Raw genomic sequence first — 51,687 nt, 5'->3', positions numbered from 1 at the left:
GAACCCGGAAGCTAAGCCTGTCTGCGCCGATGGTACTGCACTCGACAGGGTGTGGGAGAGTAGGACGCCGCCGAACACCCGTTTGCGTTTGGGGCTCACACTTTTGTGTGGGCCCCAAACGCGTTTTCTGTGCCTGTAATTGTGGGCAATGAAATGGGGGCGGGGCCGGGAATTATTCCGGCCCCGCCCCCATTTCTTTTTATCGATTCTGTCTACGACCGGGGTGCTTTCGGTCGCGGTGCCGGCTTCGAAACCGGATGGCCTCCGGGCTTCGGAAGTGCACGTGTGAGTCGTGGGGCCCAACCACTCGTCGGCCAGCGCTTGAGTCCCAGACGATCCGGGGTCAGACGCGTATTGACGAAGGCCTTTTCGAGTTCTGGGTCGGCTTCTCCACGGAACCGGTAGAGGATTGTGCCGCCGTTCTCCTCGGTGCGGGCACCTGCTTCCCAGCCTGTGGCGCGATACACGCCGCGCACAATGTTGTCGGCGACCACGATGATCGGCAGTCCGTCGATGCCTCTTGCTGCCGTCCCGGCCGGCCAGGGGCGTGATGCGAGTTCGCGCACAGCCTCTGTCGACGCCTTCTTCGCTTCGTTGATACGCAGAACCACGCACGGTGTGGGCGGTTCCGGGGCGGCCTGCGCTGAGTACTGACGCACGATCTCCGAGATCGGGATTGCGGTGCGGTCGGCCTCCGACTCCTCGTTGGTGCCCGCCAGGTTCGTGAGTACCGGTTCACCGCGATGCGGTTCGAGCAGTCCGAGCGAGCTGATGACTGCCTGCGCGACCTCGCCGGCCGTGTGCTCGGGATCTTTCGCGGGGTGCAGCGCGTCGGCGATGATGAAGTGTTCGACGGAGTAGCCGGAGGCATACACCGCCTTGATGCGACGGATCGCCGCCTCGGTCTCGAGTGTCGCGACGGGCGCCTTCTCCTTCGACTCCTCGAGCTTGTGAGTCTCACCGAGCGCCGTCCAGGTGAGGGTGAAGATGCGATTGGCTCGACCGGTTCCGACGTAGAGGATGCTGCGATCACGGGAGTCCACGATCGCGTAGACATACGCGCCGAGCTGATCGATCACGTTCTTCTGGAGCGGTCCGGGTGTCGGTGTCCGGTCGTCGACATTGGTGACGATGGCGCGCAGAACCGTCAGGCGGAGAGATACGGGGACTGCGCCAGCAGAGCCCCCGAACAGCTCACGATTCGCGGCGTCGACCGAACCGAATGTGCGTCCGCTGTTGCGTGCCAGTGCGCCCAGCGCGAGCGTGAACTCGGAGAGTCTCTGCCGTGGATCGTCCGCGGTGTCCGGCAGCTCATTGCTGGTCAGGAACATCTGGATCTCTGGAGACTCCAGCAATGTCTGGGCGATGTTCAGAGGAACTGTCCACACGGTGCGCATGAAGCGACTCTAGGCCAATATAGGGCCGAGGAACCGATTCCGCGGCGGCTGCGTCGTACAGTTTTCGATCTTCGTTACGCGATGAGCATCCGCACTGACAACGAGGGGGATCGGTGGGTGGGGCGATCGGAAGTGGAGATGCATCGATGCAGGTAGAGGCAGTGCAGCCAGCTCTTCTCACGAGGGTCGGATCGGCGCTGTGAGACATCTCCGCACCGAAGGGTCTTCAATACCGGCACCGATGCTCCTCGTCGGTGACTTGTCGCATACGGTATAGACCGTGAGCAGCCCAGACTCTGATGCCGTTTCCCCTGCGGCAACCCCAGCGTCCAACTGGCCCGCGCTCCTGACCTGGCGGTCGCTGGACGCGCCCCGGATGGAATCGGTACGTGTGCAGTTGAGCGGCCAGCGCATCAAAGCGACCGGTCGTATCGTCGGAGCCGAGTGCTCCGAGCATCCGGCGTTCAGCGCCTCCTACGACCTCGTGACCGACGAAGACGGAGTCACGCGCCGGTTGTCGGTGCGCACCACGATGGCGGCCGGTGAGCGGCACATGTCGATCAGCCGTTCCGGCGAGGGCATCTGGATGGTCGACAGCGGAACCCACCACCAGCGAGCATCCTTCGGTGGGGCGCTCGACGTCGACGTGATCCTCAGCCCGTTCTTCAACGCGCTGCCGATCCGGCGCTACCGCTTGCAGGAGGGCGCAGACGAACTCGAAGTTCCCGTCGTGTACGTCAGTCTGCTGGACCTGACGGTGCAGGAAGCCCTGGTGATCTACAGCAGCGCGGCGGACGGGATCCATGTCCTGTCGCCGGTGTCGTCGTCCTCCGTGACGGTCGACGAAGACGGTTTCGTCGTCACCTACCGTGGGTTGGCCGAACGGATCTAGCTTTCGCCGACACCCTCCACTGCCAGCGCGACCGCGAGCGCCGCGGACTCTGCTGGATGGCTTCCGTGGCCGGCGGTGCCGCCGGTGAGCCCGACGATCTGCAGCCCGATGCCGGCGTCACCGGGCGCGGGCACCGAGATCGCAGGTACGCCGAGCACACTGAATGGAATGCACCGTTGAAGCAGGGGTGCTCTCAGCTCTGCCGGGTCGCTGTTCAGGCTTGCGGATCGGATGCTCGTGGTGGCGGTGAGCAAGGCATCGAGGTTCTCGGTGCGTCGCAACCGCTCGAGGACGTCGTGTCGGAGCTTCTGAGCGGTCCGTAGCGCCCGGAGGTACTCATGGGCGGGTCGATCCCTCTGTGCCTCCAGGAGTGCCGCCGTGGGCGGCTGGTAGAGCCCCGGGTCGGCCTCGAACCTGTCGCGGTGCGTCTCGTACGCCTCGGATCCGGTGATGATCGGATACACGCCGAGCAGATCGTCGGTTTCGGGAAGTACGACATCGACTACCTCGGCACCGAGATCTGTGAGGGTTCGGCACGCGAAGTCTGCTGCAGCCTCGAACGCGGGGTCGGTGAGGTCCCAGATTCCGCCGCGGAGCCTGCCGACCCTCAGACCCGACACAGGGGAACGTAGATGCGCGACACCGGGCATTGCGCCCCAGGCGAGTGCCGCATCGAGGCTGTCGGTGGTGAGCAGGCCGACGTGGTCGAAGGTCGTGGACAGCGGAAAGACGCCGTCGACGGGGAGTGCGCCGCTGCTCGGCTTGAATCCGGCGATGCCGCACAGTGCTGCGGGTGTGCGGACGCTGCAGCCGGTGTCGGTGCCCACCGCGACCGGCACGATGCCCTTCGCGACGAGCACCGCGGAACCGGACGACGAGCCGCCGCTGATGAGAGCGGGATCGTGTGGATGAGCAGCCGGACCCGAGGCGTTGACGAGGCCCGTCGGTCCGTATGCGAACTCGTGCAGGTGCGTCTTCGCGACGATGATCGCACCGGCCTCACGCAGCTTCTCGACGATGCGGGCGTCCCGGTCGGCGGTGGGTGCGTCGCCGAACACGTTGCTTCCGCAGCGGGTCGGGAGGCCCGCGACGTCGATGTTGTCCTTGATCGCGATCGCGACGCCGTGCAGCGGGCCGATCCAGTTGCCCGCGGCGATCTCGGCGTCGGCGCGCGCTGCGCACTCGAGGGCCGCAGCGTCGTCGCGGGCGGCCACGATGTTGGCCCAGGGGGTGCCGTCCAGCGCGTCGAGATCTGCGAGGACCTGGCGGACGTGCTCGGTTGCGGTGAGTTTTCCGGTGGTGAGGGCGGCCGCGGTGTCGCGAAGGTTCGTCACGTCCACACACCTCCGTGTCGTCCGGCATCCCTGAGGAGTTCGATCCAATTGTCGTCGCCGGGGACGATCCCGGTGATCGGATGGCGCTGGCGCTGTTCGTAGCGGGTGCGGGCGTCGTGACCGCTGCGTGTGAGGTCGCCGGTGCTGCCGTCTGCGAGTTGCTCGCGTGCTGCACGCAGGACGTCGAGGGTCTCGTCGAGGGCCTCGAGCAGCGCGGTCGCGTTGCCCTCGCACATCGCGTCGACGAGGCCGGGTGAGGTCGCCGCGACGCGCGTGCCGTCCCGGAACGAGCCGGCTGCGAGCCCGAGCGCCAGGTCGCCGCCGCCGGCCCCGGAGAGCGCGAGGGCTTCGGCGAGGATGTGTGGCAGATGGGAGATCCGCGCGACCGCGGAATCGTGTTCGCGGGACTCGGCGGGGACGACGACCGAACCGCAGTCGAGGGCAAGCTGCGCAACTTGCTGCCACACGTCGGGGTCGCTGCCGTCGTCGACGGTGACGACCCACACGGCATCGCGGAAGAGATCGGCAGATCCGGCTTCCCACCCGGACTCAGCGGTCCCGGCCATCGGATGTCCGCCGACGAAGCGGGCCGACAGGCCATGCGCTGCGACCGCGTCGGCGATCCGGCCCTTCACGCTCACGACATCGGTGAGCGCCACGTTCGGTGCGTGCTCGGCGATCGCCGCCAGAATCGAGTCGACGGCGGGCACCGGCACGGCGAGCACCACCAACGCTCGAGCTTCGTCCGCACGCGCCAGTGTGGCTGCGAGGTCGGTGGATGCGTCGAACCCGTCCGCGACGGCGGCCTCCACCGCGTGTGCCGACCGGTTGTATCCCCAGGCTTGACGGCCCGTCGCCGTCGCGGCCCGGAGGACGGATCCGCCGATCAGACCGAGACCGAGTACACAGATGGGGGGCGCGGCGGCAGGTGTGGACACCGCTTCAGATTGGCATATTCACCGGTGGGCTTCATTCGTGGGACCGGGCAGACTACCGTTGCGCGCATGGCTGCACAGCGTGTCGGGGACAAGAGCCCCGCGGTGAGTTCGACAGAGGACTTCGAAGGTTTTGCCGTTGCAGTGACGCGCGAGGACGGACGCTGGAAGTGCCGTGCACTGTCAGCATCAGCATTGACGAGCCTCGACGCTGCGGTGACGGAATTGCGGGAGCTCCGGAGCTCCGGAGCAGTGTTCGGTCTGCTCAATGTGGACGACGAGTTCTTCGTCATCGTGCGCCCTGCACCGGCGGGCACTCAATTGCTGTTGTCGGATGCGACGATGGCGGTGGACTACGACATCGCAGCCGATGTCCTCGAGGCGCTGAACATCGACATCCCGGATATCGATCCCGACGAGCTCGACGATGTGGAGCCGTGGGAAGAAGGTGATGTCGCGATCCTTGCCGACATGGGTCTGCCGGAGCCGGTGCTGACGGTGATCCTGTCGGAGACGGACCTGTATCCCGACGAGCAGATCGACGAGATCGCGCAGCGACTCGGATTCGATGACGTGTTGAGCTCGACGCTCGACAAGATGAACTAGATGGGTCTGCGCGACGACGAAGAGCTGATCCGGGTCGCGTTGGAAGCAGCGGCCGCCGCGCCCGCCGGAGACGTCCCGGTGGGTGCGGCGGTTTTCGCGTCGGACGGCACGGAGCTGGCTCGTGCTGCCAACTCACGTGAGGCCATCGGCGATCCGACCGCTCACGCCGAGGTACTTGCGCTGCGAGCTGCCGCTCAGGTGTACGGAGACGGCTGGCGACTCGAGGGAACGACGCTCGCGGTGACGCTGGAGCCGTGCACGATGTGTGCGGGGGCGCTCGTGCTCGCCCGGGTCTCGCGGGTGGTGTTCGGTGCGTGGGAGCCCAAGACCGGCGCTGTGGGGTCGCTGTGGGACGTCGTGCGCGACCGCAGGCTCACCCATCGACCCCAGGTTCGAGGGGGTGTGCTCGAGGGCGAGTGCGCGGCGGTGCTCGAAGAGTTCTTCCGCGACCAGCGCATCCCCCCGTCCGCGTTGTGACCAGGCGATTTCGAGACAGCGGCCCGATCCGGTAAAGTCTGCTAGCGGTGGCGTGTCCGAGCGGCCTAAGGAGCACGCCTCGAAAGCGTGTGACGGGTAACCCCCGTCCGTGGGTTCAAATCCCACCGCCACCGCCAAGAGTGACGCCCCCGAACTTCGGTTCGGGGGCGTCACTCGTTTCTGATGCCTACCGCGGATACACGCGAACGAAAATGGCAGCCGCTCGCTGTCGACAACGCGCGGCTGCCCATCCAGTGCGCGTATGTACGCCCGCCAGGTTTGATTGCCTCTCGGTCAGCGGCCTTCGATCAGGCGCCCGACCACGTCGAGCAATTCGTCGACGTCCTCGGGTGGGGTATCGCTCGTCTCGCCGGACATCGCCGCGTTGTAGTAGAGACCGTCGCCCATGAGCATGATCGCGCGGGCGACGGCGGGGTCGCTGATCTCATCGACGAGAACATCCATCCAGCCTCGATGAATTCTCTGGAGTGCGAGACGGGCGCGTGGGATCGCGTTCTGGCTCAGTCGGGTGGTGGCGATGATCGCGCGGTCGAGCGGGGTGCCGGCGTACACGGACGTGCGGATGTAGTACGCGGCCGGCCTCTCGGGGGCGTCCCGCATGAGGTCGGCATCCGCCGCGGCGAGTCCTTCGACGTGGTCGGCAAGGCCCTCGACGAGGGCGTCCTTGGAAGGGAAGTGGTAGAGCAGGCCGCCCTTCGATACGCCCGCCGCTGCGGCGACGGCGTCCAGGGTGGCGGCGCGTTCACCATGCTCGAGCAGGATTGTCACGAAGGCGTCGAGCAGTTTGGCGCGGGCGGCGGGAGGGGGTGGCACGGCCCGATGATACGACGTACGTTACTTTACCGTCCAGCTGGTATAGTAACGCGGGTTCGATCCCAACTCTCCCGAAAGCCCGATAACCGTGTCGATCACGCCTGTCTCGCAACCGGACGCGACCACCACCGTTCCGAAGGCCGGCCCACGTGAGTGGGTGGCCCTCGCGGTCCTCATGCTCCCGGTGCTGCTGGTCTCGATCGACAACACTGTCCTTGCGTTCGCGCTACCCGAGATCTCCGCCGCGCTGCGGCCCAGCGGTGCGCAGCAGCTGTGGATCATCGACATCTACCCGTTGATTCTGGCGGGCCTGCTCGTCTCGATGGGCAGCTTCGGCGACCGCATCGGACGACGGCGCCTGCTGCTGATCGGCGCAACCGGGTTCGCAGCGGTCTCTGTGATTGCGGCCTATGCTCCGTCGGCGGAAGCTCTGATCGCGTCGCGTGCGGCACTGGGCTTCTTCGGGGCCATGCTGATGCCGTCGACACTGTCGTTACTGCGCAATATCTTCCTCGACGCGGCGCAGCGTCGGCTCGCGATTGCGGTGTGGGCATCGTGTTTCGCGGCGGGTGCTGCGCTCGGTCCCATCGTCGGTGGCTTCCTCCTCGAACACGCGTGGTGGGGATCGGTGTTCCTGCTCGCGGTGCCGGTGCTGATCCCGCTACTCATCCTCGGCCCGATCTTCGTGCCGGAATCCAGGGACCCGGCGCCCGGGCGTATCGACGTGGTGAGCATTGCGCTGTCGATGCTCGCGCTTGCACCGCTGGTGTTCGCCATCAAGAATCTCGCCAACGGCAAATCCGTCGTCGCTACGGCTGTGCTCACCGTTGTCGGGATCGTGTCGCTCGTATCGTTCGTGCGCCGCCAGTTACGTCGGCCGGATCCCATGCTCGACGTGCGGCTGTTCCGGGTGCCCACGTTCAGCGGCGCAGTCCTGGTGAACCTGCTCTCGGTGGTCTCCCTCGTCGGGTTCCTGTTCTTCGTTTCGCAGCATCTCCAGCTGGTGATCGGACAGAGCCCCATGCAGGCCGGGATGAGCCTGGTCCCTGGACTGGGTGCGATGGTAGTGGCGGGCCTGGCGGTGGTCTCGCTGGTGCGATGGGTCCGACCGTCGACGATCATCGTGTCGGCGCTGTTGCTGTCGGCGCTCGGATACGCGCTCGTGTTGATGCTCGCGTCGCCGACGGCCGTGACCCCGATCATCGTGGCGTTCGCGGTGCTCGGAGCAGGGATCGGCGCTGCCGAGACGTTGTCGAACGACCTGATCGTCTCGAGCGTGCCGCCGGAGAAGGCCGGTGCGGCGTCGGCGGTGTCCGAGACGGCGTACGAGATGGGCGCTGTGCTGGGAACGGCAGTGCTCGGCTCGATCCTCACCGCCTCCTACGGTGCGAATCTGCGGGTTCCGGCCGGGGTCGGCCCGGAAGCCGCCGCCGCTGCTCGCGAAACCTTGGGTGGCGCCCACGCCGTTGCCGACGCCTTGCCCGCGGAACAGGCGACTGCTCTGCTCGGAGCCGCGGGAGAGGCGTTCGACAGCGGCGTGACCATCACGTCCGGAATCGGAATGGTGCTGATGGTGGTCTCTGCGCTGCTGGCGGCGCGGATGCTCACACCTCGCGTGCCCACCTCACGATGACGATGTTTCCCGAACTCCGACTGCCGAGGTATCGGCTGAGGATGCTGCCCGGGGAACCGTGAAGGTCGCGACGACACACGCGATGGCCACGACGAAGCAGGCCACGACATACCAGAGGCTGCCGAGGGGATCGCCGTTGTCTGTGACGCCGTCGACCGCCGAGAAGTAGTCGGGCAATGCGGATATCCAGAGGACGGCCAACACGCCGAGGTACACCAGCGAGAACCGCTGGACGAACACGTTCGTGTAGGTGGGAGTGTCGGATTCGCCGCGGCGCAAACGCGACCACTGGCGAGCGAGCACCCACGCCGCAACCACACACAGGACGACGAGTTCGAGTGCGTACATGAATCCGCGCACCGTCGTGCTTCCCATCCCGATAATGGTCGCGGGAAGGGGGAGGACGAACGTGCCCACGGAGGCGAGTACACCGATCACGATTGTGCGCCAAACCAATTGGAGCCCGGAGAAACTCTCGCCTCGGTCGATGTGCCGACCGACGAAGAACTGCACACACAGTGCCAGGGACATCGGCCACAGCGCCGCGAACACCACGACGCTCGGCAGCGGGACGGAGTCGAAGAACGGTTGGTTGATCGGATTCTCGAGCGACCACTCCCACCAGCGCAATTGCGGGCCGAGGTGGTCGAAGATCTCGTAGAAGGCGTGATGGACGAATCCCACACACACTGCGCCGAGGAGCACGCCGTACTTGCGGAACACACCGAGCATCCGCACGATCTCGAATGACAGTGTCGCGAGCAGGGGATAGATCGCGACGATGTAGAGCGGCAGTCTGCCCCACATGAATTCGACCGTGAACACGTTGTGCGCGAACATCGTGTCGACGTGCTGTTCGATTCCGAACGCGGCCGGGAAGTACAGGGGCGGTTCGATGATGAACAGATATGCGCACGCGCCGAACCACAGCACCAGATTGGTGGGATCACCGTGCCGACGCAGTCGGAGAACGGCGTACACGAGGGCGAGGACAGCGCCGACGGTGATCGTCAGTTCGAGGACGGGAAGCGTCCAGTTCTCCAACGCCGCCGGATTGCGGAACTCGAGGAGTCCACCGGCCTCGTCGCAGGAGAATCCGAGCCTCGTCGCGAGGTCCTCGAAGGTGGGCGAACACAGATCCGACATCAATTGACCCCCGGTGCAGCGGTTTCCGCGGTGTACCACTTCGTGACGTCGTAGCCGGCGTCGAAGCGCTCGAACCACACGCCGGCCAGTTCGGGGAGGTCCTCGTGTTCGGGGTTGTGCTTCGGCATCTGGCTGCGGATGATGCCCCGCAGTGCGATCAGCTGCTCCTTGAGTCCGAGGTCGTCGAAGGCACGCGGCATCGGCCCGGCATTCGCGGCCTGCAGGCCCGGAATCACCTCGAGCAGTTTCTGCTTACGCCGATACGACGCGAACATCGACAGAGCGTCGATCTTGCGGTCTTCGATGGGGACGTGCTTGTTGAAGCCTGCGCACGCGATCCGGATGACGTCGAGCACGTGCTTGAACACCGAGGCCGCCACACGCATGCGGTAGACGTCGCTGCCGATGACGGAGTCGAAGATGATCAGTGCGGAGCTGCGGTGCTCGACCTCCTCGACGAAATGCCAGATGAACAGGGAAGCGACGCGGTCGTCGCCGGGGCGGAACAGCGACGCGTCGTTGTCGAGCATGAGCTTGAAGACGGGTGTGAAGGTCGCTTCGAGGTCTGCGGTGTAGGCCAGGCGGTACTTCAGCGATGTCTCGGCGGTGAGCTTGTCGTAGGCGCCGATCACGTCGTCGAGGGTCTCCTGCAGGCCCGGGTACCTCTTGATCAGGGCTCGGACGTGCTGGCGATGCGCAGTGGAGTGCTGCCCCTCCTGGCGCATGAACGCGTCGGCTTCTTCGGCGACCGTGTCGTCGGCGAACTGCGGCTTCGCCTCGGTGATCATCTGGACGATCATCTTCTCGAATCCGACGGCGAGGAACGAGACGGCGTTGGCCATGCTCGAGAACGCAGGATTCTCGGGGTTCCACAGGAACGGCACGTCGTAGTCCTCGAATGCGAAACGCATCTTGCGGACGTGCAGGTTTGTCATGTCGCATACCTCGTTCTCGGGGTTGTCCGATGCAGTCAGTGCAGGTAGGACCCGCAATTGGGTTACATCATACGTCTTGGTCTCTGTATGTATGATGACTTTCGTGTAGATGTCCTGGCATACCGACTCCCGGATTGGGCTGCGTGATAATCTCGGCCCCTCATTCCAGGAGGCGGGTGTGGCACGTAGGCGAGGGTGGGGTGGGAGTCCGCCGGGGACCGACGAGGAGGCAACTCGGCGCATCGTCGACACCGCGGTCGATCTCATCGCGCAGACCGGTGCGGCGATCAGCATTGCCGAGGTCGCGGAATCGCTGGGCGTGATCCGGCAGACGGTCTACCGGTATTTCCCCAGCGCGGATGCGCTGATGAAGGCCGCCGCCATCGCCTCGGTCGCCGGATTCCTCGACCGCCTGACCGGCCACGTCGCCGGTATCGTCGATCCCGTCGACGCGACCGTCGAAGCCGTCGTCTTCACCCTCGCGGAAGTGCGCCGCACTCCGCACCTCGGTCTCCTGCTGTCGAGTTCGTACGCGAACGTCCACCCCGAGAACATGACATCCGACGAGGCGCAGGCCTTCGGTATGACGATGATCAGGCGGTTCGATGTCGAGTGGGAGAACTACGGGTACGACGACGCGTCACTCGGTGAACTCGTCGAATATCTCCTGCGCACGATGCAGTCGTTCTTCGTCTCTCCCGGAAATCCACCGCGCAGCGACGACGAGATGCGTGGTTATCTGCGTCGGTGGGTGGGCGCCGCGGTCGCAGCGCAAGTTGTCGCCCGATAACTCGGGTACGCGAATTCTCAGAGAATTCTTCGGAGCGTAGCTCCCACTGAGCTTGAAACGACAACTATCCTCGGTGCATGCGAAAAATCGGGTGGACGATCGTTGCCATCGTCGTTGTCGCGCTCCTGGGCTTCTTCGTCGCGCCATGGGTATACGGCACCTTCATCGCCGAGGACGACGCACCCGCCGCCTCGGTATCGACATCCGGCGCTCAGGCTGCAACCGGTGAGCTCGACGGCGAGTGGGCCGTGACCCCGGGCGCCGACCCCAACCGGACCGCGGCGGGCTACACCGTGCACGAGATCCTGCGCGGCGCCGACGTCACCGTGGTGGGGAGCACCGACCAGGTGTCCGGCACCGCGACCATCGCCGACCAATCGCTGATCGCCGCCGACGTCACCGTCCAGGTCGACGGGATCGCCACCGACAGCTCCCAGCGTGACGGTCAGTTCCGAGGCATGGTCATGGACACCGCGAACCATCCGACCGCGACATTCACGTTGACCGAACCCGTGGATCTGTCGTCGTTGCCCACCGACGGCACGCTCGCGACGGTGCCCGCGACGGGCGTCCTGACGCTGCGCGGCGAAGAACGACCCGCAACAGTCGAGGTCGACGTCCTGCGTAGCGGCGAGAGCATCGTGGCGTCGGGCAGCATCCCCACGACGTGGTCGGACTGGGGGATCCAGCCGCCGAACCTCGGGTTCGTCGCCGTCGACGAGGCCGGGAGCGTGGACTTCTTGATCACCCTCGAGATGGGCTGACCGGTTCCGTCTCGGACTTCACCGGGGCCCAACCGGGCGGGCCGAACGCGTACCCGAGTTTGTCGCGCCAGGACGCCACCGACCGCCAGTCGCGGGCGATCGCCTTGTACTCGTGGGTCTGTAGATCCCAGATGTCGAAGGTGCCGACGGGCGTGGTCAGTCCGTAGACGGGTCGTTGCTCTTCGGCCTTGAACGTGGCTCGCGTGTGCATCGCGCATCTCGTACCCGCCGCGCGGAGGGTGCACGCGGCCGTCGGGCGCCGGCTCGACGCGTTCGAGCATGCGGGCCGCGACCCACTCGAGGATCAGGAACAGTGCAAACGCCGGAATCGCGAGGGCGACGGGATCATGCAACGGTTCGAGCAGTGAACCCCACTGATCGCAGCGTCTCCCACATCGCGGGACCTCCGAACTGGTACGTGAACGATCGTCGAGTGTACGTGCGCCTATGGTGCCCGTCACTATCGGTGATCGACGGTGCCGATTTCTCCCCTGTTTGGTAGGAATTGGTCGGCCGGAAATGTCGGAGGAGGCACCGAAGTGCATATCAGTGCAAGGGTCGATTACGCGGTGCGGACGCTCCTGGAACTCGCTGCATGCGGTGACGGCCCTGCCAAGGCGGAAATGCTGGCGACAGCGCAGTCGATCCCGCACAAATTCCTCGAGGCCGTGCTCGCCGATCTTCGCCGGGGTGGTCTCGTCCGCAGCCGGCGTGGCCCCGACGGTGGCTACTGGCTGGCGCGACCGGCCGACGAGATTTCCATTGCCGACATCATTCGCACGGTGGAAGGGCCACTCGCGTCGGTGCGCGGGGAGCGACCCGAGAGTGTGGAGTACACGGGGGCGGCCGAGCGATTGCGTGACGTGTGGATCGCGGTGCGGGTGAATCTTCGCGCGGTGCTCGAGGATGTGACGCTCGCGGACATCGTTGCGGACGACCTGTCGCAGTTCGTCCGTGACCTGACCGCCGATCCGGGCGCATGGGAGCGCCGCGGCGTGTGAGCTGCGTTACCCGCGCTGATCGGGTGTGGCCTATCCCATAAATATTGCAGAGCTCTGCAAAGTTACACAGCTCTGCAAAATCTGTACCGTTGTCGGAGTGAGCTCTCAACTCGGATTGCGTGACCGCAAGAAGGCCGCCACCCGCGCAGCCCTCGCGGACGCGGCTGCGGAACTCGCGCGCGAGCACGGCCTCCACGAGGTCACTGCCGATGCGATCGCCGCCCGGGCGGGCGTCTCGACCCGCACCTTCCACAATTACTTCGCGAGCAAGGAAGAAGCGGTCCTCGTGCACTTCGAGGGTCTGATCGAAACCTGGATCGACCTTCTGCGGCACCGCCCCGCGGGCGAGCCCATCATGGGTTCGCTCGAAGAATGCGCCGTCGGGCTCGTGACCGACCCGCAGTGGTCGTTCGACGACATCAGCACGTGCGTCGCGTTCGTCGAGGAGGGGTCCGCGAACGAATCCCGGCACATCGAGGTGGCGAAGCGCTCGTCGCAGCTGCTCGTCGACGCCATCGCCGAACGAACGGGCACCGACCCGGCCACGGACATCTACCCCAACCTGGTGCACTACGTCGGTTTGGGAGCGATCAAATCGGCCGTCGAAATGTCCATGACGAATTCCGCATCGTCACCCGAACACCTCATCCGTGAAGCCTTCGCGCTGCTGCGACGGGGATTCGCGTAACCCCCGGCCCCACGACCACGTTCGACCACGATCACGAACACGTTCGACCACAGAAAGGGTGCCTGCCGTGGCGACCTACCTCTACCGGATAGGCAAGTTCGCCTACCGGCGTAAGGGCGCAGTCCTGTCCTTCTGGATCGCATTGCTCGTCCTCTTCGGAGTCGGGGCCGCGACCCTGTCCGGTCCGACGACGGACTCCTTCAGCCTTCCCGGCACCCCCGCGCAGAATGCGCAGGACCTGATGGCCGAACGATTCCCGACGGCCGAAGACCCGATGAACGCGCTCAGCGCACGGTACGTCTTCGCGGCGCCGGACGGGCAGACACTCGACGATCCCGAGAACACGGCCGCTGTCGACGAGGTGCTCGCGGCGATCCGTGGAATCGACACGGTCTCCGCCCCCGCCAAGGTCGATCCGGCAACCGCCTCGCCCGAAGAACAGGCCGGGGCCCTCGTCAACCCTGTCATTGCCGATGCCGGGCTCACCGAACAGATGATCGGGCTCGCCGCGCAGCAGGGCACACCCGAAGAGGCCGCGCTCGCCGATGCGCAGGCTCTGTCGCCGCTCAGCGCCGACCGCACCGTCGGGTTCGTCACCGTGCCCTTCGAGGGCGAGGTGACCGACGTCGATCAGGCCATGCGCGACCAGATTGCCGCTGCCGCAGACATCGGCCGCGACGCCGGTTTGACCGTGCAGGTCAGCGGCACCGCCGCAGCCGATATGGCGATGCCCGGCGGCACCGCCGAACTCATCGGCATCGGTATCGCCGCGATCGTCCTCACTCTCACCTTCGGCTCGCTCGTCGCAGCAGGTCTGCCGCTGATCACCGCCCTCGTCGGTGTCGGTATCGGAAGCATGGGCATCACCATCGCCACCGGCTTCTTCGACCTGAGCTCGATGACACCGACGCTCGCGATCATGATCGGTCTTGCCGTCGCGATCGACTACTCACTGTTCATCGTCTCCCGCTTCCGGCACGAACTGCTCGAGACATCCGACCGTGCCGAGGCCGCAGGTCGCGCCGTGGGCACGGCGGGTTCCGCCGTCGTGTTCGCGGGCCTGACGGTCATCATCGCGCTCATGGCATTGAGCGTCGTCGGCATCCCGTTCCTGTCCGTGATGGGTTACGCGGCCGCCTTCACCGTGCTCATGGCAGTGCTCATCGCGATCTCGCTGTTGCCGGCCGTGCTCGGCCTCTTCGGTGAGAAGGCATTCGCGGGCCGCATTCCCGGACTGAGCTCACGCGACCCCGAAGGTGGTGAGCCCGGCGCTGCAAAGAAGTTCATCGGCGCCATCACGCGTCGCCCGCTGATCCCGCTCATTGCCGGTGTCGTCCTCCTCGGTGTTCTCGCACTTCCGGCGACCGGTCTGCGTCTGGCCCTGCCCACCGAGGCGACGGGCGACCCTGCCACCAGCGCACGCCAGGCCTACGACCTGATCGACGAAGGATTCGGGCCGGGTCGCAACGGCCCGCTGGTGGTCGTCGCAGACGCCCGCGACGCGAATGTTCCGGCCGATGCCGCATTCGCCGCCGTCCTCGGATCGCTGTACGAGCACGAAGAGGTCGTCAACGCTCAGGTGGTCGGTGTGAACGAGGACGGCGACACCGCGCAGATCCTCATCACCCCGCGCAGTGGCCCGACCGATCCCGCGACGATGGATCTCGTCTCGGAGATCCGTGCCGACGAGGCCGCGCTGAACGGCGAGTACGGGCTTTCGTACGGCGTGACGGGCCAGACCGCGCTGGAAGGCGACGTGTCGGAGAGCCTGCAGAGCGCGCTCGTCCCGTATCTCGCGGTGGTCGTGGGTCTCGCGTTCCTCTTGCTCATGCTCGTGTTCCGCTCGATCCTGGTGCCGCTCACCGCGACACTCGGCTTCCTGCTGAGCGTCCTGGCGACCTTCGGTGCGACCGTGGCGGTCTTCCAGGAAGGCTGGGGTGGGCTCATCTCGAACCCGCAGCCCATCGTGAGCTTCATGCCGATCATCCTCATCGGTGTGGTGTTCGGTCTGGCCATGGATTACCAGGTGTTCCTGGTGACCCGCATGCGCGAGGAATACGTGCACGGTGCGTCCGCCACGGACGCGGTGCGCAGTGGCTTCGCGCACGGCGCCCGCGTGGTGAGCGCCGCCGCCGTCATCATGATCTCGGTGTTCGCCGCGTTCATCGCCGAACCGGATTCGCTGATCAAGTCCATCGGCTTTGCGCTCGCCGCCGCAGTCTTCTTCGACGCGTTCATCGTCCGCATGGTGATCATCCCGTCGGTGATGGCGCTGCTCGGCGACAAGGCGTGGTGGCTTCCGAAGTGGCTCGACAAGATCCTGCCCAACGTCGACGTCGAGGGGGAGAAGCTCACTCGTGAGCTGGAAGCGACCGCAGCGACCCCGGAATCCACCCGGGTGTGAGTGTCGCGAGGTTCGTCCGGAGACGCAGGTAGCGTATTGCCCATGTTGGTTCGGCTGTTACGGCGCTTTCTCGTGCGCTACAAGGGTTCGCTCATAGCTGTGGTCGTGCTGCAGCTCGCGGCCACCACGGGCATGCTGCTGTTGCCGAGCCTGAACGCCGACCTGATCGATCAGGGGGTGGCGGTCGGTGACATCGACTACATCCTGCGTACCGGGCTCCTCATGCTGGGGATCAGCGCGGTCGAGGTCGCCTGCTCCATGGGTGCCGTGTACTTCGCTGCGCGAGCCGCCATGTCGTTCGGACGAGACGTCCGGCTGGCGCTCGTGCAACGGGTCGGCGGGTTCTCCGCCCGCGAATTCGGGACCTTCGGGGCACCGTCGCTGATCACCCGCAACACCAACGACGTGCAGCAGGTTCAAATGCTGGTCCTGATGACCTGCACCATCGTGGTGATGTCGCCGATCATGGGTGTCGGCGGCATCATCATGGCGTTACGCGAAGACGTCGGCGCTTCCCTGGTGCTCGCGGTTGCAGTACCGGCACTGATCCTGACGATGGTCGTGCTCATCGCACTGATGTTGCCGGGCTTCCGGGTCATGCAGATACGACTCGACGGGGTCAATCGGGTGCTGCGAGAACAGGTCAGCGGGATCCGTGTCGTGCGGGCCTTCGTCCGCGACGACACCGAGAAGGCCCGCTTCGACCGCGCCAACGACGATCTGACCGCGACGGCGCTGCGCGTCGGCCGCGTCAACTCCGTGCTGTATCCCGCAGTGCTGCTCATCGCGAACGTCAGCACCGTCGCCGTGGTGTGGGTCGGCGGTGCCCGGATCGACTCCGGCGCCATGCAGGTCGGCTCCATCACCGCGATGATCACCTACGTCGCGCAGATCCTCATGGCGGTCCTCATGTCGTCGTTCATCGCGATGATGATGCCGCGCGCAAGCGTGTGCGCCGGGCGCATCCTCGAGGTCCTCGACACCGAACCGACCGTCGCAGCGCCGGCCGAACCGGTGCGCGAACTCGGCACCCACATCGATGTCGAACTGCGGGGTGCCGGATTCTCCTACCCGGGCGCCGACGCGCCCGTGCTGCGCGACATCAGCTTCCGCGCGGAGCCCGGCACCACCACCGCGATCATCGGCGGTACCGGGTCGGGCAAGAGCACATTGATGCGATTGATCCCGCGACTCATCGACGTCACCGACGGGCAGGTGCTGGTGGCAGGTGTCGACGTCAGGCGCCTCGACCCGGAGGTGCTGCGGTCGCGGATCTCCGTCGTCCCGCAGAAGGCATATCTGTTCTCGGGCACGATCGCCGACAATCTTCGCTACGGCCGCGCCGACGCGAGCGACGACGAACTGTGGCACGCACTCGAGGTGTCCCAGGCCGCCGACTTCGTCCATGCCATGCCGGACAGGCTCGAATCGGTGCTGTCGCAGGGCGGCACCACCGTTTCGGGCGGACAGCGACAGCGACTCGCGATCGCCCGCGCGCTGGTCCGTAAGCCGTCCATCTACCTTTTCGACGATGCGTTCTCGGCGCTCGACCCGGCGACCGACGCCCGCCTGCGCGCGGCGCTGGAACCGGAAACGCGCAACGCGTGCGTCTTCATCGTCGCTCAGCGCGTCTCGACCGTGCAGGACGCGGATCGCATCGTCGTCCTCGACGGAGGCGCCATGGTCGCGTCCGGAACCCATCTCGGGCTTCTCGGCCGTTCCCCGACGTACGCCGAGATCGTCGAATCGCAGAGAATGGCCGCTGTATGACGACGCCCGCCGCGGCCGAACAACAGGCCGTCCCGCAGTCGCGGCTGCGCGTGATCATTCGCATTCTCGGTCTGTTGCACCCGCATCGGTACGTCGTGTACTCGGTGATGATCGCGGCGTTGCTCGGTGTCGTGAGCTCGTCGATCGCACCGCTCGTACTCGGCCGGGGCACCGACATCATCTTCAACGGTGTGGTCGGGATGCAGCTCCCGGCCGGGCTGTCGAAGGACGCCGCGATCGCGCAGCTACGCGCGGAGGGCCGCGATCAGTTCGCCGACATGGTCGCCGGAATGAACGTGATCCCCGGAGCGGGCATCGATTTCACGAGCCTGGGGCGGACCCTCGTCATCGTTCTCGCTCTCTATCTGTTGTCGTCCGCGCTGATCTGGGTTGCCGCGTACGGACTCAACGAGATCGTGCAGCGCACCGTGCGGGACATGCGCGCGAGCGTCGAACGGAAGATCCACCGCCTGCCGTTGCGCTATTTCGACACACATTCGCGCGGTGATCTGCTCAGCCGTGTCACCAACGACATCGACAACGTGTCGACGGGTATGCAGGAGTCCATCAGCCAGCTGGTGCTGGCGGTGTTCACGCTGCTCGGGCTCGTGGTGATGATGTTCTGGATCTCCCCGCTGCTCGCCGTGATCGCGCTGCTGCTCGTCCCTGCCGCGGCCGTGGTGACGTTCCTCGTGGCGAGGCGTGCGCGGAAGCATTTCGCGGCGCAATGGGATGCGACGGGCACGCTCAACGGGCAGATCGAGGAGTCGTTCACCGGGCACGAGCTCATCACCGCATACGGCCGGACCGCGGAGATCGAGCGTCGGTTCACCGAGACCAACGATTCGCTGTTCCAGGCCGCGTACCGGGCGCAGTTCGTGTCGGGTCTGGTGATGCCGCTCGTGACGTTCCTCAGCAACATCGGATACGTCGTCGTGGCGGTGATCGGTGGTCTGCGTGTGGCGTCGGGCACCTCGACGCTCGGCGAGATCCAGGCGATGATCCAGTATTCGCGGCAGCTGTCGCAGCCGCTCGCGCAGATCGGCGCGATGATCAATCTGCTGCAGTCGGCCGCGGCATCCGCCACCCGCGTGTTCGCGGTCCTCGACGAAGAGGAGCAGGATCCTGAACCCGCGGCCCCCACGATGCCGTGGAGCAGGCACGGCCTCGTCGAGTTCGAGGATGTGTCGTTCTCGTACACCCCGGAACGTCCGCTCATCGAGAACTTGACGTTGCGCGCCGAACCCGGCCAGATGATCGCGATCGTCGGACCCACCGGGGCCGGCAAGACCACTCTCGTGAATCTGATCCTGCGTTTCTACGAGGTGGATTCGGGCCGGATCCTCGTCGACGGTGTCGATGTCACCGGAATGCTGCGGGAGGAACTGCGATCCCGTATCGGCATCGTGCTGCAGGACACCTGGCTGTTCGGCGGCACGATCCGCGAGAACATCGCATACGGTAACCCCTACGCGACCGAGAACCAGATCATGTCGGCCGCGCGGATGAGCTACGTCGACCGGTTCGTGCGGGCCCTGCCCGACGGTTACGACACCATCGTCGACGAGGAGACCGGAAGCCTCAGCGCCGGTGAGCGGCAGCTCATCACGATCGCCCGCGCATTCGTGTCGAAGCCGTCGATCCTGATCCTCGACGAGGCCACGAGCTCGGTCGACACCCGCACCGAACTCCTCGTGCAGCAGGCCACCGCACGGTTGCGCGACGACCGCACCAGTTTCGTGATCGCGCACCGGTTGTCGACGATCCGTGACGCCGATCGGATCGTGGTGATGGAGGACGGGCGGATCGTCGAGCAGGGGGCCCACGAGGAGCTGCTCCAGAGGGGCGGCGCGTACTCGCGGCTCTACGAGGCGCAGTTCAAGGCACTCGTCGACTGACCATCAGGTGTCGCGGTCGTTGCTCTCGAGCTGCTTGATCCGGTCCGCAGCCTGCTTCAATCGCTTCTTTCGCTCTTCGTTCTCGGATTCCTTCAACTCTTCGTAGAGCTCCTCGTCGGAGTCGCTGTAGTTGAAGATCAATCGCGGCAGACCCAGGGTCACGATCAGGCTGGGCCAGACCAGCCAGGCGTGGTCCCAATCGAACACATTGTTCAGCACGAGGAACGTCACGAGGGTGATGCCGATGATCACCCAGTCGAGGGATTCGACCAGATTTCCTCGCCGGAGCAGTGACGACAGTTCTGTCTCGGCGCTGCGTGACGAAGCGCCGACGGGCGTGGTTTCGGCGATCTCGGTCGATACCTTCCGGATCCGGTTGTCGACCACTTCCAACGGTGCGCCTCCCGGGAGTCCGCGAAATGCATTACGGAGGGGGTCGAGCGCGCGGGCAGCCGCGATCTCGCCGGAACGCTCGTAGAACTCGTCGGTATCCAGCCGCCCTGCCGCGAAGTGCTCACTGATGACGTTCAAGGCGTGCAGCCGTTCGTCGTCGCTCAATCGCAGATCATGTTCGTCGGGCTGGTTCGCCACGTCGTTCGCCTCCCCGGAATCGTGTGTATTCGAATCCTACGGCTGACGTAACACTTCCCGCGCCGTGCGACGGACCGCCGCGGTGAGGGCGTCGAGCACGGGGAGTCCAGTCTCCAGCGCTGCCAGTACAGCGGGACGTCGAGCGGGTGGCAGGGGGCGAGACTCACGAGATCGGTGCTGTCGGTGAGCATCGGATCAGGAAGCATGCCCCAGCCGAGTCCGAGGCGTGCGGCATCGACGAATTCGAGTGCCCCAGGAACGTAGTTGCGGGGTGCCGTGATCCGGCGACGGGTTCGTTGCGCAGGAATCGATCCTGCATATCGTCCTTGCGGTCGAAGGTCAGCATCGGTGCCTTCTGCAGTTCCTCCGCGGACATGCCGTCGGGAAACCATCGCTCGGCGAAGTCGACACTGGCCATCGCGTGATATCGCATCGATCCGAGCTCCTCGGAGGTGCACTGCGCCCGTCGGCGTTGTCCGCGGCGCCCGGCGGCGCCGTCACCATCGGCGCAGCGCTACTGACCTGTCTGGCGTTGACCTGGGTCAATCCGCACACCTATCTCGACACCGTGCTCATGCTCGGATCCGTCGACAACCACTACGGAAATCCGGGTCGCTGGTGGTTCGGTGCGGGTGCCATCGCTGCGAGCGCCGTGTGGTTCGTCGCCCTCGGATACGGCGCGCGTTATCTGCGCAACTGGTTCGCCGAGCCCGGATCCTGGCGGATTCTCGACGGTGGCGTCGCGGTCCTGATGCTCGGCCTCGGCGCCGGACTCGTGGTGTCCTCCTGACGGCCGCGTTACGCGCTCGGTGCAGTGCCGCGCTTCTGGTAGCCGAGGGGCTCGAGGTGGGTGAACACCGTCACCCCTGGCAACGCGTCCCGAAGATCGGCTTCGAGCCGGTCGAGCAGATCGTGTCCCGCGCGCACCGACCAGTCGCCCGGTGCCCGCACCGTCAGATACACGAAACGCTGACGTCCGGACTGACGCGTGCGCGGCGGTAGGAACTCCACCGGCTCCGATGCGCGGTACCGGTCGAGCACCGAGTTCACCACGGCGACATCCTCGGTGGGGAGCACGGCATCGAGCATGCCCACGACGGACTGTTTCACCAGTCCGTACCCGATACGCAGGATGTTCAGCGCCACCACGATCGCCACGATCGGATCGAGCACGTCCCACCCGGATATCGCGACCAGTGCGACACCCGCCAGCACCCCGGCCGACGTCCACACGTCGGTGAGCAGGTGTTTGCCGTCGGCCACCAGGGTGATCGACCGGTGTTTCCTGCCCTCGCGGATCAGCATCATCCCGACCGCGAGGTTGATCATGGACGACCCGGCCGACAGCGCGAGACCGAGACCGGCCTCCTCGACCGGCTGCGGTGACAGCAGTCGGTCGACCGACGTCCACAAGATTGCGGTCGCAGCGGCGAAGATCATCGTGCCCTCGACGGCGGCCGACAGGTATTCGGCCTTGCCGTGGCCGAAATCGTGGTTGAAGTCGGCCGGTTTCGCCGCCAGACGCAACGCGAGCAGACCCACGATCGCCGCCACCAGATTGACGCCGGACTCCAGGGCATCGGAGAGCAGACCGACCGATCCCGTCAACCACGCAGCGAGCGATTTCAGGGCCATCGTCGCCAGCGCCGCCGCGACCGACAACCACATGAACCGCATGAGCAGCCGATGCGACTGCGCCGAGACCACCGTCGTGTCAGTTCTTGACGAGGTTGTACTGCAGTCCGGTGATTTCCGTTGCCCGGATCTCGACGTAGTCGAACTTCGGTGTCGGAACCCACGGGGCCAGGCCCAGCGCGTCGATCTTCGCGGCATCGTCGAAGCTCCGCAGCACATGCGCGGTGCCGTGTACGACGATGCTCCACGCGGTGTCCTCGTGGATGTGATCGACTTGGAACGCGACGTTCGGATGGACGGCCAGTTCGGACAGTTTGCTGCCCTCTCCGGTGCGGAAGTAAACCTTGCCGTCCGTCACCACATAGTTGACGGGATAGATCTCGGGGCGATCACCCACGACGGTGACGAGGCGTCCCACCTTCGCGGACGCGAGCCGCTCCCAGGCCTGTTCCTCGGACAGGCGAACGACGGGCCGATCGGATTTCGGGAACTCGCTCATCGGTGCTCCTCCTCGAACTTCGGTGCTTCCCCTCCAGCACATCACGAACGTACGCCCGGCGCAGGAGTACCACCTGCCGTTACGGTGAGAACGACCCACCCGCGCACGTGGATCGGAGTATCGATGCCAGTCGAGATCCTGCCGGGGTGGCACACCCGCCCCGCAGACGACGTCGCCGACGCCTTCGACGTCGCCCCGGATCGGGGCCTGACCGCAGGTGAGGTGGAGCGCCGCCGCTCGGAGTACGGACCCAACGTCCTCGACGAGGCGAAGAGCATCCCCGCATGGCGGAAGATGCTGTCGTTGCTCGCCGACAAGATGACGCTCGTTCTCGTCGTCGCGGCCGTCGTCAGCGCGACCGTGTCGCGGGAGTGGGAAACCCCCGTCGTCATCTTCGCGGTCATCGTCCTCAACACCGTCCTCAACTACGTGCAGGAAGCCCGAGCCGAGAACAGCCTGCAGGCACTGAAACAGATGTCGGTGTCGACCACGCGGGTCCTGCGCGACGGTCGCGGTGTCGAACTGCCCCGCGCCGATCTCGTCCCCGGCGACGTCGTCCAGCTCGAGGCCGGCGACTCGGTGCCCGCCGACGGCCGCCTCGTCGCCGCCGTGCGACTCCAGGTGGCCGAGGCTGCACTCACCGGCGAATCGCAGCCCGTCGACAAGACCGTCGATCCTGTCGACGATCCGCACGCTCCACTCGGCGACCGCCACGACATGTTGTTCATGAACACCGAGGTGACCCGCGGACGCGCCTCGATGATCGTCACCGACACCGGAATGCGCACCGAGATGGGTGCGATCGCCGCGCTCCTCGGTGCAGCCGGTGTGGAACAGACCCCGCTGCAGCGTCGCATCGGCCAGCTCGCACAGACCCTCACCATCATTGCGATCATCACGGTCGCGCTCGTGTTCGTCCTCGGACTGCTGCGCGGACAGGCGTGGTCCGAACTCCTCGTCACCGCCGTGTCGCTCGCGGTCGCGACCATCCCCGAAGGGCTCACCGCGGTCGTCGCATTCACCCTTGCGATGGGTGCGTCGCGGCTCGCGGCGCGCGGCGCGATCGTCAAACAACTCGCGGCCGTCGAAACTCTCGGAAGCACCACTCACATCGCGACCGACAAGACCGGGACGCTGACCCTCAACGAGATGACGGTGCGGCGGCTGCTGGTGCACGGGCGCAACTTCCGCGTCACCGGCACCGGTTACGGAACCGACGGCAAGATCCTCGTCGGCGACGGCATGCCCGCACCCGATCTCACCGACGCGCTACTGGGCATGGCCATGTGCAACGACGCGACCGTGCGCGATGGCACCCTCGTGGGCGACCCCACCGAGGGCGCGCTCGTGGTGCTGGCAGAGAAGGGCGGCATCGACGTCGAGGGCAGCCGTGCTGCTCTGGCCCGGATCGAGGAGGTGCCGTTCGACTCGGACTACAAGTACATGGCGACGTTCCACGCCCTCCCGGGCGGCGGCTACCGGTGCTTCGCGAAGGGTGCCCCGGGCGTGCTGCTGGACCGTGCGTCGACCACTCTCGGTGAGGACGGCCCGATCCGGATCGACGACGCTGCGCGCACTCGGATCCGCCGGGCCGTCGACGACCTTGCGTCCGAGGGGCTGCGTACCCTCATGATCGCCGGCCGCGCACTCGACGCGGTGCCCCGTGGAGATGCGGATGCACTGCAGGACAAGGTATCCGACCTGATCGTGTACGCGATCGTCGGCATCGTCGACCCTCCACGCCCCGAAGCGAAGGATGCCATCGAGGTGGCGCACGGCGCGGGTATCGCAGTGCACATGATCACGGGGGACCACCTGGTCACTGCGTCGGCGATCGCGGACGAACTGGGCATCCACGGCAAGGCCGCGGCCGGCGCCGACCTCGATTCCCTCGGTGAAGACGAATTTCGGGAGCAAGCAGCACAATTCGGAGTCCTCGCCCGAGTAGCACCCGAACACAAGATACGGTTCGTCAAGGCGCTGCAGTCCGACGGTCAGATCGTCGCGATGACCGGCGACGGTGTCAACGACGCACCCGCACTCGAACAGTCCGACATCGGGGTCGCCATGGGCATCACCGGCACCGACGTCTCCAAGGGCGCTGCGAACATGATCCTCACCGACGACAACTTCGCGACCATCGTCGCGGCGGTGTCGGAGGGCCGCGGGATCTACGACAACATCGTCAAGTTCGTGAAGTTCCAGCTCACCACCGCATGGGGGTTCGTGCTGATCTTCCTCACCGCCGGTGTGCTCGGGCTGGCAGGCGGGGCACCGTTCACCGCCCTGCAGATCCTGTGGGTGAACATCATCATGGACGGACCACCCGCGCTCGCGCTCGGAGTCGACCCCACCGACCCGGATGCCATGAAGCGGCCACCGCGACCGGTGAAGGAGGCGCTGCTAACCCGGGATCGTGTGCAGCGGATCCTCGGGCTCGGTGTGCTGATGACGGTAGGAACGATCGCAGTCCTGTACTACGGTCCGAAGTTGTTCCCCGACAGTGCCTCCGATCCATTGTTCGCGACCACCCTCGCGTTCACGACGTTCGTCTTCTACCAGGTGTTCAATCTTTTCAACGTGCGATCGGACCTCGGTTCGGTGTTCTCGATGAGGACGTTGACCAATCACACGATCTGGATTGCGATCGTCGCGGTCATCGTGCTGCAGGTCTGCGCGGTGCAGATGAGTGTGCTGCAGGGATTCTTCGACACCACCTCACTGACGTCGCAACAATGGGCGCTCGCAGTTGCGGTCGGATCCACGGTGCTGTGGGTCGACGAGATCGGCAAGATCGTGGCCCGGCGAGTCGAGGCTCGGAGGTCGGCGCGAGTGGAGGCGCCCGTCCTGACCTGAACGGTTGACTCGGGACAGTGTTGACTCGAGACAGTGGGGAGGCAACGCTGGACCACATGAAGCGACGACCGCGCGTCGACGTACACCAGCACCTGTGGCCCTCGTCGTTCGTCGACGCTCTCCGCGACCGCAGCAACCCGCCCTGTCTCGACGGCTGGACATTGCATCTGTCCGGCGAGCCTCCGTATCAGGTCGATCCCGCCGACCATTCGGTCCCCGCGAGGGCTGCCCTTGCCGTCCGAGACGGAATCGACCTCGCCTTGGTGTCGATGTCGAGCGCACTCGGAATCGAGACACTGCCTGCGGACGAGTCCGGGCCGCTCCTCGACGCCTACCACGAAGGTGCGCTGGCGCTACCGGCACCGTTCGGGGTGTGGGCCGCCGCGAATATCGACGAGCCCGACCCCCGGATGTTGCGCGACGTGCTCGAGGCCGGGTGCGTCGGCCTGCAGATACCGGCCACCGCGCTGGCCGATCCGGCGGGGCTCGACCGGTGTGCGCCGTTGCTGGAGGAACTCGAACGCGCGGGTGCACCGCTGTTCGTCCACCCGGGTCCGGCTGCGGCGCCCGGTGCGCCGGCGTGGTGGCCGGCGATGGTGTCCTACGTCGGCCAGATGCACACCGCGTGGTTCGGATGGCACGAGTTCGGTGCCCGCCGATTCCCGAGGGTACGGGTGCTTTTCGCCATGCTCGCGGGCCTGGCCCCGCTGCACGCCGATCGGATGGCCGTCCGCGGCGGGCCCGCGGGTGTGCCCGCGCCGGGTGTGTACGTGGAGACATCGTCGTACGGGAGGGAGATCGTCGCAACTGTGATGGCCAGTCTGGGCGAGGACCGGGTGTTGCTCGGGTCTGATCGTCCCTACGCTGTACCTCTCGCGCTCGGTGGTTCTGCCGGCGTGCGATTGCGCACAGGCAACCCGGCACGATTCTTTTCGAATTGCATTGATCCGAACTCTTGACCTGCGGTTCCGGAGCGGGTGACATGGTCGTCGTGAGAATTCCGACCACTGCGCAGCATCGCGGTCTCCGCACGGCCTCGGCCCGTGCCGACGACGCGCGTCTGCACTGTTGTCACTGAAATCGCCCTCTCCTCCCCTCTGCTCCGCCCGGGCACATCTGTGCCCCGATTTCGGGAAGTTCGCAATGCTCACTCAGCCAGACCTGCCCATCCGTGCCGACCTCGATCTCACCTCCCTCGCGCTGCAGATCGCACGCGATCCCGACCGATGGCTACCGGTCGTTCGATTCGACGCGCAGGAGCGCTGGTACACCCGGCTGACCGTCGTCGACAACCTCGAGGTGTGGTTGCTCACATGGCTCCCCGGTCAGTGCACCGAGATCCACGATCATGGCGGCAGCGCGGGTGCCCTCGCGGTGGCGCAGGGCGTACTCACCGAGACCACCGTGCACGCGCCGGTCGACGCGATCCTGCCAGGATCTCAGGTGTCGTTGTCGCGGAACGAAATTCGATCCGGTGAGGTGCGTGGTTTCGGTGCCCACCACATTCACGAGGTGACGAACGAGTCGGACGCCCCCGCCGTCAGCGTCCACGTGTACGCGCCGTCGCTGTCGACGATGAGCCGGTATCGGATCGACGACGGCACGCTCCGGCTGCTCGCTTCGGAGCGAGCCGGCGCGGATTGGTAGTGCCCGGATCGATGGTGCACCGCATGGCGTAACTCACGCCGTCTCGAATCGTCGTCGGGGCGCCGGCGCAGGACAATGGAAGCTTGCCCGATCCGCGGACGGGCCGTTTTCTGTCACTCGCTCAATCGAAGGTTCCACCTGCATGACCACCACGGCTTCCGACCGTCCACTCGATCCTGCGCCCACGACCTCCGTCGAGGCCGACAGCGCGACTACCGCGTACCCGGGGCGGGCGCTGGTGATGTGGGCGCTCGCGCTCGGCGGGTTCGGCATCGGAACGACCGAATTCGTGGCGATGGGTCTGCTGCCCGACATCGCCTCCGGGCTCGGCATCTCCGAACCCACCGCCGGGCACGTGGTGTCGGCGTATGCGGCCGGTGTCGTCGTCGGTGCTCCGCTGATCGCAGTGATCGGCGCGAAGCTGCCGCGCAAAACGTTGCTGATCGCACTCATGGTGGCATTCACCCTCGGCAACGCGGCGACCGTGCTGGCACCGAACTACGAGCTTCTCATCGCGTCCCGGTTCCTCGCCGGGCTGCCACATGGCGCGTACTTCGGTGTCGCGGCGCTCGTGGCTGCGCATCTCGCGGGGCCGGGTCAGCGTGCTCGGGCGGTGTCGCTGGTGATGATGGGGTTGTCGGTGGCCAACGTCGTCGGGGTGCCGGCGGCATCGTGGCTGGGAATGGCGCTGGGCTGGCGTTCTGCATTCGTCCTGGTCGCAGTGATCGGCGTGGTGACGGTCGCCGCGATCGTCGCGTGGGTGCCGTCCCTGTCGATCCCCACCACCAGCGTGCGGATCGAACTCGGAGCTCTGAGGCGCAAGCAGGTGTGGCTGACGCTCGCGGTGGCGGTCATCGGCTTCGGCGGTGTGTTCGCGGTCTACACCTACATCAGCACCACCTTGACCGACGTCGCAGGGCTGTCGAAGTCGCTGGTCCCGGTCGCGCTGATGCTGTTCGGCATCGGCATGGTCGTCGGAAACTTCGTCGGCGGTCGGCTCGCCGACCGCACTCTGGTGCCGGGGATCTTCACGACGGTGACGTCGCTCGCTGTGCTGCTGGCGGTGTTCATCGTCGCGGTGCACAACCCGTATACGGCGCTACTGCTGGTGTTCCTGCTCGGCGCGGGCTGCGCCGCGGTGGGGCCGGGCCTGCAGGTCCGGTTGATGGATGTCGCGGAGGACGCGCAGACACTCGCGGCGTCGCTCCACCACGCGGCGTTCAACCTCGCGAACGCGTTCGGTGCGTGGATCGGCGGTGTCGTCATCGCGGCAGGTTTCGGATACACGGCTCCCGCGGCCGTCGGCGTGGTGTTGGCGCTGGCGGGTGTGGCGATCTTTGCTGTCGCGGTGCGGCTGCCCTGAACCGTGGGCATACGACAGCCGCGGTCCTCCGCCGTCATGATTGGATGACGACGTGACCGACCCCAGCGCTACCGACACCACCGTGCCCACCCCGAACGACCCGTTCTTCACCATCGGGACCCGTCTCGACAACGGGTTGGGGCGCACAGGCACCATCCACACCCCGCACGGCGACATTCGCACGCCGGCGTTCGTGGCGGTCGGCACGAAGGCGACGGTCAAGGCGGTGCTGCCCGAGTCGATGGCCGATCTGGGGGCACAGGCGGTACTCGCGAACGCCTACCACCTGTATCTGCAGCCCGGCTCGGACATCGTCGACGAGGCCGGTGGGCTCGGCAAGTTCATGAACTGGCCCGGTCCGACCTTCACCGACAGCGGCGGATTCCAGGTGATGTCGCTCGGTGTGGGGTTCAAGAAGGTCATCGCCATGGAGTCGGTGGGCGTCCAGAACGACGACGTCATCGCCAAGGGCAAGGAACGGCTCGCGAAGGTCGACGACGACGGCGTGACGTTCAAGTCGCACCTCGACGGGTCGAAGCACCGCTTCACCCCGGAGGTGTCGATGCGAATCCAGCATCAGCTGGGTGCCGACATCATGTTTGCGTTCGACGAGCTGACGACCCTGATGAACACCCGCGGGTATCAGGAGGAGTCGCTGCGGCGCACGCAGGCGTGGGCGGTGCGCTGCATCGCAGAGCACGAGAAGCTCACTGCGCAGCGCACCCACCGCCCGTACCAGGCGTTGTTCGGTGTAGTGCAGGGCGCGCAGTACGAGGACCTGCGCAGGCAGGCGTGTCGTGGTCTCGAATCGATTCACGGTGAGACGGGTCGCGGGTTCGACGGCTACGGCATCGGTGGGGCACTCGAGAAGCAGAACCTGGGCACGATCGTGCGCTGGTGCAGCGAGGAACTTCCGGAACACAAGCCGCGGCACATGCTCGGGATCAGCGAGCCCGACGACATGTTCGTAGCAGTCGAACACGGCGCCGACACGTTCGACTGTGTCAACCCGTCACGGGTCGCGCGCAATGCCGCGATCTACACCCCCGACGGACGTTTCAACATCAACACGAGCCGTTTCCGTCGAGATTTCACGCCGATCGACGAGAACTGTGACTGCTACACGTGCGCGAACTACACACGCGCGTACATCCACCACCTGTTCAAGGCGAAGGAGATGCTCGCGTCCACGCTGTGCACGATCCACAACGAGCGGTACACGGTGCGCCTCGTCGACGACATCCGCCGCAGCATCGACGACGGCCGGTTCGCTGAGCACAAGGCCGAGACACTGGGCCGGTTCTATGCCTCCAAACGGGCACCGTAACTCGGCTCGTGCTTCTTCACGTACGCGATGACGCGGTACGTGAGGGGCAGGACGACGATCTCGACGAGTGTCTTCCACAGGAACCCGACCACCACGTAGTTAGCGAAATCCGACCACGTCGAGATGCCGATCGCGCCGGCCGCGATCGCGCAGAAAATCAGCGTGTCGGCGAACTCACCGACGACCGTCGACCCGATCAGGCGTGCCCACAGGTGCTTCTCCTTCGTGCGCTTCTTGATCCACACGAGCACGTACGAGTTGAGCAACTGGCCGACCACATACCCGGCCAGGCCTGCGAGAAGCATGCGCGGCACCACTCCGAGTACGGCTTCGAACGACTCCTGGTGCTCATAGAACTCGGCCGCGGGCAGTGACCACGTGATCCAGAAACACAGTGCAGAGAGCCCCACTGCGCCGAACCCGAAGAGCACCGCGCGCCGGGTCGCGGCGAAACCGTACACCTCGCTGAGCACGTCGCCGAGGATGTACGCCAGCGGGAACAGGAAGAACCCGCCGTCGGTGATGATCGGCAGGATCTGCAACGGTCCGACCGCGAGTTCGGAGTCGCCGAGGAACGCGACGCCTTTCGTCGCGGTGATGTTGGAGATGATCAGCACCGTGGTGAACAGCACCAGGATCCCGGGGTAGAAGCTGTGCCCCACTCGGGCGAAGGCCACCTGCTCGGATACGGATTTCGTGCGGTCGGCTGCGTTTGTCACCTGGCCATCCAAGCATCCGGGCTGATCGATCGCGAACCCGCCGACAACGACAGCGGGCCCCGCCCTCGATGGACGGAGCCCGCTGCGCTGGCGATGAGTGTCAGGACTTGACGACTCGGGTGCCACCCGCGAACTTGTCGTGGAAGCCCTGCTTGGTGCCATCCTTCTCGATGGTGACGGCAATGCCGATGTATGCGGCCAGCGACGCGAGGCTTGCCAGCCATCCCAGGATCGGGATTCCGGTCAGTACCTGGAGCGCGACGAACGCATTGCGCTTGGCTGCCTCTTCGAGCGTCGGATGTCCGCCGGCCGGGCCGACCACGGACAGTCCGAGCAGCTTCTTGCCGAAGGTGGCGCCCTGCGACGATTCGAGGTAGGTCCAGTACCCGAAGGCGACGAGACCCGTCAGGATCGACATGAGCAGGGACATGAACCCGCTGCCGCTGCCGAAGGTGACGATCGCGGTGAGGATGCCCATCGGAATGCCGACGATCAACCCGTCGATGATGCGGGCGCCGAGGCGCGGGAGTAGCTCACCCGGCTGCGACGGACCGAATCCGGGGGTCGGCGACGGGTAGCCGGGCGCCCCGCCGAACTGCTGGCCGCCGGGGGCCTGTCCGTATTGCGGAGCGCCGTACTGGGGACCGCCCTGCTGCTGTGCACCGAACTGGTTGCCCTGGGGGCTGCCGTACTGACCGCCGCCCTGCTGGGGTGCGCCGTACTGAGGGGCTCCGTACTGAGGGGCTCCGTACTGGCCGCCGCCGTCCGACGGGTAGCCGTCGATCGGTCCGGAGAACTGTTGGGTGTAATCCGCCGGCTGCTGTCCGAAGCCCGGCTGATTGCCGTACTGCGGAGCGCCGCCCGGGTACGAGCCCGGATTCTGCGGGTTGGGCTGCGGGGGTGGGTATCCACCGGATGTCATATAACTCCCTTTTGTGATCAAGATGCAGTTGCGCCACCGTACAACGTTCCGGTGACGGACAGCTATACGGTGGCGCAGCTACTACGGGGCGCAACGATGCGGTGGCTCAGGGAGCGACAGGGCCTCCGGTGGTGATTCGGTAGGCGTAGGTCGAGGCGATGATCGAGACCGGAACACTGACGAGCAAACCCAGGCCGCACAACAGCGCGCCGACGATGTTGATGCCGACGAGCGCCAGCGCGAGCAGGATCAGGGTCCCTGCGTTCGACGTGACCGCCTTGTAGCTCGACTTGATGGCCGTGATCGCGTCCTGGTTGCGGTCGACGACGAACTGCATCGTCCACCAGGTCAGGAACGCGATGACGAGTCCGGGCAGGATGCACAGGACCAGACCGATCGAGGTCGCGATGCCGACGAGCAGGCCGGCAAGGATCACCGCGCCGACCGCGCCCACCTGCAGGAAGGTTCCGAAGGCGGGCTTGCGGCCGTCGACCTCGCTCAGCGCGCCACGCACGAACGCCGCCTGGATGATGTAGCCGACCACGGCGGTCACGATGTTGCCGATGATCGACCAGACGCCGAATGCACTTGCACCGTCGTCGAACGAGTAGGAGAAACTGCCCCCGTTGAAGATCCAGCTGAGCACAGCCTGGATGACGAAGGCCACCAGCATCACGATGATCCACACGCCGGGGTTCTGACTGAACTTGCGCCAGCCGTAGGAGATCGCGTCACCCACACTCAGCTGAGCGGGTCCCGGTCCGAAACCGCCGCCGAAGGCTCCGCCAGGATGGTCACCGGGCGGCGGCGGGGGATAGCTTCCTGGTGGGGGCGGGTAATTTCCGCCCGGAGGTGGCGGGAAACCGCCGCCCTGTGGGGGTGGGGGATATCCGCCGGGAGGAGGGGTGGCACCGCCGGGTGGATTTCCCGGCCATTCCGGATTGGGATCGCCGCCGTGGTTCTGCGGGTCCTTGTTCGGGTCGTAACCGCCGGTCGTCATCGGATCCTCTCGAGGATGGGATGGAGCACGAATTTTCGGTTTCACCGTGAGGCTACGGCGGTTCCATCCCCGATGCATCCCTTCCGATCTTGTATTTACAGAAGTCGGTACACCCAGGGATCTCTCGGAAGGCGCTTCGGATCCCATCGGTCGAGCAACAGAGGCAACGTGACCGGTTCGCCGGGATCGGCCAGATTCAGCGACACCGCGATCGTCGTGAGCACGTCGGCGGGCGTCTCCCCGAGCGCGATCCGGTCGGCGAGTGTGACGGCGCCGTCCCGCTTGGCCAGGCGTTTCCCTTCGTCGTTCAACGCGAGGGGGACATGCGCGTAGCGGGGTATCGGAAGCTCCAGCAAGGAAGCGAGATACCCCTGGCGAGGTGCGGAAGCCAGCAGATCATCGCCGCGCACCACCTGGTCGATACCTTGGTCTGCGTCGTCGACCACCACCGCAAGGTTGTAGGCGGGTTTTCCGTCCCCACGGCGCAACACCAGGTCGTCGACGATTCCGGTGAAGTCACCGTGTAAGACGTCGTGGATCGTGTAGTTCGCCTCTCCCGATCGCAGTCGGATCGCCGGTGGGCGGCCGTTGTCGCGTTTCGCTGTGCGTTCGGCTTCGGTGAGGTGTCGGCACGTGCCCGGGTATGCGCCTGCCGGGGCATGCGGAGCCGATGTGGCCTGTTGTATCTCGCGCCTGGTGCAGTAGCACTCGTACGTCAGACCGGCGCGCTCGAGACGCGCGATCGCCTGGTCGTACAGGCGCAGGCGACGGGATTGGTGGACGACCTTGCCGTCCCAGTCGAGACCGAGCGCAGCGAGATCGTCGAGCTGGGACTGTTCGGCACCGGGACGTACCCGATCGAGATCCTCGACGCGCACCAGGAATCGGCGGTTCGTGGATCGGGCGAACAACCACGCCAGGACTGCGGTGCGGAGATTACCGAGATGCAGGTCGCCAGACGGGCTGGGCGCGAACCGGCCCGCGCCGTTGTCGGCCGAATGTGACACTCGTGCACCCTATCGGGCAGGGCGTGTGTCAGTTCGGGGTGTCGAGCATCAGATGGATCTGGGTGTGCAGCGCATGGGTGAGGTACTCACGCGGGTACAGATCCGGGCTCGACGTCGCGTCCAACGCCAGGCCGTTGACGGCCGCGACGAGCAGGGCGGCGCGCGTCTCCGGATCGGGAGTGCCCATGCGGATCAGGACGATCGCGAGCCCCGTGCGGATCGTGAAGAGGACAGAACTGCGGATCGAACTCAACGACGGCGACGTTGCGGCGCGCACTGCAAACGCGGCCATCACATGCGCCTCGCTGCCGCGTTGGTCGTCGAGTGGCAGCAACTGGCTCAGTGCGGCGAACAGTGTGCGGGTGGGGTCGATGTCGGGGTCGACGGTGGCCAGCCGCGTGAGCACCCGGTCGGCGAGGGCCCGGAACGAGTACGCGAGCATCTCGTCCTTGGTCGGAAAATGGTGCTGGACAGCGCCGATCGACACACCCGCCTGGCTTGCGACCTCTCGCACGCTCGCCGATTCGAGACCGCTGCGTGCGGCGACCTCGAGCAGTGCCGCAGCGAGCCTGGTGGGGCTGGTGGTTGCGTAGGGGCGGGCGCGCATGGGAGAACCGTAGCGGAGCGTGTGGGTCTCCTGATGTCACGGGTGACGACGTGCACACGACCGCGACCGGCGGGTGGCCGGAACACGCACGACGACGCGGAGGGCAGTGCGATGGGGTGGAGCAAGGACGAGCTCGAGAAGGCGTACGAGAACTACCGGGACGCAGTCGTGCGGGCGACACGGACTCGCGACTGGAATTGCTATGCCGATCAGTTCACGGAGGATGCCCGCTACGTCGAGCACGCGTACGGGACGATGAACGGACGTGAAGCCATCAGGAAATGGGTGACGCGGACGATGTCGGCATTTCCCGGCAGCCGCATGACGTCGTTTCCGCCGTCCTGGTACGTGATCGACGAGGAACGCGGTTGGGTGATCTGCGAAGTGCAGAACCCGATGGAGGACCCGGGCGACGGCACCGAGCACAACGCCCCGAACATCACGATCCTTCACTATGCCGGCGACGGGTTGTGGTCCTACCAGGAGGACGCCTACAACCCGATGAACTTCCTCGCTGCCACCAAGCGGTGGTGCGCGCATGCCGAGAAATGCGGAAACCTCCCCGACGATGCGCGGGCGTGGCTCGACAGGATGGCGAAGATGGGAGTCTGACCGGCCCGGCTCACGGCCGGTAGGGCAGATAGCGGACGCCGACGGTGAGCGCGGCGGACACGGCGGTGGCGATCCACAGTGCGTGCAGACCGAGCACGCGGTGTGCGAGTGCTCCGAGGACCGCTCCGCCGACCAGTCCTGCCCACAGGGCGAAATAGGGGAGCCAACTCCATCGGGGGCCGCCGAAGAACGCGGCGGCGATGCGTTGACCGATCTTGACGAGCGCGCCGGTCATGTAGGTCAAAGCGATACTGACCTCGCCGTTGCGCCGGAAAACGGAGTTTTCGGCGCCCATGGCCAACGTCATTGCGATGACGGCAAGCGGGACCCATCCGGCGAGGACACCGATCGAGCCGATCAGAAGCAGTCCGGTGACCAGGGCGAGCACCGAGCTCTTCCTCGTGCGTCGGTCGTGATCGGTGAGTTCCGCGACGACCCCGCCGAGTATCACCCCGACGACGAACAGCGCGATGACACCTCCAACGAGGCCTACGTGTTGCCACGCTCCTTCGGCGATTCCGACACTCAGCCGGGTGGAGTTCCCGCTCATGAAAGACACGAAGACTCCGCCGAGCGTGATGAAGCCGAGGGCGTCGACGAATCCGGCAAGTGAGGCCAGTACAACCGCGAGTGCATGGAGTTTCCTGCTGTATCCGACCACGGACAAATGATAGGTGCGCCGACAACCTGGGCGGTTGGGTAGTGAATGTAACGAAACGGGCATGGTGCGGCGATACCGCTGGCAGTGGTTTGTTCGCGCGCACAGGAGTGCTCCGTTGTCCCCATTGCACGTCACAGTCCCCATTCGTTCGCGCGCCCGCTGGGTTGCGGGGATCGCCGCCGCGGTGGTGCTCGTCGCCGGCTGCACCGAGGCGGCCACCGACGTCGCACCGGACATCGACCGCGCAGCGAGCACCGCAACCTCGAGCGTCGAGCGGACGACCACTCCCACAGCGGCGACTGTCGCGCCGTCGTCGCCTGCGGCCGCGCCCGTCGCCGAGATCCCGGCGGACATCGAGGTCACGGGGGAAGCGGGGGCCGCGCTCGCACAACTCTCGACGCTGCCGATCAAGGGCCGTGCACCGAAGACCGGCTACGACCGCGGCCTGTTCGGCCAGGCATGGAGTGACGACGTCTCGGTTGCGGGCGGCCACAACGGCTGCGACACCCGCAACGACATCCTGGCCCGGGACCTCGTCGATATCGTCTACAAGGAGGGGACCCGCGACTGCGTCGTCCTGTCCGGCACCTTGCACGACACGTACACCGGCACGACCATCGCGTTCACTCGGGGCCAGGACACCTCCACGGCGGTGCAGATCGATCATGTCGTCGCGCTGTCGGACGCGTGGCAGAAGGGCGCGCAGCAACTCGATGCGCAGGCCCGAGCCGACTTCTCGAACGATCCGAGGAACCTCCAGGCGGTCGACGGACCCACCAACCAGCAGAAGGGCGACGGTGACGCCGCGACCTGGCTGCCACCCGACCGCCCCTACCGCTGCACGTATGTGGCACGCCAGGTGCAGGTGAAGGCCGCCTACAACCTGTGGGTGACGCAGGCCGAACATGACGCGATGGTGCGGGTTCTCACCTCGTGCGGCGGGTCGGCGCCTGTCGCGCAGCAGTCGGAGTCCGTGGGGGTTCCGACCACGACCACGATTCTCCCAGCGCCGCAGCCGGTACCCGCCGCGACCACTGCAGCACCCCAGCGGGTCCAACCCCAGCCCACCGCGGAACCCGTTCCGGTCGTCGAGGCCGATCCAGGTTCGGTGTACTACGAGAACTGTGCCGCCGCCCGCGCGGCGGGGGCTGCGCCGTTGTATGTGGGTGAGCCCGGGTACCGGCCGAAGATGGACGGCGACGGCGACGGCGTGGCCTGCGAGTAGGCGTCAGGAACCGGCGCGTGCCCGCTCGATGGTGAGCTCGATCGAATCGAGCAGGCGTTCGAGGCTCGATTCGAACGTGCCCTGCGGTTCGTCGAACGCGCCCGCGTTCCAGATGCGGGTCATCGTGGGGAACCGTTCGACGTCGAAGAAATCCACCCAGAAGCTGCTCATCGACGTCCAGTACGCGTCGTTGTCGAGGCCCGTGCTCTCCTTCTCGCGGTCCTCGGCGATCACCGTGCGGGCTTGTCCCTGTACGAAATTGTCGACGACTCCCAGGATTTCGACCACCTGACGTTCAGTGGGTCCGGCGTCGACGAGGGTGCGTAGTCCGGCTTCCTGTGCGTCGAGGACATGCGGAGCCAGGGGTGCCCGCCACATGTTGGTCTGCAGGATCCACGGGTGACGTTGATAGAGCGTCCAGTGCTCGCGGGCGTACTGCGCGAGTGCCGGCCTCCACTGCGTGCCTGCCCCGGGTAGATCCATCTCGGCGTAGACGCGGTCGATCATGAGGTCGATCAGTTCGGTGCGGCCGGGCACGTATGTGTAGAGAGACATGGCGCCGACGTTCAGGGCCGACGCGACCCGCCGCATCGAAAGCGCATCGAGCCCGCCCTCGTCGGCGAGAGCGACAGCCGCGGCGACGACATCTTCGCGTGTCAGGGTGGCTCTGCGTCCGCGGGTCTTCGGTTCGGGCGGGTCCCAGAGCAAGGTGAGCCGTCGCGTGACATCCGGGTTGCGTACAACCTCGTAGGGGCCGTCCTGCTTATCGATCGTCACGCGAATTCCTTCCGTGGGCGCTATTCCCGTACATCGTATGATAATCTGGTCCCGCTCATTTCAGTACGTCGTACGAAAAGGGGATCCTGTGATCCGAGCACGCGGTCTGACCAAGACCTTCCATCGAAAAGGTGACACGATCCGGGCCGTCGAAAACGTCGATATCGACGTCGCAGAGGGGGAGCTGGTCGCATTCCTCGGCCCGAACGGCGCCGGGAAATCCACCACCATGCGAATGCTCACCAGCCTGCTCACTCCCACCTCCGGCACCGCCGAGGTGGCCGGCTTCGACGTGGTCCGCGAGCCATCGCTCGTGCGTTCGCGCATCGGCTACATCGGTCAGGGCAACGGAGGTGGCTATTCCTACAAGGTGCGCGACGAGCTGCACAACCAGGGGAGATTCTACGGACTTCCGGGCCGCGAATATCGACGTCGCGCAGCGGATCTCATCGATGCTCTCGAGCTCGGCGGACTCGAGAAGCGAGGCATCTCGTCGCTGTCCGGTGGACAGAAACGGCGCCTCGACGTCGCGCTCGGGCTCATGAACCACCCGCCGCTTCTCTTCCTCGACGAACCCTCCACCGGTCTCGACCCGCACAGCCGAGCCAACCTGTGGGAACACATCTCGGCGCTTCGTGAGCGCACCGGAATGACCATCGTGCTCACTACGCACTACCTCGAAGAGGCCGACAAGATGGCCGAACGGGTGGTCGTCATCGACCACGGTCGCGTCGTCGCCGACGCACCCCCGGCCGATCTCGAGCGGGACTACGCGGACGACGTCATCACCGCATCCGTGGCGATCGACCGACCGGATTCCCTTGCGGCAGTACCCGATCGGATCAGGAAGTGCCTTCCGCCCGACATCGGGGAAGTCGAGGTGACGCCTGCGCCCGACGGGGCCGACACCGCTACGGTCACCATCGCCACCACCTATGGAGCCGAGCGATTACCCATTGCGCTCGAGGCGCTGCGGCTCGCTGGGTGGACCGTGCAGTCGGCATCGCTCACGCAGGCAAGTCTCGACGACGTGTTCCTCAATCTCACCGGTCGCAGCCTGCGAGAGGAGGTCGCGTGATGGGCGTGAGCACCGACAACACCGTCGCGCCTACCACGACGGACATGCAGAATTCCGAACGGACGGGCATCGCGAAGTTCGTCGCCGACACCTCTGCGGTATTCATCCGAGAGATCCTGCTGCTGCTCAGGGATCCGTTCAGTCTGATCTTCTCGCTGCTCCAACCGCTGGTGTTCCTCGCGCTGTTCGGGCCGCTGCTCGCCGGCACGCTCGGCGGAGGATCGACCGCAGAGACACTCCAGTGGTTCGTTCCGGGCGTCATCGTGATGATCGCGTTGTTCGGCACGTCGATGACCGGCTCGAATCTGCTGTACGAGCTCATGACCGGGTCGTACGAACGGGTTCTGGCGACACCGCTGAGCCGCTCGTCGCTACTGGTCGGCCGAGCACTCAAGGAGTTCGCGCCGCTCGTGGTGCAGGGTCTGCTCATCACGATCGTGTGCGTACCGTTCGGGTTCGTTCTGCATCCGCTGCACCTGCTGGCCGGCCTGGTGATTCTCGGTGTCTTCGGGATCGGGATCGGTGCGTTGTCGTGTGCGCTCGCGTTGGCGGCACAGAACCGCGAATGGTTGTTCTGGACGGTGCAGCAGACCCTGATCTTCCCACTACTGATTCTGTCCGGAATGATGCTCCCGCTCGATACAGGACCCGCCTGGATGCGGACAGTCGCACTCGCCAACCCGTTGACGTACATCGTCGACGCGGAACGCGCACTGCTCGGTGGCTCGTTCACCGACGCCGACGTACTGAAGGGTGTCGTAGCTGCGTTGGTGACGTGCGTTGTGGGTCTGCTCGTCGGTATCCGGCAGACCCGCCGGACGGCGTGATATCGGGTCAGGCGAATCGGTCGGTGAGGTTGCGTCGCATCCGGTGTAGATCCGTCAGTTCGGTCCGTAGCTTCTCGCTGTCGCCATCGAACCGGCGTGCGCGGTCGACGGCGCCGGCACGGTGTTCGGCGAGCGCGCGCTTCTCGACGTTCTCGATCGCGGCCGAAACCTCGTCGATTTCCCTGTCCAGCATCTCGCGCCATTGGGCCGCCTGCAATGAATCGGCCTGGTAGCGGATCGTTTCGTTGTGGTCGCTGAGCACGATCTTCGACGAACTCCTTCGATCCCGACGGCGCCGCCGCCGATCCACAGGTGTATCCCGAGTCACCACCCGGGGTTGTTCCAGTGTCCAATGTGCGGTGATCTGAGACAAACGATGACACGGATTCTGCGTGAAGTCTTGTGAAATGACCTAGAACGAAAAATGCCCGTGACCAGCAATTCTTGCTGGTCACGGGCATTTCCGTTGGCGGAGGATAGGGGATTTGAACCCCTGAGGGCGTTAACCCAACCCGCGTTCCAGGCGAGCGCCATAGGCCACTAGGCGAATCCTCCGTGGGGAAGCATACCGAATCAACCCGCGGACTTCCCAAACGGGCAGGTCGAAACACGAATCGAGAGGCCCCTGGAGGGGGTGGTGCGCACCCGTGCGGAGAGTCCTCTAGACTTGCCGATGGATCCCGCGCGGCGCGCATCCTGTGAACTCCCCCAGGGCCGGAAGGCAGCAAGGGTCAACGGGCTCTGCCGGGTGCGCGGGGTCCCCTTATTTTCCGCCGATGCCCGTGTCACCGTGCACGGTGAAAGGTCTCTCCGCATGCCCACGCAGACCCAGATCGGGTTGATGAGCCATGAGGAACTCGTTGCAGAGCACGAGCGCCAATCCGCGAATTACGAGCGGTTGAAGACCGAGAAGCTGACGCTGGATCTGACCCGTGGCAAGCCGTCCCCCGAGCAGCTGGACCTCTCCGCGGAGCTGCTGTCGCTGCCGGGTGCGGACGATTACCGGGATGCCTCAGGCACCGACTGCCGCAACTACGGCGGGCTGAAGGGCCTGCCCGAGCTGCGCGCGGTCTTCGCCGAATTGCTCGCCATCCCCGTCGACAACCTGCTCGCCGGGAACAACGCGAGTCTCGAGATCATGCACGACCTCATCACATGGTCGCTGCTGCACGGCACAGTCGATTCGCCGCGTCCGTGGTCGCAGGAGCCGGTCGTGAAGTTCCTGTGCCCGGCACCCGGCTACGACCGTCATTTCGCGATCACCGAGTCGTACGGCATCGAGATGATCCCGGTCCACCTGAACGACGACGGCCCCGACGTCCAGGCGATCGCCGAGCTTGTCGCGAACGACCCGCAGATCAAGGGCATGTGGACGGTTCCGACGTACTCGAACCCGACCGGGGCGGTCTACAGCGAAGACGTCGCTCGCGCGCTGGTGTCGATGCCGACCGCGGCTCCGGACTTCCGGATCTTCTGGGACAACGCGTACGCGGTGCACCCGATTCTCGGCGAGGTCGCCCCGGCGATCGACATCCTGAGTCTCGCCGCCGAGGCCGGGAACGCGAATCGAGTGTTCGCTCTCGCCTCGACGTCCAAGATCACGTTCGCGGGATCGGGTGTGAGCTTCTTCGGTAGCTCCACCGCGAACCTCGACTGGTACCAGAAGCTGCTCGGGATCAAGACGATCGGACCAGACAAGATCAACCAGTTGCGCCACCTGCGCTTCTTCGGCGATGCCGACGGCGTGCGCGCACATATGGCGAAGCACCGCGACATCCTCGCTCCGAAGTTCGCGCTGGTCCGCAAGATCCTCGAAGACCGGTTGGGCGCGTCGAAGGTCGCGTCGTGGACGGAGCCGAAGGGCGGCTACTTCATCAGTCTCGATGTCGTCGACGGCACCGCCAAGCGGGTCATCGCGCTCGCAAAGGATGCGGGGATCGCACTGACTGCCGCGGGATCGGCCTTCCCGCACAAGAACGATCCCGACGACAAGAACATCCGCCTCGCTCCGAGCTTCCCGTCGCTCGACGAGCTCGCCACAGCGATGGACGGTGTCGCAACCTGCGTGCTTCTCGCCGCCACGGAGAAGTCGCTCGGAGACTGACCTCTCGGGACGCACTGGCCCCGGGTGTCACACGTTCTCCCAAGCTGTGGACAAACCTGTGGAGAACAAGTGGACCGACGGTGGACAACTTCGGACGCATCGCCCTGACCTCCTGAAATCGGCAGATTCGCTTTCCTGTGAATAAGTGCCATACTCCGATGTCAGGGTCGCCGCATTCCCGCGGCGGGTTCGGAAGTGGTGAGTGTGATGGAAGACCGCGCTCTCGTACGATCCGGAGCCGGCGCAGCAGCCGTCGGTTCCGTCACGGGCTGTCACGGTGTTTTGAAGGTGTTTCTCCTGGCTCTCGACATCGAGGCCGCGGCGGTGTCGCCACCGCCGGTTGCGGCGGTGGACGAACTCGAGCCGTTCCTTCCGGCTCGCATCGGCACGTTGCCGCGCACCGAACACGGCGTTCGCCCGGCCAGCCTGCTCGCGTATCGGCACATCACCGACCGTGAGAGCGCGCCGTTGTCGTTCGGTTCTTCGACGGGCGCATTGCGCAGCGGTGCTGCACATCCGTTCGTCGGCTCGCCCGCGACGTGTCTGTCGCTGTGGGAGATCCCCGGGCACGGCCTCGTCCTCGCCTTGGAATCTCTGAGTGACGACAAGTCTCCGCTGATCGACTGGCGCGCCGACCCGCTGCAGGACCGCGACGGCGCCGGCTTTCGTCCTGCGGTCGACGAATTCCTTGCGCCGTTCTCGTTGACCAGCGCCGCATGCCTCAACGACCTGTTCCCCGGCCTGAACCGGCGGATGCCCGCCCCGACCACGTACAGCCCTCTGAGCGATCTCGTCGTGCATCGACATCGCGGCGTGGGCGACCAGGAGATCGTCGAGGCCTTGATAGTGGAGGTGGTATCGAGCGGCGGTGACCGCGTGCGTGAACTCGTCGACGGGCGCCGTACCGACTCGCAGGCCAGAGCTACAGCGCAGATGTGGGGCGTGCTGTGGAACTGGGATCGGGTCCCGCTCGTGGAACGACCCGTGCAGCCCGGTGCAGCGGTCGCGGTGCGGGAGGACTGCGGCGCGGTGCTGCTGGATCTCGAAGCAACCCCGGTGGGGAGCGACTACGTCGGCCACGGCACAAGCGAGATGATCTTCGAATTGCTTCCGTGGGTAGCGATGCGCGCACACTGCTCGACCGACTTCTGGCGCGTTCTCGACCACCTCCGCAACCACGACGATCTCACCGGCGACCGCCTGGTCGAGGCGCTCGACGACATCGCCGCCATGCAGGCCCGGAAGATGGAGCGGGCGCTGTTGCGTAAGGCCTCGCTCCACAACGACCGGTTCCACTCGTGGACACAGCCGACACAATTGAGGTCCTTGCTGGTCCGCAGGGTCGCCGACGAGATCGCCGACCTCGATGCCGAGCTCGAGGGCGCGGTCGAGGTGATCGAGCGCGCAGTGTTGCGCAGCGCCGAACTGCGCGGCGCGCATCATTCCCGGCTCGCGCGGGGATGGTCCGCGGCCGGTGGCGCGATCGCCGTCGTCGCCTTGTTCGCTGCTCTCGCGGCGGTACCGGGCACATCGGAGCCGACGCTCTTCCCACACTGGATGTATGCACTGACCGCCTCGATTGCGCTCACAGCGACGGTGATCCTGGGGGTCGTCCTGTGGCGGCGACAGTGACGCTGGGTGCATGATCGACCCATGGCAACGACGCTGAACCTGGTCGGGGATCCGGATGCAGACGCATTGCTTTCCGAGAGTCCGCTCGCGCTCCTGATCGGAATGCTGCTCGACCAGCAGGTACCGATGGAGACGGCGTTTGCGGGCCCGAAGAAGATCGCTGATCGGCTCGGCGGACTCGACGTGCACCGGATCGCGGAAGCGGACCCCGACGAGTTCATCGAGGTGTGTTCTCGGCCACCCGCGGTGCACCGGTTCCCGAAATCGATGGGCCAGCGCATCCAGGCACTGTGCGCCGCGATCATCGAAGACTACGACGGCGACACCGCCTCGATCTGGACGGCGGGCGACCCCGACGGCAAGGAAGTGCTGAAGCGGCTCGAGGCGCTGCCCGGGTACGGCGCCCAGAAGGCTCGGATCTTCCTCGCACTGCTCGGGAAGCAACGGGGTGTGCAGCCCGAGGGCTGGCGCGAGGCCGCGGGGGCGTACGGCGACGAGGGTGCCCGCCGTTCGATCGCCGATGTCGTCGATTCGCAGTCGCTGCACGAGGTACGAGAATTCAAGAAGGCGGAGAAAGCCGCTGCCAAGGCCGGAAAGAAGTGAGGCGCGGCTTCGCGCTGTCGGCTGCAACTTTTGCGTTTGTACTGGCCACGCCGGGGATCGCCGCCGCCGGAGGGGGAGACGACCGCGTCGTCCTTCGGCCGGGCGATGGGATCACGTTCTCCGCAGAGCCGGTGCCCGGCTGGTGTTCCGTCGCCGCCGTGGGTCGCGACGACGCGCACCGGCTTGTGGCCATCACCGCCGGTCATTGCCGCCAGGACGGTTCGTCGCAGATCTGGAAGGTCGGTGAGCAGCACCGCGGACCGGTGGGCATCGAGACCGATGTCGCGAGCACCGGCTCGGTGGACCCCATCGGCTTCCCCACCGACGAAGCACCCGACTACGCCGTCCTCCTGCTCGACGAGACGAAGGTACGCGGCTCGAACACCTCGCTGCCGAACGACCGTGGAGAGCGAGTCGTCCTCGAATCCATCGGATCGCTGCAACCTGGTGGCAGCGCCGTCGGAGTGCAGTGCGCCGCGGGCCGTACCAACGGGGTGGCCTGTACCTCCGGTGACGTGCTCGTCGACTCGAACCTGATGTCGTCCGCACTGCTGATGAAGCCGGGGGATTCGGGAGGCCCGTTGGCCCGGGCCGACACCGGCGAGTGGATCGGGCTCTCCGTCGGGTACCGACCGACCGGCCGAGGGCTCGCGGCCTACCAGCGGGCGGATCGGATCGTCGAGGAGATCGACGCGCAGGGAGGAGTCGGCGCGGGCTTCACCCTCGTCGATACACCCTGAGAACGTCGGCTCAGCTCGAACCGGTTTCCAGCAGGTCGATCAACTGGTCGATCAGTGAAGGTGGCACGTTCACCTGCTCCTGCTTGACGTTGGTCATGTCCGGGTCGCAGTACAAGGCGACCGTGTAGGTGCCCGGTTCCACATACATGGTGATCGTCGGGGCGTCTGTCCATTCCGAGGCCGGTATCGGGCCGAGATTCCCGCTGTCGGGGAACAGCGCGCACCAGGTGATGCCACGGCTCGCATCGATGTGGGCGGTGATCGAGTTCGACGTGCTGGTGAAGTACACGGAGCCCGGCAGCTGTGGCCCCATTGCCTGTGCGACGCCGGACCCGGCGAGCACGAGAGGAACGGTCGCGACCGTCGCGACCGAGTATCCGAGAATCTTCCGGAACGTTGTCATGATCTGCTCTTCTCTGGTCGTTCCTGGAGGCGGTACGGAACACGGTGGGTTCCGAGCGAACGGACATCCGGTCGGGGTTCGAGGCCCGTTCGCTCGGAGTCGGGGGCGATGCCGCCGATCGGCGCTGGCGGGGGAATCCTCAGGCGAAGCCTCTCTCGATGAGGTCGATCGCGCTCTCGTGCAGCAGGGGAGGGGTGTTCACCGCTTCCTGACGGACGATCCACCCGTCGGGGCCGGTCGCGTCCCACCTGCACAGCACCGTCGCGGTATACCTGTTCTCCGGGACCCAGAGGGTGATCCACTCATCGCTCGTCCACTCCGTCTCGTGGATGTCCGAGGACGCCGGGCCCTGTGCCACCAGCTTGCAATCGGTGATGCCCTGATCCTGGCCGATGTGTGCGGTGATCGAATTCTGGTCCGAGTTGATGTACACGTCCCGAGGGTCGTTCCCTCCCATCGCATTCGCGATGCCGGCCGATACGAGGGGGACGACGGTCGCGGCCGCCGCGCACCCGAGGAGAATCCTTCTGTAGGTCATAGTCGGTCCTGAGGGTCCGGTCCGGCGTCGATTGCGCCGAAAGCATGTGTGCGATGTACCCATCGTCGCGCCTCGACGTGCCCCAGACATCCGTCGAACGACGTAGGTGGTTCTGCCGTATCGGCGTCCGAACGGACATAACCGACCTAATCTTGACCTCATGGCGGAAGGTCGGACACATCGCGGCGGTCTGGTCCGAGCCCTCACGGCCGACGTCCGCCGATACGTCCGGTGTACCGAACACGGCGCGATCGCACTGATCGGTTCGGTCGGACTGGGCAAGACCACTGTCTTGCGCGAGGTCGCCGACTCGCTGGACGATATCCGTGTCGTTGCAACCACGGCGGACGAAGTGGATTCACCTGTCCCGTTCTCCGTTGCCGGTCGCCTGTTCGCGAGGTGTACCGGTGTGACACCGGACCGCGAGATCGGCAGATACGACATCGACAGCCTCTACGCCGACGGCCCCGTCGTGCTCGTCGTCGACGACGCGCATCTCGCCGACGGCGAGTCCTTGACTCTGCTGCACAGGATCAGTGCGGTCTCGGCTCGACTGCCGCTCGCGGTGATGCTCGCGTACCGCCGGGTGCCGGAACGGGCGGCGCTGACGATGTTCGCCGCGCAACCTCACGCACGGACGGTCGAGCTCACTCCGCTGGACTCCGACGAGGTGGCCGCCGTCGTTCGCCGGCATCTCGGTGGCGATCCCGCTCCCGACCTGATCCGGTATCTCGGCCAGGCCGGTGGCAATCCGCTCCACGTCGGGCAGCTGCTCGACCTGCTCGCGCGCCGCGAGCACACCGCCGTCGACACCGGATCCGGCCTCATCACACTTCGCGGAACCGATGCGGAACTGTCCGGCCAGCTCGGGCGGAGTATCCGATCCCACCTCTCACGCCTCTCGCCACGGGTGCGTGACCTCGTGCAGGTGTTGGCTGTTGCGGACGGTCCGATGGGCGTCGAGGAACTCGCGGACATCGGTGGGGAGGCACCGGCCCGGTGCGCGGGTGCGGTCGCCGCCGCCGTCGACGCGGGAGTGTTGCGTTGGTCGGACGACGGCGATCTCGACTTCGTCGCACCCGCCTATCGGCAGATCGCGTACGACACCGTTGCACCCGGCATGCGCAGACTGCTGCATCACGCCGTCGCGGAAGCACTGGCCCGAGGTGGTGGGCCCGCCGCACGGTTGTCGGCTCATCGCGAACGGGCCGACGCACCCGGCACATTCGTGCCGAGTCGTCAGCCCAGTTCGGTACAGGTATTCGGGGTCTTCGATTCCGGTGAATTGGCGGCCACCGTTCGCGGCAACCCGCCCCTTGCGCGTGCCGCCGTGCTCGCGGAGTCCGGCCGATTCCGTGCGGCAGCAGAACTCGCCGACGGTGTGCTCGAGACCGAACGTGACGAACGCACATTCGCCCTGGTGGTGTCGTTGACGTCCCGCACTGTGCTCGGCGACGTGCCTCGTGCCCGAGCCTCGATCGACGAGCTGCTCCGATTGCCGTTGCCGCCGGAGGCACACGGGTGGTTCGAGCAATACCGCGAGTGGCTGGCTCTGATCGGGGGCGTCGGGCCGCTTCCGGGCGACGCGCCGGTTCCACCGGCCGCCGACCAGGAGTTGGCAGACTTCGGCCTCGACACGATCGTGCCGGGAGTCCACGCAGTGCTTTCCGGGGACGCCACCCTCGGGCTCGAATGGTTCGAACGCGGGGAACAGGCGGCGAGCGGACACGGCGTGCTCGATCGCGAGACGTCTGTGGCCGGAGCGTGGGCGATGTGGGCAGCGCTCTACGCGCACGGGCCGATCGTGGCGTTGGCGCGACGGACGCCTGTGCCGCGCCGCGCACACACGATGGCAGAGATGTGGCTGCTGCCGCTACACCACTCGGTCACGGCGTCGACTCTGTTCACGCTGGGGCGGTGGGACGAGGCGGTTGCCGCGTGCGACGATGCGCTCGTCGTTGCCGCACAGACGGATTCCGGTTGGACATCGTGGGCTGTGGCGACCGCTGCGCTGGTCGATGTGCACCGGGGCGATCTCGAATCCGCCGAGCGACGATTGCAGATGTGGGAGGCGGAGAACAGTCCACGGATGTTCGGGCTTCCCGATATCGACTACGTCCGTGCGGAATTGTGGAGTGCGCTCGGCGAACACGAGCGAGCCGGAGAGAGCGCCGCACAGGCGTGGCGTCTTGCGGTGGATGGCGGGCGGCTGGTGTGGGCGCTCCGATTCGGTCCGCACATCGCCCGGATTGCCGTGCAGACCTTTGACCGGGGCCTGTGCGCGCAGGTCTACGAAGTTTTCCAGGAGATGCGGTCGACCCGGTCGCCGGCGATCGCGCCGGCCGTCGAGTTCGTCGAGGCATTGAGCAAAGAGGACCCTGTGGGTCTGGCCGAGGTCGCCGACACATTCGCTGCGGGGGGCGACGCCGTTGCGGAGTTGGCGGCGCTGGAAGAGGCGGCGTGTGCTGCGGCAGCTTCGGCGAAGCGCGAGCAGGCGCATGTCCATGCTCGTCGTGCTCACGACCTTGCGGTACACCTCGGAGCGCGCACCGTCGCGGATCGGATCGCGAGCAGAGTGCGTGAGTGCGGTGTGTCGCTCGGCGCCGTCGGGTCGCGCAGAACCGCGCAGACCGGCTGGGAGTCGTTGACGGCGGCGGAGAGACGGGTCGCGATCCTGGTCGGGGAGGGGTTGACCGGTCCGCAGATCGCGGCGCGGCTCCGGGTGTCACCGAGGACGGTGCAGACCCACGTGTCGCACGCGCTCGCGAAACTCGGGCTTCGATCGCGGGTGGGGCTGGCGCGTGAGGCCCTCGCCCACCGGTGACCGGCCGTCAGATCTGATCGGTCGCGTCGGGTGCCGGATCGGTGTCCTCGGCGAGCAGCAGGTACAGCGACTTGCGTGCCTCGGCGAGTACCTTGTGTGCCGCGGTGATCTGGGCGTCGGTGCCGCTGACGGCGACCACACGTGCTGCGGTCTGCAGGTCGCGGAGTGCTCCCCGCAGGTCGGTGCTGTTTCCGTCGGCGGAATGCCCTGCGAACGGATCGGTCTGCTCGTTGGCGGGATCGTCGAGGTGGGCGCGCCCCTCGTCGGTCAGTGACACCAGTTTGCGTCCGGCGTCCTTCTCGACGCGGACGAGTCCTTCGTCCTCGAGCTGCGAGATGGTCGGGTAGATCGCTCCGGGGCTGGGTTTCCAGGCTCCGCCGGTGCGGTCGGCGATCGCCTGCATCAACTGGTACCCGTGCATGGGTTCGTCGGCGAGCAGTTGCAGGACGGCCGCGCGGACATCGCCTCGCTGTGCGCGTCCTCGGCGTCCGCCGCGATGCATGGGGCCACCGCGGTGACCTCTGCTGTGCGGGCCGTCACCGAAGGGACCGCCGCTGCGTCGCGGGTCGTCGCCCGGGAACGGCCCCCCGCGTCGGGGATCTTCGCCCAGGAACGGGCCCTCGGTGAAGAACTGATTGATGGCGTGGGCGCGGCGTCCGCCGCGCATCTGTCGTGTGTTTCGCATGGTGCGAACTCCTTATCGTTGTTGATGCAGTCACGATATTTCACGATATATCGTTTGTCAAGAAAGGCGCCGTTCGAATGTTGTCGGCGCGCGCCGGTACTCTCGGCGCGTGGCCCTGTACCGGAAGTATCGACCCGCGACCTTCGCCGAGGTGGTGGGGCAGGAGCATGTCACCGCGCCCCTCAGTACGGCTCTCGACACGGGGCGTATCAACCACGCATATCTGTTCTCGGGTCCGCGCGGCTGCGGTAAGACGTCGTCGGCGCGCATCCTCGCCCGGTCGCTCAACTGTGAACAGGGCCCCACCTCGACGCCGTGTGGGGAGTGCCGATCGTGCGTGTCGCTCGGCCCCGGCGGGGGAGGCAACCTCGACGTCACCGAACTCGACGCGGCCAGCCACGGCGGCGTCGACGACACCCGCGAGCTACGCGATCGAGCGTTCTATGCACCGGCCGAGTCCCGGTACCGGATCTTCATCATCGACGAGGCACACATGGTCACCACGCAGGGATTCAACGCCCTGCTCAAGATCGTGGAGGAGCCACCGGAACACCTGATCTTCGTGTTCGCGACCACCGAACCGGAGAAGGTGCTCCCCACCATTCGGTCGCGAACGCATCACTACCCGTTCCGGTTGCTCCCTCCCGCCACGATGCGAGGTCTTCTCGAGAAGATCTGTGTCCAGGAGAACGTGCCGGTCGAGGACACGGTGTATCCGCTGGTCATCCGTGCCGGCGGCGGTTCGCCCCGAGATTCGCTGTCCGTCATGGACCAGCTCCTCGCGGGGGCGGGGCCCGAGGGTGTCACCTATCCGCGCGCCCTGTCGCTGCTCGGAGTCACCGATGTCGCGCTGATCGACGAAGCCGTCGACGCACTGGCGGCCGGCGATGGTGCCGCGCTCTTCGGCACTATCGAGAAGGTCATGGACGCCGGACACGATCCGCGTCGCTTCGCGATCGACCTCCTGGAACGTCTCCGCGACCTCATTCTCATGCGCAACGTGCCGGATGCCGCAGACCGCGGACTCGTCGATGCTCCCGGCGATGTGCTCGAGCGCATGCGTGACGAGGCCTCGCGGCTCGGCCCGGCCACGCTCACCCGCTACGCGGAGATCATCCATGCCGGGCTCGGCGAGATGCGCGGCGCGACGGCACCGCGCCTGTTGCTCGAGGTGATGTGCGCTCGGATGCTGCTCCCCTCGGCATCCGACGCGGAATCCGCGGTACTCCAGCGGCTGGAGCGGCTCGAGCAGGGATTCGTCCCGGGCCAGGCCGCGAACGGCGTAGCGGTGGCGGCAGCGAGTTCCGCCTCGGCTCCGGCTCCGGCAGCGCCGGAACCTGCCGCCGCTCCGATCGCGCCCGACGAACCGGCAGCGCGTTTCCAGCGTCCGTCCCAGCGCCGTGCAGCCGATCCGGCACCGAGCGAGGCGGCCGTCCCGCCGTCCCCGGAATCCGAGCCGCCGGCGCCGGAGCCTGTTCGGGCTCCCGAGCCGCGTGCTGAGACGCCGCCTCCTCCACCTGCGGTGCCGCAACCGGCTCCCGAGCCTGAGCCGGTGGCCCTGGAGCCTGAGCCGACACCCGAGCCCGAGCCGGTGGCTCCTGAGCCCGAGCCCGAGCCGGAACCTGCCGCGGCGTCGGGGCCCGACGCCGCCGGGATCCGTGGGGTGTGGTCCGAGGTTCGTGCCAAGGTGCGTGCCCGCAGCAAGACCGTGGAGGTCATGCTGTCCGGTGCCACGGTCCGCGAAGTCGATGGCACCCGGGTTGTCCTGGTTCACGATTCGGCGCCGCTGGTCAAGCGACTCGCCGAGCCGCGCAACGCGACCGTGATCGCCGATGCGCTCCGCGAATTGTTCGGTGCCGATTTCGAGGTCACGTGTGTCCACGGGTCTGCCGCACCTGCATCGGCAAAAGCTGCTGCGGCACCGAAACAGTCGCGCCCCACCGGGCAGCCGCGGTTCTCGCGGCCCAGCCAGGCCAAGCGGGCGCCCGCACCGGATGCATCGTCGTCTCCCGGCAACGGCGAGGGTGCAGCGCCGCAGTCGCGTTCCGAGTACGACGACATTCCGCCGCCCGACGGCCCAGATCTGCCCGACGACCCCGGTCCGGATTCGAATTACGATGCGCCGCCACCGGACCCGTCGGCGATCTCGCAGGAGGACGTCGACGAGATGTTCGCCGAAGCCGCGACGCCGGCAGACCCGTCGACCCGTCGCGACCCCGAGGAAGTGGCGATGGAATTGCTCAAGGACGTGCTGGGCGCTCGGCCGATCGACGAGAAGTAGCGGTCAGTCCGCTCGCTGCGCGCCGGGGCCGGGGAGTACGTCCGCGTCGCGCGGCTCGACTCGATGGCCCGCCTCGCAGCGCACGACTGCCGCGATGGACTCACCACAGTCGTGGTGCCGCACCGTGAGGGCCGGCCCTTCCGGGTCGGCGCAGTACCGGTCGCCCCACTGCAGTAGCGCGATGAGGATCGGATACAGATCCCGGCCCTTGTCGGTGAGCCGGTATTCGTGACGGGTCCGGTGTCCCGACTCCTGGTAGGGCACGGTGTCGAGCACGCCCGCGTCGACGAGAGTGCGCAGTCGCGCAGACAGGACCGGTTCGGAGATGCCCGTGTGCCGGCGCATCTGCTCGAATCTCCGCACGCCGTTGAAGACCTCGCGAAGGACGAGCATCGTCCACTTCTCGCCGATGATGTTCATCGTTCGCTGAACCGAGCAGTTGTCGGTGCTGTAGTCGAGCCACTGCATACGACGAGCCTAGCTGAGTGTGTCCTTGACAGGCAGCTCTACTCCTGGCTAACTGTGATTTGAGAAGCCAGCGGTGGAGTGAGGAGAACCCATGTCGGACACCAACGGAACTGCGGCGGTACCGGACGCATCGCTCGCGGCTGCGAGCCGATTCGTCGCCGCGAGCGGATTCGTCGTCGAGGAGGCGACACCGACGCGAGTGTCCGGATACGTCGAACTCGGCGAAGACCACCTCACCCCGTGGGGCGTCGTGCACGGCGGTGTCTACGCCACGATCGTGGAGAGCGCGGGCAGCATCGGAGCCAGCGCCGCAGTCGTCGACCGCGGTCAATTCGCCGTCGGTGTGCACAACGCCACCGACTTCCTCCGGTCCAGCAAGGGATGCCGCGCAGCGGTGGTCGCCGAGCCGATCCAGCAGGGCCGCACACAGCAACTGTGGCAGGTGATCATCAGCGATACCGAGACCGACAAGGTTCTCGCTCGCGGTCAGCTGCGACTGCAGAACATTCCGCTACCTGCGTGAGCTTCCGCTCAGCCGATTCAGCGGATGAG

General features: G+C 66.2%; 50 protein-coding genes, 2 tRNA genes, 1 other RNA gene and 2 pseudogenes (1 of these 55 running past the window's edge). 30 read left to right on the top strand and 25 right to left on the bottom strand.

The window, feature by feature from the left end; all coding sequences use genetic code 11:
• Positions 1 to 212: 212 nt before the first annotated feature.
• Entirely contained in the window at positions 213 to 1,397 is a 1,185-nt protein-coding gene (locus EV641_RS23740; protein ID WP_054719721.1) for a GIY-YIG nuclease family protein, read from the bottom strand.
• Positions 1,398 to 1,677: 280 nt separating this feature from the next.
• On the opposite strand from EV641_RS23740, the gene EV641_RS23735 reads away from it, so the two are divergent.
• Positions 1,678 to 2,289, top strand: a complete 612-nt coding sequence (locus EV641_RS23735) for a putative glycolipid-binding domain-containing protein (RefSeq protein ID WP_132475032.1) — start codon at positions 1,678 to 1,680, stop codon at positions 2,287 to 2,289.
• Here the strand turns inward: EV641_RS23735 and EV641_RS23730 are convergent.
• Positions 2,286 to 3,629, bottom strand: a complete 1,344-nt coding sequence (locus tag EV641_RS23730; RefSeq protein ID WP_132475030.1) for an amidase — start codon at positions 3,627 to 3,629, stop codon at positions 2,286 to 2,288. The two genes, EV641_RS23735 and EV641_RS23730, sit on opposite strands and share 4 nt — an antisense overlap.
• A complete protein-coding gene (locus EV641_RS23725) occupies positions 3,620 to 4,561 on the bottom strand; it encodes a prephenate dehydrogenase (protein WP_132475028.1) in 942 nt (313 codons plus the stop codon). The genes EV641_RS23730 and EV641_RS23725 overlap by 10 nt, the downstream gene beginning before the upstream one ends.
• A gap of 66 nt (positions 4,562 to 4,627) precedes the next feature.
• On the opposite strand from EV641_RS23725, the gene EV641_RS23720 reads away from it, so the two are divergent.
• From EV641_RS23720 to EV641_RS23710, 3 genes are all read left to right on the top strand, one after another.
• Positions 4,628 to 5,164: a tRNA adenosine deaminase-associated protein gene (locus EV641_RS23720; RefSeq protein WP_054719498.1), complete on the top strand. Its 537-nt coding sequence runs from the start codon at positions 4,628 to 4,630 to the stop codon at positions 5,162 to 5,164.
• On the top strand, positions 5,165 to 5,641 hold the full coding sequence (locus tag EV641_RS23715) for a nucleoside deaminase (protein WP_132475026.1): 477 nt from the start codon (positions 5,165 to 5,167) through the stop codon (positions 5,639 to 5,641).
• Between the two features lie 46 nt (positions 5,642 to 5,687).
• A tRNA-Ser gene (locus EV641_RS23710) sits at positions 5,688 to 5,778 on the top strand.
• Between the two features lie 157 nt (positions 5,779 to 5,935).
• Here EV641_RS23710 and EV641_RS23705 read toward each other — a convergent pair.
• Positions 5,936 to 6,475 carry a TetR/AcrR family transcriptional regulator gene (locus tag EV641_RS23705; protein WP_054719501.1) on the bottom strand — a complete coding sequence of 180 codons (540 nt, stop codon included), beginning with the start codon at positions 6,473 to 6,475 and terminating at the stop codon, positions 5,936 to 5,938.
• 175 nt (positions 6,476 to 6,650) lie between these two features.
• Here EV641_RS23705 and EV641_RS23700 point away from each other — a divergent pair, with 175 nt between their 5' ends.
• Positions 6,651 to 8,108, top strand: a complete 1,458-nt coding sequence (locus EV641_RS23700; protein WP_132475067.1) for an MFS transporter — start codon at positions 6,651 to 6,653, stop codon at positions 8,106 to 8,108.
• Here the strand turns inward: EV641_RS23700 and EV641_RS23695 are convergent.
• A complete protein-coding gene (locus EV641_RS23695; RefSeq protein WP_132475024.1) occupies positions 8,100 to 9,254 on the bottom strand; it encodes a hypothetical protein in 1,155 nt (384 codons plus the stop codon). The genes EV641_RS23700 and EV641_RS23695 overlap by 9 nt on opposite strands.
• Positions 9,254 to 10,189, bottom strand: a complete 936-nt coding sequence (locus EV641_RS23690) for a metal-dependent hydrolase (protein ID WP_054719713.1) — start codon at positions 10,187 to 10,189, stop codon at positions 9,254 to 9,256. Before EV641_RS23690 ends, EV641_RS23695 begins: the two co-directional genes overlap by 1 nt.
• Before the next feature lie 178 nt (positions 10,190 to 10,367).
• Between EV641_RS23690 and EV641_RS23685 the strand changes: the two genes are divergently transcribed.
• Together EV641_RS23685 and EV641_RS23680 are read left to right on the top strand one after the other, a co-directional pair.
• Positions 10,368 to 10,979 (top strand): TetR/AcrR family transcriptional regulator, encoded by a 612-nt coding sequence (locus EV641_RS23685; protein ID WP_054719710.1) that lies wholly within the window; start codon positions 10,368 to 10,370, stop codon positions 10,977 to 10,979.
• 77 nt (positions 10,980 to 11,056) lie between these two features.
• The gene (locus EV641_RS23680; protein WP_132475022.1) at positions 11,057 to 11,743 is read left to right on the top strand and encodes a YceI family protein; all 687 of its coding nucleotides are present in this window, start codon (positions 11,057 to 11,059) and stop codon (positions 11,741 to 11,743) included.
• Here EV641_RS23680 and EV641_RS23675 read toward each other — a convergent pair.
• A pseudogene (locus EV641_RS23675) lies at positions 11,724 to 12,139 on the bottom strand (hypothetical protein). The gene EV641_RS23680 and the pseudogene EV641_RS23675 sit on opposite strands and share 20 nt — an antisense overlap.
• A 143-nt stretch (positions 12,140 to 12,282) precedes the next feature.
• Between EV641_RS23675 and EV641_RS23670 the strand changes: the two are divergent.
• From EV641_RS23670 to EV641_RS23650, 5 genes are all read left to right on the top strand, one after another.
• Positions 12,283 to 12,744 carry an Rrf2 family transcriptional regulator gene (locus tag EV641_RS23670; RefSeq protein WP_054720636.1) on the top strand — a complete coding sequence of 154 codons (462 nt, stop codon included), beginning with the start codon at positions 12,283 to 12,285 and terminating at the stop codon, positions 12,742 to 12,744.
• A gap of 97 nt (positions 12,745 to 12,841) precedes the next feature.
• Positions 12,842 to 13,432: a TetR/AcrR family transcriptional regulator gene (locus EV641_RS23665; RefSeq protein WP_132475020.1), complete on the top strand. Its 591-nt coding sequence runs from the start codon at positions 12,842 to 12,844 to the stop codon at positions 13,430 to 13,432.
• Positions 13,433 to 13,499: 67 nt separating this feature from the next.
• On the top strand, positions 13,500 to 15,836 hold the full coding sequence (locus tag EV641_RS23660) for an MMPL family transporter (protein ID WP_132475018.1): 2,337 nt from the start codon (positions 13,500 to 13,502) through the stop codon (positions 15,834 to 15,836).
• A gap of 42 nt (positions 15,837 to 15,878) precedes the next feature.
• Positions 15,879 to 17,606 (top strand): ABC transporter ATP-binding protein, encoded by a 1,728-nt coding sequence (locus tag EV641_RS23655; protein WP_132475016.1) that lies wholly within the window; start codon positions 15,879 to 15,881, stop codon positions 17,604 to 17,606.
• Entirely contained in the window at positions 17,603 to 19,504 is a 1,902-nt protein-coding gene (locus EV641_RS23650; protein ID WP_054715424.1) for an ABC transporter ATP-binding protein, read from the top strand. Before EV641_RS23655 ends, EV641_RS23650 begins: the two co-directional genes overlap by 4 nt.
• Positions 19,505 to 19,507: 3 nt before the next feature.
• Here the strand turns inward: EV641_RS23650 and EV641_RS23645 are convergent, their stop codons facing one another.
• Complete coding sequence (locus EV641_RS23645; RefSeq protein WP_054715427.1) at positions 19,508 to 20,095, bottom strand: DUF1707 domain-containing protein; 588 nt, start codon at positions 20,093 to 20,095, stop codon at positions 19,508 to 19,510.
• Positions 20,096 to 20,258: 163 nt separating this feature from the next.
• Complete coding sequence (locus EV641_RS29945) at positions 20,259 to 20,513, bottom strand: hypothetical protein (RefSeq protein ID WP_241997420.1); 255 nt, start codon at positions 20,511 to 20,513, stop codon at positions 20,259 to 20,261.
• Positions 20,514 to 20,549: 36 nt separating this feature from the next.
• Between EV641_RS29945 and EV641_RS23635 the strand changes: the two are divergent.
• Positions 20,550 to 20,885 (top strand): annotated as a pseudogene (locus EV641_RS23635) (LysE family transporter); the annotation flags it as partial.
• A gap of 8 nt (positions 20,886 to 20,893) precedes the next feature.
• On the opposite strand, the gene EV641_RS23630 reads toward EV641_RS23635, so the two are convergent.
• Entirely contained in the window at positions 20,894 to 21,772 is an 879-nt protein-coding gene (locus tag EV641_RS23630; RefSeq protein WP_054715433.1) for a cation diffusion facilitator family transporter, read from the bottom strand.
• A 37-nt stretch (positions 21,773 to 21,809) separates the two neighbouring features.
• A complete protein-coding gene (locus tag EV641_RS23625) occupies positions 21,810 to 22,229 on the bottom strand; it encodes a pyridoxamine 5'-phosphate oxidase family protein (protein ID WP_054715430.1) in 420 nt (139 codons plus the stop codon).
• 123 nt (positions 22,230 to 22,352) lie between these two features.
• On the opposite strand from EV641_RS23625, the gene EV641_RS23620 reads away from it, so the two are divergent.
• From EV641_RS23620 to tgt, 5 genes are all read left to right on the top strand, one after another.
• The gene (locus EV641_RS23620) at positions 22,353 to 25,085 is read left to right on the top strand and encodes a calcium-translocating P-type ATPase, PMCA-type (protein WP_132475014.1); all 2,733 of its coding nucleotides are present in this window, start codon (positions 22,353 to 22,355) and stop codon (positions 25,083 to 25,085) included.
• Positions 25,086 to 25,141: 56 nt separating this feature from the next.
• On the top strand, positions 25,142 to 26,044 hold the full coding sequence (locus EV641_RS23615) for an amidohydrolase family protein (protein ID WP_132475011.1): 903 nt from the start codon (positions 25,142 to 25,144) through the stop codon (positions 26,042 to 26,044).
• A gap of 184 nt (positions 26,045 to 26,228) precedes the next feature.
• On the top strand, positions 26,229 to 26,732 hold the full coding sequence (locus EV641_RS23610) for a cysteine dioxygenase family protein (protein ID WP_054715721.1): 504 nt from the start codon (positions 26,229 to 26,231) through the stop codon (positions 26,730 to 26,732).
• A 241-nt stretch (positions 26,733 to 26,973) separates the two neighbouring features.
• Entirely contained in the window at positions 26,974 to 28,095 is a 1,122-nt protein-coding gene (locus tag EV641_RS23605; RefSeq protein ID WP_241997427.1) for an MFS transporter, read from the top strand.
• Positions 28,096 to 28,147: 52 nt separating this feature from the next.
• Positions 28,148 to 29,422 carry a tRNA guanosine(34) transglycosylase Tgt gene (gene tgt, locus EV641_RS23600; protein ID WP_132475006.1) on the top strand — a complete coding sequence of 425 codons (1,275 nt, stop codon included), beginning with the start codon at positions 28,148 to 28,150 and terminating at the stop codon, positions 29,420 to 29,422.
• Here tgt and EV641_RS23595 read toward each other — a convergent pair.
• The 5 genes from EV641_RS23595 to EV641_RS23580 all read right to left on the bottom strand — a co-directional run bounded on the left by EV641_RS23595 (position 29,398) and on the right by EV641_RS23580 (position 33,677).
• Positions 29,398 to 30,099: a queuosine precursor transporter gene (locus tag EV641_RS23595; RefSeq protein ID WP_132475064.1), complete on the bottom strand. Its 702-nt coding sequence runs from the start codon at positions 30,097 to 30,099 to the stop codon at positions 29,398 to 29,400. The genes tgt and EV641_RS23595 overlap by 25 nt on opposite strands.
• Positions 30,100 to 30,241: 142 nt before the next feature.
• Entirely contained in the window at positions 30,242 to 31,063 is an 822-nt protein-coding gene (locus tag EV641_RS23590) for an RDD family protein (protein WP_132475004.1), read from the bottom strand.
• 106 nt (positions 31,064 to 31,169) lie between these two features.
• Positions 31,170 to 32,063 (bottom strand): hypothetical protein, encoded by an 894-nt coding sequence (locus EV641_RS29330; protein WP_158289209.1) that lies wholly within the window; start codon positions 32,061 to 32,063, stop codon positions 31,170 to 31,172.
• Between the two features lie 95 nt (positions 32,064 to 32,158).
• Positions 32,159 to 33,070, bottom strand: a complete 912-nt coding sequence (gene gluQRS, locus EV641_RS23585; protein ID WP_054715716.1) for a tRNA glutamyl-Q(34) synthetase GluQRS — start codon at positions 33,068 to 33,070, stop codon at positions 32,159 to 32,161.
• A gap of 28 nt (positions 33,071 to 33,098) precedes the next feature.
• Entirely contained in the window at positions 33,099 to 33,677 is a 579-nt protein-coding gene (locus EV641_RS23580; protein ID WP_054715719.1) for a TetR/AcrR family transcriptional regulator, read from the bottom strand.
• Between the two features lie 111 nt (positions 33,678 to 33,788).
• On the opposite strand from EV641_RS23580, the gene EV641_RS23575 reads away from it, so the two are divergent.
• A complete protein-coding gene (locus tag EV641_RS23575) occupies positions 33,789 to 34,289 on the top strand; it encodes a nuclear transport factor 2 family protein (protein ID WP_132475001.1) in 501 nt (166 codons plus the stop codon).
• A 10-nt stretch (positions 34,290 to 34,299) separates the two neighbouring features.
• Here EV641_RS23575 and EV641_RS23570 read toward each other — a convergent pair whose 3' ends face one another.
• Positions 34,300 to 34,950, bottom strand: a complete 651-nt coding sequence (locus EV641_RS23570) for a YoaK family protein (RefSeq protein ID WP_132474999.1) — start codon at positions 34,948 to 34,950, stop codon at positions 34,300 to 34,302.
• A 115-nt stretch (positions 34,951 to 35,065) separates the two neighbouring features.
• Here EV641_RS23570 and EV641_RS23565 point away from each other — a divergent pair, with 115 nt between their 5' ends.
• Entirely contained in the window at positions 35,066 to 36,175 is a 1,110-nt protein-coding gene (locus EV641_RS23565) for a DUF1524 domain-containing protein (RefSeq protein ID WP_241997419.1), read from the top strand.
• A gap of 3 nt (positions 36,176 to 36,178) precedes the next feature.
• Here EV641_RS23565 and EV641_RS23560 read toward each other — a convergent pair whose 3' ends face one another.
• Entirely contained in the window at positions 36,179 to 36,952 is a 774-nt protein-coding gene (locus EV641_RS23560; protein WP_132474995.1) for a TetR/AcrR family transcriptional regulator C-terminal domain-containing protein, read from the bottom strand.
• Positions 36,953 to 37,040: 88 nt separating this feature from the next.
• Between EV641_RS23560 and EV641_RS23555 the strand changes: the two genes are divergently transcribed.
• Both EV641_RS23555 and EV641_RS23550 read left to right on the top strand, forming a co-directional pair.
• On the top strand, positions 37,041 to 38,030 hold the full coding sequence (locus EV641_RS23555) for an ATP-binding cassette domain-containing protein (protein WP_132474993.1): 990 nt from the start codon (positions 37,041 to 37,043) through the stop codon (positions 38,028 to 38,030).
• Positions 38,031 to 38,074: 44 nt separating this feature from the next.
• The gene (locus EV641_RS23550) at positions 38,075 to 38,857 is read left to right on the top strand and encodes an ABC transporter permease (RefSeq protein ID WP_132475062.1); all 783 of its coding nucleotides are present in this window, start codon (positions 38,075 to 38,077) and stop codon (positions 38,855 to 38,857) included.
• Positions 38,858 to 38,864: 7 nt separating this feature from the next.
• Here the strand turns inward: EV641_RS23550 and EV641_RS23545 are convergent, their stop codons facing one another.
• Together EV641_RS23545 and EV641_RS23540 are read right to left on the bottom strand one after the other, a co-directional pair.
• Positions 38,865 to 39,119 (bottom strand): hypothetical protein, encoded by a 255-nt coding sequence (locus EV641_RS23545; RefSeq protein ID WP_241997418.1) that lies wholly within the window; start codon positions 39,117 to 39,119, stop codon positions 38,865 to 38,867.
• Between the two features lie 205 nt (positions 39,120 to 39,324).
• Positions 39,325 to 39,412: transfer RNA gene (locus EV641_RS23540), tRNA-Ser, on the bottom strand.
• Between the two features lie 117 nt (positions 39,413 to 39,529).
• On the opposite strand from EV641_RS23540, the gene ffs reads away from it, so the two are divergent.
• The 5 genes from ffs to EV641_RS23515 all read left to right on the top strand — a co-directional run bounded on the left by ffs (position 39,530) and on the right by EV641_RS23515 (position 43,936).
• An RNA gene (gene ffs / locus EV641_RS23535) (signal recognition particle sRNA small type) lies at positions 39,530 to 39,624 on the top strand.
• A gap of 47 nt (positions 39,625 to 39,671) precedes the next feature.
• On the top strand, positions 39,672 to 40,961 hold the full coding sequence (locus EV641_RS23530; RefSeq protein WP_132474989.1) for an aminotransferase class I/II-fold pyridoxal phosphate-dependent enzyme: 1,290 nt from the start codon (positions 39,672 to 39,674) through the stop codon (positions 40,959 to 40,961).
• A gap of 288 nt (positions 40,962 to 41,249) precedes the next feature.
• On the top strand, positions 41,250 to 42,593 hold the full coding sequence (locus EV641_RS23525) for a hypothetical protein (RefSeq protein ID WP_241997417.1): 1,344 nt from the start codon (positions 41,250 to 41,252) through the stop codon (positions 42,591 to 42,593).
• 21 nt (positions 42,594 to 42,614) lie between these two features.
• The gene (locus tag EV641_RS23520; RefSeq protein WP_054718472.1) at positions 42,615 to 43,196 is read left to right on the top strand and encodes an HhH-GPD-type base excision DNA repair protein; all 582 of its coding nucleotides are present in this window, start codon (positions 42,615 to 42,617) and stop codon (positions 43,194 to 43,196) included.
• A complete protein-coding gene (locus tag EV641_RS23515; protein ID WP_054718475.1) occupies positions 43,193 to 43,936 on the top strand; it encodes a hypothetical protein in 744 nt (247 codons plus the stop codon). The genes EV641_RS23520 and EV641_RS23515 overlap by 4 nt, the downstream gene beginning before the upstream one ends.
• A 10-nt stretch (positions 43,937 to 43,946) precedes the next feature.
• Here EV641_RS23515 and EV641_RS23510 read toward each other — a convergent pair whose 3' ends face one another.
• Entirely contained in the window at positions 43,947 to 44,339 is a 393-nt protein-coding gene (locus EV641_RS23510; RefSeq protein ID WP_054718478.1) for a hypothetical protein, read from the bottom strand.
• Positions 44,340 to 44,478: 139 nt separating this feature from the next.
• Positions 44,479 to 44,877 carry a hypothetical protein gene (locus EV641_RS23505; RefSeq protein ID WP_054718481.1) on the bottom strand — a complete coding sequence of 133 codons (399 nt, stop codon included), beginning with the start codon at positions 44,875 to 44,877 and terminating at the stop codon, positions 44,479 to 44,481.
• Positions 44,878 to 45,037: 160 nt separating this feature from the next.
• On the opposite strand from EV641_RS23505, the gene EV641_RS23500 reads away from it, so the two are divergent.
• Positions 45,038 to 47,701, top strand: a complete 2,664-nt coding sequence (locus tag EV641_RS23500) for a LuxR family transcriptional regulator (protein ID WP_132474985.1) — start codon at positions 45,038 to 45,040, stop codon at positions 47,699 to 47,701.
• A 7-nt stretch (positions 47,702 to 47,708) separates the two neighbouring features.
• Here the strand turns inward: EV641_RS23500 and EV641_RS23495 are convergent, their stop codons facing one another.
• Complete coding sequence (locus EV641_RS23495; protein WP_241997416.1) at positions 47,709 to 48,386, bottom strand: PadR family transcriptional regulator; 678 nt, start codon at positions 48,384 to 48,386, stop codon at positions 47,709 to 47,711.
• A gap of 109 nt (positions 48,387 to 48,495) precedes the next feature.
• Here EV641_RS23495 and EV641_RS23490 point away from each other — a divergent pair, with 109 nt between their 5' ends.
• Positions 48,496 to 50,667, top strand: a complete 2,172-nt coding sequence (locus EV641_RS23490; protein WP_132474983.1) for a DNA polymerase III subunit gamma and tau — start codon at positions 48,496 to 48,498, stop codon at positions 50,665 to 50,667.
• A gap of 3 nt (positions 50,668 to 50,670) precedes the next feature.
• Here the strand turns inward: EV641_RS23490 and EV641_RS23485 are convergent, their stop codons facing one another.
• Positions 50,671 to 51,135, bottom strand: coding sequence for a helix-turn-helix domain-containing protein (locus EV641_RS23485; RefSeq protein ID WP_132474981.1), 465 nt, complete (start codon positions 51,133 to 51,135; stop codon positions 50,671 to 50,673).
• Positions 51,136 to 51,226: 91 nt separating this feature from the next.
• On the opposite strand from EV641_RS23485, the gene EV641_RS23480 reads away from it, so the two are divergent.
• The gene (locus tag EV641_RS23480) at positions 51,227 to 51,658 is read left to right on the top strand and encodes a PaaI family thioesterase (protein ID WP_054716491.1); all 432 of its coding nucleotides are present in this window, start codon (positions 51,227 to 51,229) and stop codon (positions 51,656 to 51,658) included.
• A gap of 17 nt (positions 51,659 to 51,675) precedes the next feature.
• On the opposite strand, the gene EV641_RS23475 is transcribed toward EV641_RS23480, so the two are convergent.
• A protein-coding gene (locus EV641_RS23475) for a mycofactocin-coupled SDR family oxidoreductase (RefSeq protein ID WP_132474979.1) crosses the window boundary here: on the bottom strand, positions 51,676 to 51,687 show its final stretch. The gene runs 819 nt beyond the window's last position; the window shows 12 of its 831 coding nt (coding positions 820–831); its start codon lies off the right edge, out of view; its stop codon occupies positions 51,676 to 51,678.

Origin of the sequence: Rhodococcus sp. SMB37 (assembly GCF_004345605.1) — a bacterium.
Taxonomy (GTDB): Bacteria; Actinomycetota; Actinomycetes; order Mycobacteriales; family Mycobacteriaceae; genus Rhodococcus.
Note: the sequence above shows the minus strand (reverse complement) of the source record. Positions and strands in the feature narration are given on the sequence as shown.

Bases quoted from the DNA above. Each gene is read 5' to 3' on its own strand.
- EV641_RS23485 (WP_132474981.1), bottom strand. From the start codon at position 51,135: ATGCAGTGGCTCGACTACAGCACCGACAACTGCTCGGTTCAGCGAACG.
- EV641_RS23480 (WP_054716491.1), top strand. From the start codon at position 51,227: ATGTCGGACACCAACGGAACTGCGGCGGTACCGGACGCATCGCTCGCG.
- EV641_RS23610 (WP_054715721.1), top strand. From the start codon at position 26,229: ATGCTCACTCAGCCAGACCTGCCCATCCGTGCCGACCTCGATCTCACC.
- EV641_RS23690 (WP_054719713.1), bottom strand. From the start codon at position 10,189: ATGACAAACCTGCACGTCCGCAAGATGCGTTTCGCATTCGAGGACTAC.
- EV641_RS29945 (WP_241997420.1), bottom strand. From the start codon at position 20,513: ATGGCCAGTGTCGACTTCGCCGAGCGATGGTTTCCCGACGGCATGTCC.
- EV641_RS23650 (WP_054715424.1), top strand. From the start codon at position 17,603: ATGACGACGCCCGCCGCGGCCGAACAACAGGCCGTCCCGCAGTCGCGG.
- EV641_RS23615 (WP_132475011.1), top strand. From the start codon at position 25,142: ATGAAGCGACGACCGCGCGTCGACGTACACCAGCACCTGTGGCCCTCG.
- EV641_RS23505 (WP_054718481.1), bottom strand. From the start codon at position 44,877: ATGACCTACAGAAGGATTCTCCTCGGGTGCGCGGCGGCCGCGACCGTC.
- EV641_RS23620 (WP_132475014.1), top strand. From the start codon at position 22,353: ATGCCAGTCGAGATCCTGCCGGGGTGGCACACCCGCCCCGCAGACGAC.
- EV641_RS23605 (WP_241997427.1), top strand. From the start codon at position 26,974: ATGTGGGCGCTCGCGCTCGGCGGGTTCGGCATCGGAACGACCGAATTC.
- EV641_RS23550 (WP_132475062.1), top strand. From the start codon at position 38,075: ATGCAGAATTCCGAACGGACGGGCATCGCGAAGTTCGTCGCCGACACC.
- EV641_RS23695 (WP_132475024.1), bottom strand. From the start codon at position 9,254: ATGTCGGATCTGTGTTCGCCCACCTTCGAGGACCTCGCGACGAGGCTC.
- EV641_RS23520 (WP_054718472.1), top strand. From the start codon at position 42,615: ATGGCAACGACGCTGAACCTGGTCGGGGATCCGGATGCAGACGCATTG.
- EV641_RS23590 (WP_132475004.1), bottom strand. From the start codon at position 31,063: ATGACATCCGGTGGATACCCACCCCCGCAGCCCAACCCGCAGAATCCG.
- EV641_RS23720 (WP_054719498.1), top strand. From the start codon at position 4,628: ATGGCTGCACAGCGTGTCGGGGACAAGAGCCCCGCGGTGAGTTCGACA.
- EV641_RS23575 (WP_132475001.1), top strand. From the start codon at position 33,789: ATGGGGTGGAGCAAGGACGAGCTCGAGAAGGCGTACGAGAACTACCGG.
- EV641_RS23500 (WP_132474985.1), top strand. From the start codon at position 45,038: ATGGCGGAAGGTCGGACACATCGCGGCGGTCTGGTCCGAGCCCTCACG.
- EV641_RS23625 (WP_054715430.1), bottom strand. From the start codon at position 22,229: ATGAGCGAGTTCCCGAAATCCGATCGGCCCGTCGTTCGCCTGTCCGAG.
- EV641_RS23530 (WP_132474989.1), top strand. From the start codon at position 39,672: ATGCCCACGCAGACCCAGATCGGGTTGATGAGCCATGAGGAACTCGTT.
- EV641_RS23740 (WP_054719721.1), bottom strand. From the start codon at position 1,397: ATGCGCACCGTGTGGACAGTTCCTCTGAACATCGCCCAGACATTGCTG.
- EV641_RS23655 (WP_132475016.1), top strand. From the start codon at position 15,879: ATGTTGGTTCGGCTGTTACGGCGCTTTCTCGTGCGCTACAAGGGTTCG.
- EV641_RS23495 (WP_241997416.1), bottom strand. From the start codon at position 48,386: ATGCGAAACACACGACAGATGCGCGGCGGACGCCGCGCCCACGCCATC.
- EV641_RS23715 (WP_132475026.1), top strand. From the start codon at position 5,165: ATGGGTCTGCGCGACGACGAAGAGCTGATCCGGGTCGCGTTGGAAGCA.
- EV641_RS23580 (WP_054715719.1), bottom strand. From the start codon at position 33,677: ATGCGCGCCCGCCCCTACGCAACCACCAGCCCCACCAGGCTCGCTGCG.
- EV641_RS23510 (WP_054718478.1), bottom strand. From the start codon at position 44,339: ATGACAACGTTCCGGAAGATTCTCGGATACTCGGTCGCGACGGTCGCG.
- EV641_RS29330 (WP_158289209.1), bottom strand. From the start codon at position 32,063: ATGACGACCGGCGGTTACGACCCGAACAAGGACCCGCAGAACCACGGC.
- EV641_RS23700 (WP_132475067.1), top strand. From the start codon at position 6,651: ATGCTCCCGGTGCTGCTGGTCTCGATCGACAACACTGTCCTTGCGTTC.
- EV641_RS23680 (WP_132475022.1), top strand. From the start codon at position 11,057: ATGCGAAAAATCGGGTGGACGATCGTTGCCATCGTCGTTGTCGCGCTC.
- EV641_RS23630 (WP_054715433.1), bottom strand. From the start codon at position 21,772: ATGCGGTTCATGTGGTTGTCGGTCGCGGCGGCGCTGGCGACGATGGCC.